Annotated in this window: 56 protein-coding genes (1 of these 56 running past the window's edge); 51 read left to right on the top strand and 5 right to left on the bottom strand. The window is 47.2% G+C overall.

Annotation, left to right across the window (positions count from 1 at the left end):
- Positions 1-20: 20 nt before the first annotated feature.
- The 3 genes from MKY35_RS05730 (at position 21) to MKY35_RS05740 (ending at position 2,216) form a co-directional block, all read left to right on the top strand.
- Positions 21-176, top strand: a complete 156-nt coding sequence (locus MKY35_RS05730) for a hypothetical protein (protein ID WP_165144572.1) — start codon at positions 21-23, stop codon at positions 174-176.
- A gap of 223 nt (positions 177-399) precedes the next feature.
- Positions 400-1,167 (top strand): hypothetical protein, encoded by a 768-nt coding sequence (locus tag MKY35_RS05735; RefSeq protein ID WP_342445851.1) that lies wholly within the window; start codon positions 400-402, stop codon positions 1,165-1,167.
- Positions 1,168-1,238: 71 nt separating this feature from the next.
- The gene (locus MKY35_RS05740; protein WP_341038963.1) at positions 1,239-2,216 is read left to right on the top strand and encodes a WYL domain-containing protein; all 978 of its coding nucleotides are present in this window, start codon (positions 1,239-1,241) and stop codon (positions 2,214-2,216) included.
- Positions 2,217-2,262: 46 nt separating this feature from the next.
- Here MKY35_RS05740 and MKY35_RS05745 read toward each other — a convergent pair whose 3' ends face one another.
- The 4 genes from MKY35_RS05745 to MKY35_RS05760 all read right to left on the bottom strand — a co-directional run bounded on the left by MKY35_RS05745 (position 2,263) and on the right by MKY35_RS05760 (position 6,183).
- Positions 2,263-2,934, bottom strand: coding sequence for a 3'-5' exonuclease (locus MKY35_RS05745; protein ID WP_342445852.1), 672 nt, complete (start codon positions 2,932-2,934; stop codon positions 2,263-2,265).
- A gap of 243 nt (positions 2,935-3,177) precedes the next feature.
- Positions 3,178-5,079 carry a 5'-nucleotidase C-terminal domain-containing protein gene (locus MKY35_RS05750; protein WP_342445853.1) on the bottom strand — a complete coding sequence of 634 codons (1,902 nt, stop codon included), beginning with the start codon at positions 5,077-5,079 and terminating at the stop codon, positions 3,178-3,180.
- Between the two features lie 193 nt (positions 5,080-5,272).
- Positions 5,273-5,698, bottom strand: a complete 426-nt coding sequence (locus tag MKY35_RS05755; RefSeq protein ID WP_342445854.1) for an ImmA/IrrE family metallo-endopeptidase — start codon at positions 5,696-5,698, stop codon at positions 5,273-5,275.
- A gap of 11 nt (positions 5,699-5,709) precedes the next feature.
- A complete protein-coding gene (locus MKY35_RS05760) occupies positions 5,710-6,183 on the bottom strand; it encodes a helix-turn-helix domain-containing protein (protein WP_342445855.1) in 474 nt (157 codons plus the stop codon).
- A 279-nt stretch (positions 6,184-6,462) separates the two neighbouring features.
- Between MKY35_RS05760 and MKY35_RS05765 the strand changes: the two genes are divergently transcribed.
- From MKY35_RS05765 to MKY35_RS05890, 26 genes are all read left to right on the top strand, one after another.
- Complete coding sequence (locus MKY35_RS05765; protein ID WP_029516157.1) at positions 6,463-6,939, top strand: ArpU family phage packaging/lysis transcriptional regulator; 477 nt, start codon at positions 6,463-6,465, stop codon at positions 6,937-6,939.
- A 339-nt stretch (positions 6,940-7,278) separates the two neighbouring features.
- Entirely contained in the window at positions 7,279-7,413 is a 135-nt protein-coding gene (locus tag MKY35_RS05770) for a hypothetical protein (RefSeq protein WP_268988490.1), read from the top strand.
- The gene (locus MKY35_RS05775; RefSeq protein ID WP_342445856.1) at positions 7,410-8,270 is read left to right on the top strand and encodes a hypothetical protein; all 861 of its coding nucleotides are present in this window, start codon (positions 7,410-7,412) and stop codon (positions 8,268-8,270) included. Before MKY35_RS05770 ends, MKY35_RS05775 begins: the two co-directional genes overlap by 4 nt.
- Before the next feature lie 10 nt (positions 8,271-8,280).
- Positions 8,281-8,499, top strand: a complete 219-nt coding sequence (locus MKY35_RS05780) for a hypothetical protein (protein WP_069011550.1) — start codon at positions 8,281-8,283, stop codon at positions 8,497-8,499.
- A 2-nt stretch (positions 8,500-8,501) separates the two neighbouring features.
- Positions 8,502-9,968, top strand: a complete 1,467-nt coding sequence (locus MKY35_RS05785) for a phage tail sheath family protein (RefSeq protein WP_342445857.1) — start codon at positions 8,502-8,504, stop codon at positions 9,966-9,968.
- 121 nt (positions 9,969-10,089) lie between these two features.
- Complete coding sequence (locus MKY35_RS05790) at positions 10,090-10,497, top strand: phage tail tube protein (protein ID WP_025678602.1); 408 nt, start codon at positions 10,090-10,092, stop codon at positions 10,495-10,497.
- Between the two features lie 69 nt (positions 10,498-10,566).
- Positions 10,567-11,001 (top strand): hypothetical protein, encoded by a 435-nt coding sequence (locus MKY35_RS05795; RefSeq protein WP_025678604.1) that lies wholly within the window; start codon positions 10,567-10,569, stop codon positions 10,999-11,001.
- 14 nt (positions 11,002-11,015) lie between these two features.
- Entirely contained in the window at positions 11,016-11,159 is a 144-nt protein-coding gene (locus tag MKY35_RS05800) for a hypothetical protein (RefSeq protein ID WP_342446718.1), read from the top strand.
- A gap of 23 nt (positions 11,160-11,182) precedes the next feature.
- The gene (locus MKY35_RS05805; protein ID WP_342445858.1) at positions 11,183-13,087 is read left to right on the top strand and encodes a hypothetical protein; all 1,905 of its coding nucleotides are present in this window, start codon (positions 11,183-11,185) and stop codon (positions 13,085-13,087) included.
- Positions 13,088-13,126: 39 nt separating this feature from the next.
- The gene (locus tag MKY35_RS05810) at positions 13,127-13,765 is read left to right on the top strand and encodes a LysM peptidoglycan-binding domain-containing protein (RefSeq protein WP_071644234.1); all 639 of its coding nucleotides are present in this window, start codon (positions 13,127-13,129) and stop codon (positions 13,763-13,765) included.
- The gene (locus MKY35_RS05815) at positions 13,762-14,742 is read left to right on the top strand and encodes a phage portal protein (RefSeq protein WP_342445859.1); all 981 of its coding nucleotides are present in this window, start codon (positions 13,762-13,764) and stop codon (positions 14,740-14,742) included. Before MKY35_RS05810 ends, MKY35_RS05815 begins: the two co-directional genes overlap by 4 nt.
- Positions 14,735-15,142: a hypothetical protein gene (locus MKY35_RS05820; RefSeq protein ID WP_165176500.1), complete on the top strand. Its 408-nt coding sequence runs from the start codon at positions 14,735-14,737 to the stop codon at positions 15,140-15,142. The genes MKY35_RS05815 and MKY35_RS05820 overlap by 8 nt, the downstream gene beginning before the upstream one ends.
- Positions 15,135-15,599: a DUF2634 domain-containing protein gene (locus MKY35_RS05825; RefSeq protein ID WP_342445860.1), complete on the top strand. Its 465-nt coding sequence runs from the start codon at positions 15,135-15,137 to the stop codon at positions 15,597-15,599. The genes MKY35_RS05820 and MKY35_RS05825 overlap by 8 nt, the downstream gene beginning before the upstream one ends.
- Positions 15,599-16,750 (top strand): baseplate J/gp47 family protein, encoded by a 1,152-nt coding sequence (locus MKY35_RS05830; protein WP_342445861.1) that lies wholly within the window; start codon positions 15,599-15,601, stop codon positions 16,748-16,750. The genes MKY35_RS05825 and MKY35_RS05830 overlap by 1 nt, the downstream gene beginning before the upstream one ends.
- Positions 16,743-17,417, top strand: a complete 675-nt coding sequence (locus tag MKY35_RS05835; protein WP_342445862.1) for a YmfQ family protein — start codon at positions 16,743-16,745, stop codon at positions 17,415-17,417. Before MKY35_RS05830 ends, MKY35_RS05835 begins: the two co-directional genes overlap by 8 nt.
- Before the next feature lies 1 nt (position 17,418).
- Positions 17,419-20,025 (top strand): hypothetical protein, encoded by a 2,607-nt coding sequence (locus tag MKY35_RS05840; protein ID WP_342445863.1) that lies wholly within the window; start codon positions 17,419-17,421, stop codon positions 20,023-20,025.
- A 12-nt stretch (positions 20,026-20,037) separates the two neighbouring features.
- A complete protein-coding gene (locus tag MKY35_RS05845; RefSeq protein ID WP_342445864.1) occupies positions 20,038-20,517 on the top strand; it encodes a hypothetical protein in 480 nt (159 codons plus the stop codon).
- Positions 20,518-20,564: 47 nt separating this feature from the next.
- A complete protein-coding gene (locus MKY35_RS05850; RefSeq protein ID WP_342445865.1) occupies positions 20,565-20,831 on the top strand; it encodes a hypothetical protein in 267 nt (88 codons plus the stop codon).
- An 86-nt stretch (positions 20,832-20,917) separates the two neighbouring features.
- Positions 20,918-21,364, top strand: a complete 447-nt coding sequence (locus MKY35_RS05855) for a phage holin family protein (protein WP_342445866.1) — start codon at positions 20,918-20,920, stop codon at positions 21,362-21,364.
- 153 nt (positions 21,365-21,517) lie between these two features.
- On the top strand, positions 21,518-22,483 hold the full coding sequence (locus MKY35_RS05860; RefSeq protein WP_342445867.1) for a glycoside hydrolase family 25 protein: 966 nt from the start codon (positions 21,518-21,520) through the stop codon (positions 22,481-22,483).
- A 755-nt stretch (positions 22,484-23,238) separates the two neighbouring features.
- Entirely contained in the window at positions 23,239-24,894 is a 1,656-nt protein-coding gene (locus MKY35_RS05865) for an ABC transporter substrate-binding protein (RefSeq protein ID WP_342445868.1), read from the top strand.
- Positions 24,895-24,923: 29 nt separating this feature from the next.
- Positions 24,924-25,928 carry an ABC transporter permease gene (locus tag MKY35_RS05870; RefSeq protein ID WP_342445869.1) on the top strand — a complete coding sequence of 335 codons (1,005 nt, stop codon included), beginning with the start codon at positions 24,924-24,926 and terminating at the stop codon, positions 25,926-25,928.
- Between the two features lie 35 nt (positions 25,929-25,963).
- On the top strand, positions 25,964-26,875 hold the full coding sequence (nikC, locus tag MKY35_RS05875) for a nickel transporter permease (RefSeq protein ID WP_103048940.1): 912 nt from the start codon (positions 25,964-25,966) through the stop codon (positions 26,873-26,875).
- 229 nt (positions 26,876-27,104) lie between these two features.
- On the top strand, positions 27,105-28,520 hold the full coding sequence (dgt, locus tag MKY35_RS05880; RefSeq protein ID WP_342445870.1) for a dGTP triphosphohydrolase: 1,416 nt from the start codon (positions 27,105-27,107) through the stop codon (positions 28,518-28,520).
- Positions 28,521-28,589: 69 nt separating this feature from the next.
- Positions 28,590-29,531 (top strand): MsnO8 family LLM class oxidoreductase, encoded by a 942-nt coding sequence (locus MKY35_RS05885; RefSeq protein ID WP_342446612.1) that lies wholly within the window; start codon positions 28,590-28,592, stop codon positions 29,529-29,531.
- 24 nt (positions 29,532-29,555) lie between these two features.
- Positions 29,556-30,545: an RNA methyltransferase gene (locus MKY35_RS05890; protein ID WP_342445871.1), complete on the top strand. Its 990-nt coding sequence runs from the start codon at positions 29,556-29,558 to the stop codon at positions 30,543-30,545.
- Positions 30,546-30,549: 4 nt separating this feature from the next.
- Here the strand turns inward: MKY35_RS05890 and MKY35_RS05895 are convergent, their stop codons facing one another.
- Entirely contained in the window at positions 30,550-31,506 is a 957-nt protein-coding gene (locus MKY35_RS05895) for a D-2-hydroxyacid dehydrogenase (protein WP_039269519.1), read from the bottom strand.
- Positions 31,507-31,731: 225 nt separating this feature from the next.
- Here MKY35_RS05895 and thpR point away from each other — a divergent pair, with 225 nt between their 5' ends.
- The 22 genes from thpR to MKY35_RS06005 all read left to right on the top strand — a co-directional run.
- Positions 31,732-32,307, top strand: a complete 576-nt coding sequence (gene thpR / locus MKY35_RS05900; RefSeq protein ID WP_342445872.1) for an RNA 2',3'-cyclic phosphodiesterase — start codon at positions 31,732-31,734, stop codon at positions 32,305-32,307.
- A gap of 101 nt (positions 32,308-32,408) precedes the next feature.
- Positions 32,409-33,221 (top strand): cell wall hydrolase, encoded by an 813-nt coding sequence (locus MKY35_RS05905; protein WP_029516185.1) that lies wholly within the window; start codon positions 32,409-32,411, stop codon positions 33,219-33,221.
- Positions 33,222-33,375: 154 nt separating this feature from the next.
- Complete coding sequence (locus tag MKY35_RS05910) at positions 33,376-34,059, top strand: metal-dependent hydrolase (protein ID WP_029516186.1); 684 nt, start codon at positions 33,376-33,378, stop codon at positions 34,057-34,059.
- Between the two features lie 464 nt (positions 34,060-34,523).
- Positions 34,524-39,122, top strand: a complete 4,599-nt coding sequence (gltB, locus tag MKY35_RS05915) for a glutamate synthase large subunit (RefSeq protein ID WP_342445873.1) — start codon at positions 34,524-34,526, stop codon at positions 39,120-39,122.
- 315 nt (positions 39,123-39,437) lie between these two features.
- The gene (locus MKY35_RS05920; protein WP_029516188.1) at positions 39,438-41,075 is read left to right on the top strand and encodes an ATP-binding protein; all 1,638 of its coding nucleotides are present in this window, start codon (positions 39,438-39,440) and stop codon (positions 41,073-41,075) included.
- A gap of 116 nt (positions 41,076-41,191) precedes the next feature.
- Complete coding sequence (locus MKY35_RS05925; protein ID WP_165144639.1) at positions 41,192-41,830, top strand: response regulator transcription factor; 639 nt, start codon at positions 41,192-41,194, stop codon at positions 41,828-41,830.
- Positions 41,831-42,111: 281 nt separating this feature from the next.
- Positions 42,112-42,855 (top strand): Wzz/FepE/Etk N-terminal domain-containing protein, encoded by a 744-nt coding sequence (locus MKY35_RS05930; protein ID WP_029516190.1) that lies wholly within the window; start codon positions 42,112-42,114, stop codon positions 42,853-42,855.
- Positions 42,839-43,477, top strand: a complete 639-nt coding sequence (locus MKY35_RS05935; protein WP_029516191.1) for a CpsD/CapB family tyrosine-protein kinase — start codon at positions 42,839-42,841, stop codon at positions 43,475-43,477. Before MKY35_RS05930 ends, MKY35_RS05935 begins: the two co-directional genes overlap by 17 nt.
- A 39-nt stretch (positions 43,478-43,516) precedes the next feature.
- The gene (galU, locus tag MKY35_RS05940) at positions 43,517-44,410 is read left to right on the top strand and encodes a UTP--glucose-1-phosphate uridylyltransferase GalU (protein ID WP_013309151.1); all 894 of its coding nucleotides are present in this window, start codon (positions 43,517-43,519) and stop codon (positions 44,408-44,410) included.
- 16 nt (positions 44,411-44,426) lie between these two features.
- Positions 44,427-45,125, top strand: coding sequence for a sugar transferase (locus tag MKY35_RS05945; protein ID WP_013309152.1), 699 nt, complete (start codon positions 44,427-44,429; stop codon positions 45,123-45,125).
- Positions 45,125-46,060 (top strand): glycosyltransferase, encoded by a 936-nt coding sequence (locus MKY35_RS05950; protein WP_342445874.1) that lies wholly within the window; start codon positions 45,125-45,127, stop codon positions 46,058-46,060. Before MKY35_RS05945 ends, MKY35_RS05950 begins: the two co-directional genes overlap by 1 nt.
- A gap of 10 nt (positions 46,061-46,070) precedes the next feature.
- Entirely contained in the window at positions 46,071-47,408 is a 1,338-nt protein-coding gene (locus tag MKY35_RS05955) for an O-antigen ligase family protein (RefSeq protein ID WP_039269528.1), read from the top strand.
- Between the two features lie 4 nt (positions 47,409-47,412).
- On the top strand, positions 47,413-48,183 hold the full coding sequence (locus MKY35_RS05960) for a WecB/TagA/CpsF family glycosyltransferase (RefSeq protein ID WP_013309155.1): 771 nt from the start codon (positions 47,413-47,415) through the stop codon (positions 48,181-48,183).
- 5 nt (positions 48,184-48,188) lie between these two features.
- Positions 48,189-49,631, top strand: a complete 1,443-nt coding sequence (locus MKY35_RS05965) for an O-antigen ligase family protein (RefSeq protein WP_322251285.1) — start codon at positions 48,189-48,191, stop codon at positions 49,629-49,631.
- Between the two features lie 5 nt (positions 49,632-49,636).
- Entirely contained in the window at positions 49,637-51,016 is a 1,380-nt protein-coding gene (locus MKY35_RS05970) for an oligosaccharide flippase family protein (RefSeq protein ID WP_029516196.1), read from the top strand.
- A gap of 22 nt (positions 51,017-51,038) precedes the next feature.
- The gene (locus MKY35_RS05975) at positions 51,039-51,878 is read left to right on the top strand and encodes a glycosyltransferase family 2 protein (RefSeq protein ID WP_039269533.1); all 840 of its coding nucleotides are present in this window, start codon (positions 51,039-51,041) and stop codon (positions 51,876-51,878) included.
- On the top strand, positions 51,865-53,052 hold the full coding sequence (locus MKY35_RS05980) for a glycosyltransferase family 4 protein (RefSeq protein ID WP_029516197.1): 1,188 nt from the start codon (positions 51,865-51,867) through the stop codon (positions 53,050-53,052). The genes MKY35_RS05975 and MKY35_RS05980 overlap by 14 nt, the downstream gene beginning before the upstream one ends.
- Positions 53,049-54,197 carry a glycosyltransferase family 4 protein gene (locus tag MKY35_RS05985; protein WP_029516198.1) on the top strand — a complete coding sequence of 383 codons (1,149 nt, stop codon included), beginning with the start codon at positions 53,049-53,051 and terminating at the stop codon, positions 54,195-54,197. Before MKY35_RS05980 ends, MKY35_RS05985 begins: the two co-directional genes overlap by 4 nt.
- 28 nt (positions 54,198-54,225) lie before the next feature.
- Positions 54,226-55,326, top strand: a complete 1,101-nt coding sequence (locus MKY35_RS05990) for a glycosyltransferase (protein WP_029516199.1) — start codon at positions 54,226-54,228, stop codon at positions 55,324-55,326.
- A gap of 5 nt (positions 55,327-55,331) precedes the next feature.
- Positions 55,332-56,660 (top strand): UDP-glucose/GDP-mannose dehydrogenase family protein, encoded by a 1,329-nt coding sequence (locus tag MKY35_RS05995; protein ID WP_029516200.1) that lies wholly within the window; start codon positions 55,332-55,334, stop codon positions 56,658-56,660.
- A gap of 243 nt (positions 56,661-56,903) precedes the next feature.
- Positions 56,904-57,050, top strand: a complete 147-nt coding sequence (locus tag MKY35_RS06000; RefSeq protein WP_342445875.1) for a hypothetical protein — start codon at positions 56,904-56,906, stop codon at positions 57,048-57,050.
- 254 nt (positions 57,051-57,304) lie between these two features.
- A protein-coding gene (locus tag MKY35_RS06005) for a sugar phosphate nucleotidyltransferase (RefSeq protein ID WP_029516201.1) crosses the window boundary here: on the top strand, positions 57,305-57,671 show its 5' end (the start). 1,010 nt of this gene lie beyond the right edge of the window; 367 of the gene's 1,377 nt are visible here — the first part of the coding sequence; it begins with the start codon at positions 57,305-57,307; the stop codon falls past the right edge of the window.

The following is a 57,671-nucleotide window of genomic DNA, read 5'->3' on the forward strand; positions in this document are numbered from 1 at the left end:
ATAGAAGGAGATTTTGCAAGATGAATGAGAAAGAACAAAACTATAAAACTTTAAAAATCACTGTAAATGGAAAGCCGTTATCAAAGGATCTCGTCGTAGATAGTACTACTTTTGCCCCTATATCTGATATTTGCACAAAAACGAATGTTTCTTTAACAGAAACTACAATCTCATAAGTTTAAGTATAGAAGTAGACTATAAAATAGCCCGGCATACGCCGGGCTATTTTTGCGCGTTCATGTAATTCAAATGGTTTAAAATGTTATTTACCAAACTAGGTCCCCCTTCATAAAGATTCCCATGTATAATTTTCACAATCAAACATACGTTCCCTGACAATATAGTGTCAGATAACACTGTTAATTTAGAGTTACATGTTCTTTTAGGGGGAATTTACCAGTGGTGAAGTCAATGCTCAATGTAACGTACACATGGGACAAAGAGTCTATATCTGCGAATGGGTCCAAACAAGTAAATCTACTGATAGAATGGGGCTATGGAGCTAAACGTAAAAGAAAAGGAAATCTAATACCGAAAGCAGCGGGATGTGACCTTCAACTCCAGTTCATTCCAGAAAACGGGGTAAGTCTATTAAAAGCTGAAGGGGTAAGGCTTGGTTTTAAACGCTCGGAAAACGGAGATAGCATGTTTGTTCACTGTGGTGATGTACGGCGGGGAAAATATAGACAGGCTATTTTGACGTTTTCTATACCGGCTCACTCGTCCGGAAGACATACGATTGGAATGATGGAGTGGAGCTGGCGCAAGCCATCGCAGGAAAAGCGAACGATGATCCGGACAGACCAGCTCTACATCCATTTTACGCATCATCTTGGTCTGCTGAGCATTCCATCCAACCTGAAGGTGGAAAAATACATAAAGCTGAATGAGACGTCCCCTATTGTAAAAAAGGCATTGCGTATGTACGAGAAAGGGGAATATGAGCAAGGGGCGTTCATCCTTACCAGACAAGCAGATGAATTACTTATACGTGCAGCAAGAAGCGATGATATGGACTACCTGCAGGAAGCCGAGTTGCTTCTGGCTATACGTAATAAATGGAGTGGTACTTTTGTATCATTTACAGCGTATAGTTCTAAAGTCTTTTTCAATAAGGCAATATCGCTAGAAGATGTTCGTTTTACTGAAAATGATACTTTGAGATAGGCAATTATGCTAGTTTATTTGTGTAATATAGTGAGTCTAATTTACTATCTTTTTGTAAAGGAGAGACTTCCTTGACTGATCGGTTGATACGTTTAATGCGGATTATTACTATTGTTCAGGCAAATCCAGGGATATTGGCAAGAGAGCTTGCCGAACGTTGTGAAACATCAGAACGTACCATATACCGAGATATGGAGGCGCTAAGCGCTATGCATATACCGATTGCGAATATGGGGCATGGCAAGGGGTACATTTTTATTAGCAATTTTGCTTTGTATCCTCTGAATTGGACGGAAGAAGAGGCAGAGGCTTTTACTAAGCTGGGAGAGATTATGGAAACGGTAAAGCCTCTTTTACCGCCAGCTTTTGAAAGTGCTTATGAGAAAGTGATGGCCTCTAGTCAGAAAAAAAAGATGGACCAGACGAGCTTCGCGCAGGAAATGAAAAATATTGTCCGGCTCGGCTCGACACTTGATCGGGAAAACCAGCCCTATCTGCTCAGGCTGATTGTTTTAGCGAGTCTTACGCAGCAGACTATTGAAGCGGAATACAGCTCACCTCAAAATGAAGATGTATCACTCGTTCAGGTGGATCCTTATTGTTTGGTTCCGCAGGATCGGCGATTCTATATGCTTGGTTTTTGTCACAAGCAATCCGCGATGAGAACCTTTCGGATCAGCCGATTTCGGAACATGAGAATTTTGCCGTATACGTTTCAAAAAAATACAACTGAAATGGAAATGTTTTTTAAAGGGACCTGGTCGGTGACCAAAGGAAATCAGAATATCCGGTTTGTGGTACGTTTTTCTGCCGAGTCTGTATATCGGGTCAAAGAAGAGGAGCTGTTCATCAAGCCTTTTCTTAAGGATTTGCCGGATGGAAGTTTGTTGTTTGAGGTGACGGTCAATCATGACCGTGAATTTTTGGATTGGCTCACTTCCTATGGAGCTGAGGCCGAGATCCTGGAGCCTTTACGGTACCGCAAACGAATGCAAGAAATGCTGCGGACCTGGGGGGCATTCTATTTCGATAAAAAGGCAGGAAATTAAGAATAACAGGGGGAGATCCCCCGGAACGGGCCGGGGAGCTATCCGCTTAACGGTCCTTAAACAGGTTGGCGAGATTGCCAAAAGGACTGTACTGTTCCTGCTCTTCTTCTGGTGAGGAGTAGACGAGCTTCGATCCACGGCTTTCCTCATCGTCAGCAGCATTATGAACTAATGTAATACGATCAAAATGGTACATGAAAACCTGAGCGGTGTTCACGGCATCATCCAGTGCCCGGTGTTGTTGACCGTCAAAGTCAATGTTGCACAATTCCAGCGCCTGAGACAGGCTCAACTGACGGTACTTTCCATTGGAACCAAGCAGACGGGAAATCTGCTTCTGTATATCATTTGTATTATGAATCCATCCGAGATCTACATGATGGGTACGACAATGGGATACCAGCTTCTGACGGTCATCCGGGCCCCATGCGCATAAATAATAAGGGGAATCCGTACCGAGCCAGGCTATGAACTCCTTCACAGCTTCAGGGAATAGTGGAGCGGCATCAATGTCTCGTTGAGTAATACCTGTGAACTGAACGGTATCTGTCGAGAGTACAGGTCGATTCGAAGGTCTTACAAAACTGTGAAACGTATCCGCAACGTATAGGCCATCGTTTCCCTGAACAACTTTGACGGCACCGATATCAATGATTTCGGAGGAATATCTGGCGTTACGGCTAACGGTAAATTCAAGATCGTAAATAATGTATTGCATTTCTGGACTCCTTCCACACATATAACTGATCCCGATGGATATCGGGACGAATGTTCTCTGCCCGAATGACTCTTCTCCATCATACCTCTCGGTTCACAACTTGTCAGCGGTTAAAAGGTTTGCTTTTAAAAAAAATATGCGATGTCCAAATGAGCTTGGACTATCGCATATCTAAAAACGCCTGACCTATAGCAGCGTCCGAAACCACTAGGATTCCGGACGCTGCTTTTGCTAGCTATCGAATTAGGCCGGGAGATCTAACTTTTGTCCCGGATAAATACGGTGAGGATTCTTCAACTTATTCAACTGTTGAAGCTGTTGCCAGGTGGTACCATGTTTGCGGGAAATGTCATACAGCGTATCCCCGGATTTCACAACATATACATGGCTATTTGTAACTTGTGCAGAATCGGATGTCTGCTGTGGCTTGGCTGTTTGAGACTTTGCCGGTGCAGGTTTTGCGGGCGCTGGTTTCGCAGCCGGTGTAGAGACGGATTGCGGCTTTTCCTGCACAGGTGCGGGTGTTGCGGTTGAAGCAGATGGCGCAGCTTGTGTGGCAGGGACAGAAGTTTTACCATCAGTCTTGGCTTCTTGAATGCGACCGTCTGCTTGTACTTGCAGGCTAGCGGAGCCCACCTTTTGCATGTAGCGGATTAACGCTTCGTCAAGCGAGCCGAACATACCTGCCTGTGGATATTTAGCGAACATCGTATATTGGTCACCACCTACGGCAGTAAAATCATTGGTGGCCAGTGTATATGTTGCCTCAGGATCAAGCGCCTTGCCGCCGATCAGAATGGAATGAACACGGCTCTCTTTGGCTGCTGATGTGTCTATTTTAAACGAGATACCTGATACCTGCGGGAAACCTCCGCTTGGCTCTGGATAGGAGGCTGTACCATTTTCCAGTGCGGCCTGAATGTCAGAGCCTTTCACCTTCAAGGTAACGATCTGGTTGCCGAAAGGTAGCACAGTGATGACGTCTCCCTTGGTTACCGTTCCCGTCTTGATGGAAGCCCGGATGCCGCCACCGTTCGTTAAAGCCACATCTGCTCCCGAAACGTCACGCATAGCATCGGTGAGCAGGTCACCGAGATTGGTTTCACTTGCACGTACCTTTTCGCGTGCTCCTTCCAGATCCACACTCGTTTGCGTTACAACCTCTTTTAGAATAGGTTCCTGGTCCTTTTGAATGGAGGCGATCAATGCAGCAATTTCAGCGTTGGGCTGAACGTCCACTGCTTGAGTCGAATTAATCAGCTTGGCTTGCTTTTGCGTAACCTTACCGCCGTCAACCCATAAGTCCACAACACCCAGATACTTGGTGTATTCACCTGCGCTAGCGATCAATGTACCATTGTCACTAACCAAGCCTTTTTCCAGTACAGTATGGCTGTGTCCATCGATGAAAATATCAATGCCAGGCACTTCCTTAACAACCTTGAGGCTGGTGTCCTTACTAGACGCATCTTGCCCCAGGTGACCAAGAACAACAACGACATCTACTTTGCTGCGGATTTCATCAACAGCCGCTTTGGCCTCAGCCGCAGGATCGGTGAATTGAATACCCTCAACATTTTTAGGATTAGTCTTATATGCTGTTTCTGGCGTAGTCAGACCGATAATACCGATTTTAACGCCGTCCACTTCTTTAATAACGTAGGGTTTGAACAAACGTGTTCCGTCTGTTTGTTTAATATTGGCGCTGAGCACAGGGAACTGAATTTCCTTACTTAGCTCGACAAGATGCTTCCAACCATAATTAAACTCGTGGTTACCCGGAACCATAGCATCATAGCGTAGCTTGTTAATCACTTTCACGATACTCTCACCGTTAACCAAAGTAGCGAAAGTCGTTCCGTGAACGGTATCCCCGTCATCAAGCAGCAATGTATTGGGATTGGAAGCTCGGTACTGATCAATGATGCCCGCCAGCTTGGCGAATCCCATTTCCTTGTCGTTCGCGACCACGTGGGCATGGGTATCGTTCGTATGTAGGATGGTGATGTGTTTACCGCTGACTGGAGTCGTTGCCGTTCCCGCTGTTCCCACATGGGTTGCTGGGTCTGCTGCTGCTGTACCGAGACACCCAAGTAAAAGCGCGACAGTCGTCAGGATCGACGAGAGTTTTTTCCATGAGTTCATGTTGTTCCTTCAACCTCCCATAAAATGAATGAATTAGAGAAACCGCTTACGACCACATTTTATCAGATGATTGTAAAAATAACTTCTATTTTATATCAAAGCACTAAAACTTTTTTGATATATCGGTTGTTAAATCCATCGTCTAGTTACCTATATTATAGGAAGTAATAAACAGTAGCTTATAGAATAGGAACTAACGTTCTGATTTATTGTCAAAAAAAAGGGCAGTCTCTTTGGGCAGCCCGATCCGGGGTAAATAGTGATCCAACGTTTCGTCAGCTAGTGGCGGTTTTCCTTCACTCAGCAAAAGCACGGCAAAACGATTGGCCTGTTGTTCAAATTTTCCTGGGGAAAAGTAGGAATGCTCCTCCATAAAAAAGCGGCTAATGCCTTTATGCAGTCGGTCATGTCCCAATTCATGCGCACAGACGAACCGTTCCCATTCGGGTGTGAGGCCATTGTGGATAACGATAAATCTTCTACGTAGCTTGTGGTAATACAGCCCTTTGGTTGTGGGGCCTAGATCGCAGTATCGGATATGGATACCCAGGGCTTTCGCAATATCGAAGGGGCAGTTGGTACGGTATTTTCGGACAAGTTTGTGAATGAGTTCGTTCATACGCTCACCTGCTATCCCTGATCTTTGCCCGCTTGGGGCTCTTTGGGCTTTTTATGTTTGTTCATCTGTTTGGCTTCCCAGAACAGACCTGTCAGAACGTCCTTGATCCGTTGACGATCTTTTTCATCCAGCGGAATGCCATCGAACATTAATTCGTCGTCTTCCTCCAGCATTTTTTTAAAATCCCGGCGGTCTTTGGAGGTTGCCCATTCCGGTACAGTAGAAGGATAAAGTTCATGTGGACTTTGCTCTATTGAATCATCGTCTCCCCAATATCCGGCGGCCTTCATCATTTCGGTATAGGATACGCTAAGCGCGTCCGCTATTTTGCGGAGAGTGGAGGGTTTGGGAATTCCGCGCAGTCCATTTTCAATGCGGGAAATTTGTGAATTGCTAATACCTGCGGCGTCTGCCAATTGGTTGATGCTCAAGTGTTTGTGCTCGCGCTGCTGCTTTAAGTAAGTTCCGAATGCTGGCTGTTCCACAATGGGGGCTCCTTTCTGCAAGAGAATCATAGATATTGGTTTTATTATACCATTAGGTAAATAGTAAAAGCACGTAATATGCCAAAAGGCATAGGAAAATAAAGCGAATATCCTGTTTTTGGAGCTATACTGCTTTTTTTGAGGATGGATACCTATCCTAAATAATGTTATGTTATACTCAAGATGCGAACAAAAGGGGAACAAATTGTAAACATAAGCGTTTTTATATTTAAAAATACATCATTGTCAAAAGGCATAAGATAAGGAGTGTTGCTTTACATGAGAAATAACTTACCCGAATTGGACCGTCGCAAAACGCAGAATGCATTGGAGGGTGTGTTTGAGAAATACCGGATTTATAAAACGATTACTTTTATGGATCGGGAGAGCTTTATTACTGCTGGCTATACGGATCGCCCGAGCGGCCCAACGAATGTGACAAGCGATCCAACGGCCCGGACAGCCGTATATAACGTAGATGCTCCTGCCGCCCGCTTGGCCTACTGCGAAATGGTGGATGCCGTAGTGAGCCGCTTGAATGAACGCGAACAGCTGCTTATCCGTGAACGTTATTTAAAGGATGACGATGTGTTCGATTACAAGGTTTACAATTATGTGTTAGACCCGCCAGTCAGCAAGGATACGTATACGAAGCTTCGCACGCGTGCTTTTTACAAAATGGCGCTTGCACTGGCGGACCAAGGCGTTTTAAATTTGGCAGGCTTGCAGAAGGGCGCGGATCGAAAATTGGGTTGATGTAATAATTATCCACTTGTTCTCATTTCTATTTTAAAATGGTTTCCTAAAAGGCTTTGATTTCCTGTAATAACAGGGGTCAAGGTCTTTTTTTGCGATACGAACATGTGTTCTCAAAAAACCTCCCAACATCATCCCTAGTCTCTGCTTTTATCGTCCATTTCCCCGGCAACGCATTCGTTATTAGGGTGTAAGATTATATCATCGGGAATCAAGACAAGAGGACATACCGAAGACACACACAGTCAAACGTTAGCCGGCCATTAGGGCCGGTTTTTTCATGCGGTGATCGTCTCTGTCGGTTCCCGAGAATTCGTTGAATAGAAAGGAGGAGTCGTGTTGCCTAAGCAAGGGATGCTGCAATGCATGAGTATGGGGCTGCGCCGGATGAGAACACGGAAGTGGAAAAAAGCCTGGCTGAATAGCCACAACATGCGAACGCAGGGTACGCAAAGGTGGCATGCCGCAGAATGAGACAAGCCTTTAAGCAAAAGCTCATTGAAATTATTCCAGCGCTGCAAGGGCGTGTATACGATGTTCAGCCACCGTCGCAGACGGCAGAGGAGCCGTATGCTGTTATGGCACTGGGCGAGGAAATCTGGAAGTCTTCCTGGGCCGGCTATCGGCAGGTTGTCCGCATCATGCTGTACGCAGGACAAGCCGGGCTGGCGCAGGCTGACGTATGGGCGAATGCCCTGATTGCCGGGCTGCACCGGGAACCCGTGGCAGGTGCAGGTGAGGATACATCGGCTTTTACCGCGCACTATTTGGGCGTGCGGGATGCAGAAAAGCTGGACACCGTTACGGGCAAGGCCTATAGAACGCTTCGTTTTGGCGTGTATGTGCCTGAGACGGAAGGTGGTTTGGCCGTTCCAGCAAGCGGTGCTACACAGCCGGAAGAGTGGCTGGCCGCGCTGGTCCGCTGGACGCAGAAGCAACTGGGCGAAACGTGGTCGGTATACGCCGACGCATGGCCCGCACAGCCGGGGCGGCAAGCGGTACTATGGCGGATGAGCGGCTGCGAAACTAGGATGGCGGGAGCCTCCATGTATGAGCTGCGCAAACGGTTCATCGGGCATATTACCGCCCCGGACACCACCGAGGAAAACCGCGCAGCTTCCGCACTGATCGAGGGCTTTGCCGCTCAAATCCAGCTTCCTCTGGATCAGGACAAGGGCCGTTATATGTCTACAGCTGAAGCTTCAGCCGATTTGCAGGCAGATGCCATTTTAGATGGTCAGCTTCGGCTGATGTTAGTACAGCGGCGTATGCGTCCGGCTGAGGAAGCGGCGTTGATTCGCAGAGTGGAAATTCATCCTATTTTGAAATGAGGTGGTCCGAGTGACCTTGGAAAACCATGAGAAGGCCCCGGTATATGCCGGGCAAGAAGCAAGTGGCCCTCGCTATACGCTGGAGGAGCTAAAAGAGCACGCAGAACCATTGTTTTCCGTGAAAGAAGAAGTGCTGGCAGGCGCCTTTTTTGGCACACAGGACAAGCTGTTTACGGTAGCAGAAGCACACACTAAAATCGAACAATTTATGAAAGCGAAGGTGGACTAATTATGACAGGCGGAACATGGGAAAACACGAATAAACCGGTATTGCCGGGTTTGTATATGAATTTTCAGGCAGCAGCAGCTTCAGCAATTCAAGGTGGGTCGCGTGGTACGGTCGTTGTGCCCGTTAAGGCGAATTGGGGCCCTGTACGTGAGTTTGTAGAGATCGGCAGTGAAACGGCAATCAGTCAAATCTTTTCGGGTGACAGTCTGGACGGTGCGACCGCGTATTCGACGCTGTATCTGGCTTTGCTGGGCGGTCCGAAAAAGTTGTTAGCCTACCGTTTGGCAGATGATACAGCTGCTGAAGCATCTGTGACGTTGAAAAGCGGCGGTGCGACCCCGGCGGATGTGCTGCGTCTGAAGGCTTTGTACACAGGTAGCCGCGGTAATGGTTTCGCTGTAACTGTACAGCCAACTTTGGGTGATGAGCAAGCTCGTGAGGTACGCCTCTATGAAGGAACCAAGCTGCTCGGCACGTACAAAGGCAGTGACGGTACGGCTGCCTCTATCGCCAAGGCGATGAACGAGAACAGCGAAAATGTATGGGTGAAGGCCGAAGTTGTCGGCGACGGCGGCATTCCGGTGGATGTCAGCGGCGTACATCTTACTGGCGGCAACAGTGGCAATAGCAAGCTGGTTAATGCCGATTATATCGCGATGCAGGAGGCACTTGAAGGACAGGAATTTAATGTCTTGGCTCTGGATTATGCAGCTGATCTGGCATTGCTGCAAAGCTTCGCTGCCTGGATCAAGCGTGTCCGGGGCGAAGGTAAAGGCGTAATCGCTGTATTCGGCGGTTCTGCGGCAGATGATGTGTCCAAAACAGCCGTCAGCTTGGCCTCTGCACGCTCCCTGGCGTTGAATCATGAAGGCATCGTGAACGTGGGTACGGGCGTACGTCTGGCAGGTACGGACTACAGTTCCGCCCAAACGGCTGCTTATGTAGCTGGACTGATTGCAGGCCAACGTCTGAATCAATCGGCGACGTATGCGGTTACGCCTTTTGAGGATGTAACCCGCCGCTGGACACGTTCCGAGCAGGAGCAGGCTGTCCGTAATGGTGTCTTCCTGCTGTTCTTCGACGGACGTCAGGTCAAAGCGCTGCGTGGGATTAACAGCTTGGTGAACCCGTCTGCTGGGCAAAACAACGCATGGAAGAAAATCCGTTCCATCCGCGTTATGGACGCTATTAACGCTGACTTGCAGCGTGCAGCCGAAGAGACATACATCGGCAAAATCAACAATACGGTGGAAGGCCGTCTGGCACTTATCGGTGCAATCAAAGAATACCTGGCACAGCTGTCGCTGAGCAACGTCATCGAAGCAGACGGCTACGATGTCATTCTCGACCCGGCTTACTACGGCGATGCGCCAGTCATCAAACCGGAGCCGGACCAAGTGTTCCTGCAATGGAACGTGAAGCTCACCGATGTGATGGAGCAGTTGTTCGGCACATTTTACGTGCAATAAATAAGCATTTTACGTGTATAAGCATTTTGCAGGCAATCGGCAGAAATGAAGTAGCTTGTTAACAACGAGGATTTTATGAAATCCCGAACTATATTATGGATTATTTTGAGGAGGAAAAAGAATGTTGGATGCTTCAAGAGTCATTTTAGGTACGTTTGGTCAGGCATATATTGATGGGGTATGGCAGACACATATTAACAAGCTGGAAGCTAGCGTGGAAATTGATAAAAGAGAATTGAATTTGGTTGGTAACACCTGGAAAGTCCATAAAAATGGAGCTAAAAAAGGTACTGGAACGATGAGTGGTTACAAAGTAACTTCTGATATGATCCGTCGCGGTTTTGAAAAATTCGATATTATTTCCAAGCTAGACGATCCCGAATCTTTTGGACATGAACGTGTTCGTTTGATTCGCTGCATGCCAGATAAGATTCAGTTGGCTAACTGGACTGCGGGAGAAGAAGTACCAGAAGAAACGACCTTCACTTTCGAAGGTTATGAACTGCTTGATCCTATCGTTGCTGAGTAATCTATTGATCATGATGGGCCTGGAGTAATTCTGGGCCTAATTTTCAGAATTTTATTAGGAGGATATAACATGAGCTTGCCTGAAAATATGTCAGAAGAACAAATTTTAGATAGTCTTTTTGAAGCTGCAGACAAATTACCTGAGGAAACTGTTCGAATTCAACGCCTGGATATGCTTCTCACACTTCGTGGTTTGACGTCCAACAAAGTAGATAGCATCCGTGAACGGTGCACAATTCGTAAAACCATTAAAGGCCGTGTGGATGAAAAAGTAGATACAGAAACATTTAATGCATTGCTTATCTCTGAAGCTACGGCTGGTCTTGAGGTAAAAGGTCTGCAAATTAATGGATGGGGTGATCCGCGAATTACTAGCCGGCTTAAATTGTCCGGTGGTGAACAGGCTGTGCGCCGTATGCTTCTGGCAGGGGAACTGGATGCGGTAGGTGACAAAGTTCTGGAACTGTCCGGCTTCGGTGTGGAAATTGATGATCTAAAAAACTGATTCGCTCCGGCGGAATGACGACTGTGCTGTATCATCTGTGGATACGGCATCATCTCCGTCCCGGAGAGTTTTGGTCCTTAAACAGAGGGGAAAAATCCATGTTAATCGCTTTTGCAGAAGAGGAACTGGACGCATTGTCAAAACAAATACAGCAATAATAGATATGCAAGGAGGTGAGTAGATGGCAGGATCAAGTAACTATAGAGTTAATATTGTTACAGATGTAGAGGATTTAATCATTACAAACCGGGAACTTAAAGCGACAAGTCGCTATATTGAGCAGATACAAAGGCTTTCTGATCGCTTAGGTCGTACCCGTTATCAGAGTTTGATTAAGCTAAATACGGAGCTTAAGTATATGCATAGGCATCTAGGTAATATTTACAGCCTAGCTATTCGTCTTAGTAGGCTACGAATTAGGCCAAAAGTCTTTCTAATTGATAAGGCGACTCCAGTGCTCGAAGCTCTTATCAAAAAGCTAAAAAGTCTTAAGGATGCCTATATTGTTGCACGTGCTAAAACGGGCATTGATCAAGACGGTACAAATAAGAAGAGAGCTAAGGGCGGCAACACGGGGAATAATTTAAATGTTTCCAATATTGTGAATAAGTCTATCAGTGTTACTGCAAATATAGAAATAAAAGATCCTAAATTTGACTTTAACTTTAATTATGATATCAAGGTAAAACCACCAAGATTGAATATTAGAGTTGCAGCACCAAAATATGCGCCTAAGATCAATGTAAAAACAGGTCCTATTCAAGTTTCTCCAAAAATTAAGGTGATCTGTGATTGTTGCTGTGGGAAAAAAGGAAACAATAAGAAAAGTATTGCTGAACAAGATGGACCTGATGGTAAAAGCAAAAACAAAAATAAGAACAACAAAAAAAATCCTGGAAAGAAACAAGGACTTCCTAAGCTGTGGGAAACGGTAAAACGTATTTTTACCCCAAAGCCTGGCTCTAAGCCTCATAAGCCGGGAGTTCCAGGAGGACCGAATGGGAATAAGGGGACACTTGGAAGAATCTTCGATTTCGGTAAAAAAATACTTGGTGAAAATCCAGGAAATTTGCTTAAAAAGATAGGCAAGGGAGCAATGAAGGGGGGCAAGAAGCTGCTTGGCCCAATTAGCATAGTATTAGATATTGTAGACATTGCTACAGCGTCGCCGGAAGAACGTCCGGCTGCTATTACATCAGCGCTTTTAGGAAGTGGCTTTATTACTGCTGGCGCAGCTATTGGTACAGCGATTGCTCCAGGTATAGGTACTGTAATTGGTGGTCTTATTGGTGCAATTGTAGGCGCTGTAGTAGATAGTTTAGCAGGTGAATGGTTAGCTCAAAAGTTTTCTGAAATGAGTGATTGGGCCGGAGAAAAGGCTACTTCTGCAATGGACTGGGTTGGAGAAAAAGCTATTGGTGCAAAGGATTGGATTGGCGAGAAAGCAAGTGTTGCGAAGGATTGGGTTGGTGAAAAAGCTTCCCAAGCTACAGATTGGATGAGTAATAAAGCATCTGATGTCAGTAATTGGTTTTCTAGTCAAACAGAAAGTTTGAAAAGTGACTTCTCCAATTTGTTTGGTTACTCAAATAAACCTGAAAATTCACAACCTGCTGTTTCTGTAATTAAGGCCTCACAATCTTATAATCCCGCTTCGACTGTACCTGGGGCTTCATTAGCTCTGTCAAGATTTCCTTCGATTGATCCGGGACTGCCATTACCATCTTTTATCCAGGATGCCCAAAACCGTTCCAAAGCACTTCAGGGTATGGGGTCAGGCGGCTCACAGATTCCTGCGGTAAATGGAGGAAAACCTGCTCCGCAGCTCGTGCAAATAACGGATGAGCAAATGAGCAGTTTTTCAGGCTTTCTCAAGGATTTCAAGACAGAAACGAACAACCAAATCAGTGTAACGTTGCCTCCAGGGGCAGTACAGGTAACGGTTCAGGAAGATTCAATTGATTTTGATACGATGGCACTTCAAGTAGGGTACCGAATCGTCAATGAAGTCCGGCAGGCAATTATTAATAAAAAGGGAGGAGGAGATAGCAGCTCTCTTAAAAAAGGTAAAGCCGTACCAATTTAATGTAAATCTATCACAGTAGAAAGGAGGGAGGCTATGGGTATAGACTTTTTTCTGATTAATGGTAGAAGTGTGTTTCAATTCCCAGTTAATCCTGAAGAGGTGAATATTTCACGGCAAAAGGGGTATGAAACAGTTACGATGCTTACACACGGAGAATTTGATTTTCCACAAGGAGAAAAGGTGAAAGAAATCACCTTTTCTTCTTTTTTTCCCAAGGTGTACGATGCATCCTATTGTCGTTATAAAAATATCCCAGATCCTAACGAAGCGATGAACAGGTTAAATGCAATGTTAAAAGCAGAGAAGCCGTACCAATTTATTATTACGAATACACTAATTAATGTTCCTGTTTTTATCATTGCTCATAATACGACCTTTCGTGGAGGCGAGGCAGGAGATATATATTTTGAAATTACTTTGCGTACATGGAGGGAACCTAAAATAGTGTTGCGAAAAGGGAATTCTCCTCAAAAAGTAAACTCTAGTAACCTTCCACGCACGAATCTTAAAACTAAATCTAAGACGTACACTGTCAAAACTGGGGATTCGCTTTCTAAAATTGCAAAGTTGGAGTTGGGGGACAGTTCCAAATGGAAAAGTATATATCAAGTGAATTCGAAGATCATAGGCAACAATCCGAATAGGATTAAAGCGGGTCAAAAGCTGGTGATGCCATGAGTTACCAAGTAATACTTCAAGATCGATATGATCTTACCTCCCTAGTTGAGAAAATAACTTTAAAAGATGCTCTTAATCAAATTGCATATCAGGCCAGCATACGTGTAGTTGCTTCAAATGTTATGCCCACGATTACTCCGGGAATGTCTATTCGTGTCAGTGGAATTCCATTTGGAAAAAATGTAAAGGTACCACTTCTCCACCCTGCTGTTGTATGGGAAGTAGAGAGCTCTAACAGCGGTACAAAACGTTTCTCTCTGGTGGTATATGATCGGACGATTTATCTGGATAAATCCGAGGATGAATATTTATTTCCCAAAGGACAGACAGCTACGCAGCGGTTGCGCCAATACGCGAAGGATTGGGAGTTTCAGATCACCTCAATACCTGATACGAAAGTGCGATTAGGAAAAGGTATTTATCGTGCCCAGACCCTATATTCCATGATGCTTGCTGATTTGAAAGAGACAGCAAAATTGGGCGGAGATTTGTACCAGTTACGCATGACAAGTGCTGGATTGGAGCTATTTAAAATCGGTAGCAATCCTTCCCCCTATGTGTTAGACCGATTTATTGATCTTACGCAGTTGCGGACACTTGAGGGAGCCGTAACTAAGGTCAAAGTAATGACAGCTAATGAGAACGTAGGAAGCGGACAAGAGGTACCGTCTAAGGTGCTGGCTGTAGCAGAAGGGGATACTAAAGCGCTAGGTACTTTGCAAAAACTGGTGGAAGATGATCAAGTGAAAGCAGCTGGCGGAGCCAGTAAGCTTGCTAAAAGTCATCTAACTGGAATCCAGGAAACTTTTACAGTTAATTTACCAGATATTAATACCATACGTGCCGGTGAAGCTGTGATGTTACAAGGATTAAAGCTGATTGTTACTTCAGTCAGTCGGGATTTGGGGAATCCGGGGAATATGACTTTAGAGCTCGCTTCCTTCGATATGGTTAAAAGGAGGTATTTTCTTGAGTAAAGATCCCTATGGTGCATTTGTAAGTGTAATGCAGTCGTCTATGGCGGGACACACTCGGCAAGCGTTGAGTGGAGTAGGCGCGGTACTAGGCACGATCACCTCCACGGGACTCAAGCTGGACGATTTTAAACATGAGCTTCAGGATTATCTGGTAGCCGAGCTGCCGGGACTGCTATCTGTACCACGCCATATGTACAAAGGTACCTCAACCGCAGTGGAATCGGAGAATTGGGAAGGCAAAGAGCTGAAAACTTCCTTTTATATCGGGGAAGACGAGCTGGAGGATGTGAATCTCAGTTTGAACGAAGGACTCAAGCCTGGAGATCGTGTACTGGCGGTTCGGGTGAATAGCGGCAATGATGTGGTGGTCGTGTGCAAGGTGGTGAGTGGACGTGGCTAATTTATTTCCCGAAACAGATGATATGATCTGGACAGACACGGATATGACCGACCCGGATGTACTGGAGGATAACCGTGCGGTATTTGGGCGAAGCTGGCGGTTTGATTTTGAAGCTGGCGAGTTTGTAATGAGCCCTAGCCGTAAAATCGTGACTACAGGCGAGAAAGAAGCCTGGGTACAATGGTGTGAAAAAGCGATTCGCACTCCTCGCTACCGGCATGTGATCTATTCGCCTGACTATGGGAGTGAGCTGGAGGAGCTGATTGGCAGCAGCTATGGGCACGGTGTGCAGGAAAGTGAAATTAAACGTATGGTCACAGAGGCGTTATTAGCAGATGCACGTACGGCTAGTGTGGATCAATTCACGTTTCGCTGGGAAGATGAGGCATGCCATTTTAGCTGCCAGATTACGAACGTGCGAGATGAAACGGAAATTGTGGAAAGTGTGGTGATCTAATGGCAGACTTGCCGGAATATTTGGTAGACCAGACGGAAGAGGAAATTTTAAATCGGATGCTGGAAAAAGTGGCTTCGGACATGGATAAGTCCGAGGGCTCTTTTATTTGGGATGCACAGGCGCCGGTAGCGTTTATGCTATCCGAAGCGGCAATCTGGGCGCAGGAGCTACTACGACGTGGCTTTGCCAGCACGGCAGCCAGCGATAATCCGGATTTTCGCTCGCCGGAGCTGGATTTGCGAACAGCAGAGCACGGGGTGACACGGCGAGAAGCGGTTGCCGCTTCAGGTATGGTCACGTTCACGGGCATAGCGGGAACGACTGTCCCGGCGGGAACGTTGGTGGCGACCCCGGCAGATGATGTATCCGGGGAAGCTTCCATTGAATATGCGACCACGGCATCGGTCACGCTGGATGAACAAGGTGCCGGGGAAGCGGCTATTCGGGCGGTCAATCCCGGGCGTAGTGGCAATGTGCCTGCGGGTGTCATCCAAGTGATGGCAACCCCGGTTAGCGGTGTTTCCTCTGTGATCAATACGGAGGAAACCAAAAGCGGCACAGACGTTGAGAGCGACCAGCTGTTGCTGGAGCGTTTTTATGCCAAGGTGCGGAACCAGGGCACCAGTGGCAACAAGGCGCAGTATACTCAGTGGGCGAATGAGATTGCTGGAGTGGGTGGCGTGGAAGTAGTTCCGCTCTGGAAAGGACCGGGAACAGTGGGGTTATATGTGCTGGATACGGACAAACGAGCAGCCAGCCCAGATATCGTCGCTGCGGTGCAGAAGTACATTGATCCGACGCAGGATGGACAAGGAGAAGGATTGGCGCCAGCGGGTCCAGTAGTTACGATCATGCCAGCGGCAGAAGTGGAGATTAACATCTCAGTCAAGGTACAGCGTACCAAAGAGAAGCCGTCCACTCTGGATGAAATCAAAAAGCTCATCGAGAGCGGTGTGCGGACGTATTTGAAGCAGCTTGCCTTTTACAAGGAAGACCCGTTGGTACGGTATACCCGGATTTCTGCTGTTTTGCTCGATATTCCGATTATTATTGATTTCTCTGAACTGAAAATCAATGGACAGAGCAATCAGAATATTGAGATTGGATCAGGTCAGGTAGCAGTGCTGGGGACGGTGAGCGTCAGTGAGTAACGATGAAACAAACAGTTTTGAAGATTTATTGAATAACACAGACCAGGGAAAACGCGCAAACCGTAGTGGCACTTTTGCTAACAGGGTAGCAATAGCGGGAGATACAGTGGATCAAATGAGCAGCGAGCGGGGACGCGAACTGCTTTCCTATTTGCCCGCCTATTATGAAACCTCACGTGTGATGCGTTCCGATATGGATGCTAAAGGAAGCGAATTGGATGCTTTGTATCTTGCAATGGATGCAACGGTGGGACAGTTTTTCGTGCGTACCGCCACATGGGGGTTGGAACGCTGGGAAATGGAGCTAGGGATTGAAACCGATCTGGCGAAGCCATTGGACCAACGGCGTGCCGTGGTGGAATCGAAGCTGCGAGGGGCAGGAACTTTTTCCGGCCGGCTTGTCAAAAATGTAGCAGAGGCGTATGACGGAGGTACGGTAGATGTTATTTTTCACCCTGCCGAATGGGGATTTACGGTCAAATTTATAGATACCATCGGGATTCCGCCCAACGTGGAGGATCTTAAAGCAGCCATTGAGGAGATCAAGCCCGCTCACATGGCAGTGGAATACAAATTACGCTACCTGACCATTGCTGAAGTTGAGTCTATGACCCTCTATGAAAATGAACATACAACACAGGATAGATATTTAGGAGGTGGCGCATAACATGGCAAGTGAAAAAACACCGAATCTTGGTTTAAATCAAATTGACCGCACATCGCCCAAAACCACGTATTTTGATTTGGAGAAGTATTTGGACCAAAACTGGCGGGCTGTTGATGAATTTGCTGGTGACGTGAATGATGGTGTGAATGCGATCAAGAAGCGTTTGGATACGACAGAGCGTAAGACGGTAACTCTCGAACCCGGGGTGCAAATTGTTCATGCGGAAAAGACTGCCCCATTTTCGCTGACGGGGCTGAGCGGGCGTACGTTGGTGAATTTGTTGGGACGGATGGGTAGCTGCGAGACAGTGAGCGAATGGTCCTCAAACGTAGCTATAGCAATTGATAATAACAACAAGACCAACGGTAGTAGCTCATTTAAAATTACGCTGGGTAGTGTACCGGCAACCGCGTCTGCAAGTTTTTTGACCACACCTGGACGAAAATATATCGCAATAGCAGACGTGAAAAATGGTAATACCAGTAAGGTGGAAATATCAATAAATGGTATTGCTGGTGCTGTGGGTAACGAGGTAACTTCTAGCTCTGTTTTTGGGCCATCTGTTGTACGGTTCACGGCGAAGGACTATTTCCATATTGTTACGGTCACAGGCACGGGTGTGGCTGGTAATACATTTAATATGGACAGTGTGCGCGTGTACGAGATCAGCGATGCAGATTATACAGTAGCCGCAAGCCTTACACCAACACAGGCAGCAGCTAAGTACCCGTATGTTGATAGTGTAATGCCTGTACGTAATCCGTATGCGATTCGGTACGGTGAAAACTTATTGCCAAGCTTTTATGAGTGGACAAAAACAGGTCATGCAGCATTCATTTCTGATGCATACACTATGAGTGGGACACTTGTTTCAGGAGATATCGGGACAGATGCCTACATGGTTCACTACTTCGATGCTATTCCAAACGTAGAGTACACCTTGACAAATCCAGCCGATAGCAATGGCTTTATGCGGATATCAACATTCGATAAGAATGCGGTTCGACTACAGGGAATGTTCGTAAAGCCTGGGGAGTCTAGGACTATTAAGCTGAGTCCCTCAGCGGTACGCATGGGTGTAAACATATCAGGTGTTACCTCTTATACTGATGAATTTGATGTAAGCCAATGGACATGGACTGCTGGGACTGTACGTAATTTTAAAAAACCTATGCTCAACATCGGCAGCACAGCTAAACCATTCAAACCGCGTGAGGATTCTATGCTTGCGCTGCAAACAGACCTTTACGCCGATCCAGTTACAGGTGCTAATGCTGATACGGTGTTTGAACGTGATGGTCAATATTTCAAAGTGAAACGGTTTGAAAGCGTCCTGTTAGAAGGCGGCAAGATTACAGCAGTGAATGGTATAGCAAATAAGACAGGATTTAAAACTATATACCCTGTAATTCCAGGTGCTAACTATAACTATGGTAGTCCTGGTGCAGCCGCAGCAAAATACAACGGTAAAATATTGTTTTGGGGTGACCATGAGTCTAATGCGGATAGATGGTCGATAGACCCGATAGCTTTAAATTTTGCTATATCTGTCCCCGTTACAGACAGCGGATGGGCAGACAGCTACACACCGACATTAGACGACATTAAAGCATACTTCTACGGCTACAAAGCCTATGATGCTAATACCATCACTCCTGCAAATGCTCAAGTCTCCACCACGGCAACGTGGAACGGTACGGGTACAAAGTATTGGGTTCAGTGTGTAGGTTCGCCTCTTTTCTCGCAATCCGTACCTACATCGTCATATGTAGGGTACACGCCGTACCAACTTGTATATCAACTCGCAACGCCTACAGTTGAGCCTATCATTTCAGAGGGACAGCTAAGCTTTCTTGAGGGGTATAATCAGGTTGAAGTAGGTACGGGGATTGTATTGCGTGAGAAGGCTAAATTGTATCAAGAATTAGATGAAAAACGGTGGAACATTAACAACGGAAGTCCTGGGGAGTATCAAGCGTCATTACTAAACTACAGGGTTGATAGATTCATAGGCATCTACCGAAACTCACAGCGTGACAACTGGACGCTGTATCGCAATACCGTAACTCCCGCTGGCGCGTTGGCGCAGAGTTACAATGTCGATACATCGGCAGCTTATACTGTGTCATACCTGACGTTCATCTCATCGCCTGTTGTCCCGTTCACAGGCTCTTATGCAGCCAACGAAAAGACACTTTTAGTTGATTTGGTGGAGAATGTACAGCAAGCTAATACACGCGTGTCGGTACTGGAAAGTAAAAAAGCTGAGAAGGATAATCCTGCATGGATCACACCAACGTTGCTTAGTGGCTCTACGCCAGAGACAGAAGCAAGTAAACCTCAGTACACCAAAATGTCGGACGGAATGGTTATTTTTAGAGGGTCTATAAAGGTTCCTGTTAGTGGGGATGTTCTTTTGTTTACCTTGCCTTTAGAGTTTAGGCCATCGGCCCCCTATACCGTGATACCTTGCTGGGCCAGTAGTTCTACGAGAGGTCAGGAAGTAGAGGGAATTAGCGTAAGGTCAGACGGTAGCGTAAGAGGAAATCTAAGATATGTTTACGATAATTGGCTTAGGCTAGATAGTATTCGGTTTCCAACCAATTAAGGAGGGCACATTATGAAAGTAGTACCTAAAGTAAATATAGACGGCCTCTATCTGGAGGACGAGTTGGTGGACGATGCCTTTTCGGGTGTCGTCCCTTTTTATACTTCATCTTCGCCCACGCTATCTGATACAAACCAGCAGCTAGACACCTATCAGCTTACTGACAGCAGCTCTAGTACAATAAATGGAACCAATTCAGAAAGCATCCTTGCTGGTTATACGATAGCAATTTCAGTGCCGCCAGGCTTATATCATCCTCGTTTTGATATCCAAGGCTGGCTGACCTATTCTGCTATGGCTTTTACGGCTCCAGAACGAAGAGATCCAATGACGTTCTGGAGTGAAGGATTGAGTGAGGAAGCAATTAAGGAACTGACACAAAAAGCAGAGCAACAGCCGAGTGAGACAGATCAATTGAAGCAACGTATTGCAGATCTCGAAGTGACGTTGACCCAGCTCATGCTTCGTAACACAGGAAATAACGTGTACTGAGGATTATATGTAACAGCATCTTTATAAAAAGAGGTGAAGTCATAACCATGGCAGCTTTAACAGAGGCACAAATGCGTATTTGTGCTCATGCTTGCATCACTCGCTATGAGCGGGGTGAGGGCGATATAGCAACGATCATGGGAAGCTACGCTTTAAATGAAGAACAGCGTGAACAAGTAATGAAGATTATTTTATCCAAGCGTTCTGATCTAATAGCGGGCAACGTAGAAGGATCGTCATCAACCGATGCTTCAAATGAACAGGAAGAAACGGTTAAATGGTATACCTCTATTTTCCGTAAGAAAACAGTATAGAGAACAAAATAAAAATCATTGTTTTATGCCCTTGGATCAACCCAAGGGCATTCATTTTACACCTAGGTTCAAAAGGGGGAACAAACATGCATGAAAAGATCGATCAGATTTGGCTGGGGCTTTCCACGGGGACCTTGATCGGTTATTTTTTCGGGGGGTGGACCACTATGTTGACGTTGCTGTGGTGGATGGTCGTGATCGACTTTTTCACCGGATGGGCAGCGGCCTGGATTAATGGGGAGCTAAAAAGCCGCCAGGGGTATTACGGTATTTTTCGCAAGGTTACCGTGTTTTTGCTCATTACGGTAGCTCATCTAATCGACGGTATTCTCGGGGATGCACATTACTTCCGGGATGCCGTCGTTTTCTTTTATTTAGCGAACGAGCTGTTGTCCATTATTGAAAATGTGGGCAGAATGGGAGTGCCGATGCCGGATATTTTACGGAATGCGGTAGCTATTTTTGAGTCTAAGTCGAGTGGAGAAAAAATAAAGTCAACCGACCCTTCCGACAAAGAAAATAAAGCTTCATAAAGTGCCACCAGTGGCCACCACCCAAATAGGCTGACTACCTTTTTGCCCTTTTTTCGGTGTAAAAGTGGAAAAGCCCAGACCGTATGGATGGTCCAAGCATATATAACAGAGACAGAGTGCTACAACATTATAATGACAGGGAGGGAGCGCCTTATGCAAAGTCGTAGCCCTAATGCTACCGAAGGCATTGACGTGTCCCGATATCAGGGAACGATTGATTGGAAGCGTGTACGAGCCGATGGTAAATCGTTTGCCTTTATTAAAGCGAGTCAAGGACAGCGTTACGTCGATCCGACATTTATCACGAATGCAAAAGGGATCAAGGCAGCCGGGCTCTTACTGGGAGCGTACCATTTTGTAGATGCGATCGATGTAAATGCAGCAAAAGCAGAAGCCAGGCATTTCGCCGAGGTGTTGGAGCAGGTGGGTGGGGCGAAAGCGCTGGACTTGCCAGCGGTGATGGATTACGAAAATAATCCGGGAGGGCTTAGCTCGGCCACGATTCATGAGGTTGCGTTGGCATTTGTAACGGAATTTGAACGGGTAAGCGGCCGTAAGCCGATGGTATATACAGGGAATGCTTTTGCTGCCCATTTCAAAGCGCCATTGGGTAGTTATAAGCTGTGGATTGCACGTTATAGTACACGGGTGCCCGGCGACACCACAGCATGGAAGAACTGGGACTTTTGGCAATACAGCGATAGTGGACGGGTTGATGGAATTCAAGGGCCGGTTGATCTGAATGTATACGCCGGAACAGAGGCCGAGCTACGCCAAGCATTTGCAGGAGAAGAGGGGGATGAGCCAATGACAGCAGAGGAAAAAGCGGCATTTAAGGCCCTGCAGCAGCAGGTCGCCGCTCTTGAAAACAGCAAAGATGTACTCAAGCAGACGTTGAATGAACAAAGCGCTTATATTAAAAAAGTGGATCAGCGGGTAGCTGAGCTGGAGGCGCGTCAGACTATGCCTGTACCGACCTGGGCAAAGGAAGCAATGTCTGCCGCCGTTGCATTTCATCCGGCAAGCCCGATTGTGGATGCGAAACTGCCAAGCAGTTACGATTTTTATCGCTTACTGGTCGTACTGAACCGTCTGGGTGTGTTTAAAACAACCAAATGATCTTTTATAAATTTTTTTGCCCGGAAGGAATTATTTTCATGCGAACTAAGCCATACGCCTGAAACGTAAATAGACAGGCGGTTCAAAGGCAACCGCCTGCACTTATTGTAAAGTGATGTTCTTCATGATTTCTACATAAGCTGAACTAGAACGTTTTAAAAGTGTGAATTATTGGGTGAAAATGCAGCATGTCTACCAGCCAAATCAAGCGGTAAAAGCTCTTGTATGTTTGTTTATTTCAGAACATACCTGGGAATAGGAAATACAGGATGTAGGTCTGGTGCTGAATACACTTTGAGGTAAGATTATACTCCTGCTTGGAGGTTAAAGACCCCCAGCAGGAGCATATATTTGGTATGATCGTATAAGTTGGTTTGTAATATTAATTGACATGATGTATAAAAACATATCGTAATGTATGAAAAACCCCCTTGTCGGCTTCCAGATTTTATAGTAAAGTATCCAATAATCAACTTTGTTTGAGCATAATATTCACTATTTGTGAGTATATATCACACTTTCACCACGACCTGACATACTCCTCTTTCTCTTTATTACATCACATCTATTCATTACCCTACAGCATCTCTTACACCACTAGATTATGAACACTTCTGTCCTACTACACCTATTTGATGAACTCGGAACTTGGGACCACAGCTTGAGGACAAGCTTGTCATGTCCACCCAAAGGAATTGGCATTCATCCGGTATCAACGAATTAACAATATATAAGGTGTGAAAGGGGTTTGCTGCATGAGCAAAAAGTACGCAAAACACAAAATCTGGACCGTACTGCTGGTGCTTGCGCTAGGAGCTGTTCTGGCGCTTTCCGGTTGTGGGGGATCAGGTGAAGGAGCAAAGCCAGAGGCAGGGAAAACACCAAGCGGAGCAGGAGAGGGCGTGCAGGACACGCTCATTTATGGACGCGGCGGAGATTCCGTGGCGCTAGATCCTGCCATTGTGACTGAAAGCGAGTCGCTAAAAATCGGAATGCAAGTGTTCGACACACTGCTGGAATACAAGGAAAACACAACGGAGATCCAACCGGGGCTTGCAGAGAGCTGGGAAGTATCACCGGATGGACTGGTCTATACGTTCAAGCTGCGTCAGGGTGTGAAATTCCATGACGGAAGTGACTTTAACGCAGAAGCGGTTGTGTTTAACTTTGACCGCTGGGTTGATCCGAAAAGTCCATACAAATTTGAAGGTGACTCATTTGACTATTATGATTCTATGTTTGGGCCTGATGGAAGTAGGGTGATTAAGGAGGTTAAAGCGGTAGATGCAAATACCGTCCAGTTTACTCTAAACAAGCCGCAGGCGCCGTTTTTACAAAATATCGCCATGCCATCCTTTAGTATTGCTAGTCCCAAGGCTATTCAGGAGAAAAAGGCTGATTTCAAGAGTAATCCGGTCGGCACGGGGCCTTTTGTATTTAAGGAATGGAAACGGAACGATACCATTACCTTGGAGAAGAATCTAAACTATTGGAAAGAGGGGCAGCCGAAGCTGGCAAAGATCATTGTTCGTTCCATCCCAGACAATACTGCGCGATTTAATGCTCTGCAAAACGGGGAAATTGACCTGATGGAGGATTTGAACCCGGATGATGCGAAGCAGTTAGAAGGTAACAACGAGTTGGTGAAAATCGAACGTCCCTCCTTTAATGTGGCGTACATTGGCTTTAATTTAAAGAAAAAAACATTCAACAATCCCAAGGTGCGGCAGGCACTGAACCACGCAGTGAACAAGCAAGCCATTATTGATGCATTGTTTGCAGGGCAGGCCAAGCCTGCGGTCAACCCGATGCCACCTACGTTATGGGGATACAACGATAGTATTCAGGACTACGCCTATGATCTGGATAAGGCTAAATCTTTGCTGGCGGAAGCGGGCTTTCCTAACGGGCTTCCCGAGCCTTTAACCTTCTATGCAATGCCTGTATCTCGTCCTTACATGCCTGACGGCAAAAAGGTGGCAGAGGCCATTCAAGCCGATTTTGAAAAAATAGGCGTCAAAGTCAACATCCAATCTCCAGAATGGGCTACGTATCTGGATGATCTTAAAGCTGGAGAGAAGGATGATCTGTACATGCTGGGATGGAACGGGGACAATGGTGACCCGGATAATTTCCTTTATACATTGCTGGACAAGGATACGATTCCAGGCAATAACCGCAGTTTTTATGTGAATGAGGAACTTCACAAAATATTGGTGAAGGCTCAGGTTGAGGTCGACCAGGACAAGCGTGCGGAAATGTATAAACAAGCACAAGTGATTATTAAACAGGATGCGCCGTGGATTCCATTGGTTCACAGCACACCGCTGATGGCAGGTAAAGCGAATCTCAAGGGTTTTGTACCTTCTCCGGCAGGTATTGAAGCGTACGGAAATATTTATTTTGAATAGCTCAAACGCAAGCAGGCGGTGAATAGGATATGAACTCATATATTGTAAAAAGACTGGCCATATTGATTCCAGTATTGCTGGGCATGACGCTCATCGTTTTTTTCATTATTCATGCCATTCCGGGAGATCCGGCGGAAACTATACTGGGAGATAAGGCTACGGAACAGTCCAAGCAGGCGCTACGTGAGCAATTGGGGCTGAATAAGCCGTGGTTACAGCAATATGGGGCCTATTTAGGTGAGCTGGCACAGGGGGACTTGGGCGATTCCATTCGCACCAAGCAGCCGATTGCCCGGGAAATGGTTCCTTATCTGGCGGCTACGCTGGAGTTGACAGTAGCAAGCATGTTTTTTGCCATCGTTGTCGGAATGAACGCCGGTATCGTGAGCGCCTGGAAGCGAAATTCCTGGTTTGACTATGTTAGCATGGTCATTGCACTGGTCGGAGTATCGATGCCGATTTTTTGGCTGGGCTTGATGGAGCAATGGATATTTGCAAATAAGCTGCATTGGCTTCCTTCCATCGGACGCATGAATTCCCGTGATCCGGTGGAAGCTGTGACACATTTAGCCGTGATTGATGCGTTCATAGGTGGGCGTATGGATCAGGTGTGGACCGTCATCAAGCATTTGATCCTGCCCAGTATCGCACTTGGAACGATTCCAATGGCGGTCATTGCGCGCATTACCCGTTCCAGCATGCTGGAGGTTATGGATGCGGACTATATCCGTACGGCTCGGGCGAAGGGGCTGGCATCTTTTCAAGTCGTGTACAAACATGCGCTTAAAAATGCTGCGATCCCCGTACTTACTGTCATCGGTCTTCAGACTGGCTCACTACTGGGAGGCGCGGTACTGACAGAAACCATTTTTGCCTGGCCCGGCATCGGACGGTACATTTTTGAAGCGATCAGCTCGCGTGACTATCCGGTTATTCAAAGCGGAATTCTGATCATAGCGTTCCTGTTCGTCATCATTAATCTGATTGTCGATTTGTTGTACGCGGTGCTTGACCGGCGTATCCGTTATCAGTAATCAAGTCGTCAATTGTTCAAGGGGGAGCTTGTCCGATGTCACAATTTTCAATGGAACCCAACAATATACCGACGACACGTAGCACATTGGCGCATTTGCCTGTTGTGACTGGCCCTTGGAGAGACGCATGGAGGGCTTTCCGTCACAATAAAATGGCGTTCGTCGGCCTGAGCATTATTATCTTCTTTGTTATCATTGCTTTGATCGCGCCGTGGATTGCTCCTTTTGACTATAAAGAGCAAAATTTGGTGAGCCGTTTGCAGCCTCCTTCTGCGGAGCATTGGTTCGGTACGGATGATCTCGGTCGAGATTTACTGACTCGCACCCTGTATGGAGCCAGAATCTCGTTGTGGGTCGGTTTCTTGTCCGTTATTGGTTCAATGATTGTAGGAACAGCCTTAGGTTTAATCGCAGGATTTTACGGAAAATGGGCAGATATGGCCATCTCGCGGCTATTCGACATTTTACTGGCATTTCCGGGGATTTTGCTGGCCATTGCTATTGTGGCCATTCTAGGGCCTTCATTGGAAAATGCGTTGTACGCCATTGCCATTGTCAATGTGCCAACGTATGGACGGTTAGTTCGCTCTAAGGTGCTGAGTGTCAAAACAGAGGAGTATATCACTTCTGCTAGAGCGCTTGGAGCCAATAATACACGAATCATCCTCCGTTATATTTTGCCTAACAGCCTGACACCAATCATCGTACAGGGAACGTTGGGGATCGGAACGGCTATCATTGAAGCGGCAGCGCTTGGATTTCTAGGCTTGGGTGCACAACCTCCTGAGCCAGAGTGGGGTAAAATGTTGTCCGATTCGCGGCAATATATCCAGAACGCGCCGTGGACAGTTATCTTTCCGGGGATATCTATCATGCTGACCGTATTGGGCTTTAATCTGATGGGTGATGGGCTGCGGGATGTATTGGACCCGAGGGCGAAGCGTTAGAACAAAAGCGATGAGGTATATAAAGCTGAGTAAAAGGTGTTCTCTGGCCTGAAGCAAATGGCTGGGGAACACCTCTTTTATGTGACATTTTTCGTATTGGAGTAGAAAGCACCATCCGACTGCGAAGTGGCGTTAAAAGTAACTTTTACAGATGAAAGTCATGTGAGCTTTCATGTAGCGCGAAAAAAATGTATAATCACTCCAATTGAGTACGTAGGGAGTGGGATTTATGACATGGCAGGACAAGAGAGAGCATCGGCAATTTGCGGAACAGACACGAAGCGACGCTTCACGGGCCGCATATGAACGGGATTACTCCCGTTTGATTCATTCACCGACTTTCCGTCGGTTGCAGGGTAAATCACAGGTATTTGGTGCAGGCACGGGCGATTATTATCGCACACGACTGACGCATTCCTTGGAGGTAGCGCAAATTGCGCGTGAAGCATCCCGAAGCTTGCTGCGCCGCCATCCTGAAGTAGAGCTGGAACAGGCAGATAACGCAGGACTGATCATTGACCCTGAAGTGGTAGAATGTGCTTCCATCGCACATGACTTTGGCCATCCCCCGTTCGGACACAAGGGAGAAGAAGTACTGGACGGGATTTTGGATCAACTGATTGAAACAAAGGTAGAAAAGATATCCTCTGCCGGAGGCTTCACACCGGAGTCCAAGCGTGGACAGGAGGCCTATGCGCGTGAGCGACGAATTTATGAGCATTTTGAAGGGAACGCGCACAATTTCCGGCTGATTATGTTTTTGGAGAAGCGTGAGAACGTGGATGGTTTGAATTTGTCGGACGCTGTGTTACTGGGGATCAACAAATACCCGTACCCAGGGATTCTGAACAAAAAAGGGTTGTATCTGCATGAGTGGGAATATATACGTTCCATCCGCGACGATTGGGGTATCCCTGATGGTAAAAAAACGCTGGAAGCCCAGCTTATGGACCTGTGCGACGATATCGCTTATTCTGCGCATGATTTGGAGGATGGGATTAAGGCTGGAAAAATCGAGGTGCACGAGCACTTCTTGTATGATCCGTATTTAATTCGTCTGATTACGGAGAAAATCACCACGTTGGAGGATAGCTTCTGGCAAGGCTGGCAACTGGCTCAGATTGAGCAGAAGGTAGCGGCTGTGCTGAGTGAATTTTTGAAGGTGTGGAATGGCAAGATGCCGATGTGTGAACACGATTATTCCCGGACCCGCCGTGAAGTGAAGGCATACTGGGTCAGTCTGTTTGTCAGCAGCTTGGGTGTCATTGATGATGGAAATTGGAAAAAAGTGACCTTTGTACGGGATGGAAACGAAGATTTGGATATGCTGCGTACGGTGAGTGTATTGAAAAGCTTTGCTTGGGTTACGATGATCCGCGATCTGCGCGTACAGCGACTGCAAAAACGGAGTGAGTGGATGCTCAAACGACTTTGGTTGGCTTTTCTGGACCCGGAAACATCCAAATCTATTATTCCAAGCGACTGGCTCCAGCGCTATGAGCGCGACCAAGCCAAGACGAAGCCGATCTGGACATGGGAGCATATGGTCATAGACTATATTGCAGGCATGACCGATGCTTTTGCTGAAAAAATCTATAATGAGTTATACGGCCTGAAGGTGGGTTCCATTTATGATCTGGATTAACCTTTAAATTCCCCCTATATAGTAGAAGAAACTGGTTTGTAGCGGATAGTAGGAGGGAGGATTGTGTCTATGCCATCTCGGTCTTTATCTATAAAAAGGTTGAATCTCGGTGTGCTCGATATGGTGCCGTTGCTGCCCGGTAACCGTCCGGAGCAGGCGGTTCAACGAGCTGGCGAACTAGCGAGACAGGCAGAAGCGTGGGGATATACACGCTACTGGACCTCGGAGCACCATGATATGGAGGGGCTGGCTTCCTCCAGCCCGGAAGTGCTGCTGTCTCATATCGGGGCGGTGACGAAGACAATCAAACTGGGTGCGGGTGCTATTTTGCTTCCGCATTATAGTCCAGTCAAGGTCGCGGAATGGTTTCATCTGCTGGCCGCTCTATATCCTGGCAGAGTCGAATTGGGTCTGGGGAGAGCACCTGGTGGGGGACCTCATGCTTCGATGGCACTGAGCGGCAATTTTCTTCAACATGTGACGGAGCTGCCACAGACGATGGAAGCTCTATTGGCTTTGCTGGAAGGTACTTACGAATATGAGCAGGTGCCTGTGTTAGCTCGGCCGATGCCTGAACAGCCGCCAGCAGTGTGGATGCTGGGTACAAACCGAAAAAGTGCCGAATATGCCGCCCAGTATTCAACAGGCTATGTATTCGGTCAGTTTATGAGTGAACAGCAAACAGAAGAAATGCTCAGCATTTACCGCTCCAGCTTTCAGCCATCCAACCGGATAGACAAGCCACGTACCATGGTTGCTGTAGGCGCAGTATGTGCCTTGACGGATGAGCTGGCGCAGCAATGGGCTGCTCAGATTACATTGGGCGACCCGGCAATGCGGGCCAGCTGGCTGGTGGGAACGCCGGCGGTTATTGCCGAACAGTTACGCGGCTTGCAGATTAAATATGATAATGATGAGTTTCTATTGGTCACACCGATTCCCGATTATGAGCAGCGGCTTCATTCCTACCGACTGATAGCGGAGGCTGTGAATTGTAGTCTTGATTCCTAATGAAAAGATGAAAAGAGATCTGACATGAATAAACAGAAAACGAATATCGATAAAATGAAACCAAGCTACATATATACCTATGCGTGTCATGAAACAGAGCGTGAGTTATGTCTTTTGGAATTAAAATGTTTGTTCGGTCAGCCGCCCGTGCAGGATTCCATCCTGTTGTCCCATCGGCGGCTGGAACCGGGGACGAGCCCGTTTATTCATCTTCGGCTGGATGTAGTGACAGATGTGGGAACACTGGAAGAGCTATGCGAAGCGGCCTCTATGTTACAGCTTGAGGAAGGAAAGACTTTCAAGGTGTTGTGCCTTAAAGAAGGTGACCATGAGGCCGACTATGACGAGCGGCGCGGGATCGAACGGCGAATTGGTGCACGCATTCATGGCCAGGCGGAAATGAGGACACCGGATATCACCCTAGGTGTTATTCGGATAGGAGAACGGTGGCTACTGGGCATGTGTCACTATAGCGACAGATCGTGGCAGGAACGTCGTCAGAAGCCGCAAAATTATTCTACTGGACTACCCGTTCTAGTAGCCAGAGCACTTGTGAATTTGGCAGCAACGGATCTAACAGCCGCAAAGGGAAAGTCAGGCTCATTAAAACTGCTAGACCCGTGTTGTGGTATGGGTAATGTAATGATTGAGGCATTGAGTATGGGAAAGGATATTCGCGGTTGTGACATCAACCCGTTGGCGGTGCGTGGGGCACGAGTGAATTTGCGCCATTTTGGTTATGAAGAAGAAGATCTAGTGAAGCTCGGGGATATGAATATGCTCGAAGGCACATACGATGCGGCCATATTGGATATGCCCTATAACCTGTGCTCCGTGCTCCCGGCTGATGAACAAAAGAAAATGCTGCGCAGTCTGAGACGCTTGGCCGCGCGGGCGGTGGTCGTGAGCACGGAGCCGATGGAAACATTGTTATCCGAGTCAGGTTGGACCCTTACGGAGCAATGCCGCATACATAAGACAGGTATGAGTCGGGAAATCTGGATCTGTAAGTAGTGTGTTAATACTGAGTTTTATAGTTAACCAAATTCAGCGGTAGTTCCTGATCAGCGGCATAGGCATTCAAATTAGTAAGAAAAATATCTACCGCCCGTTCGGCGTATCGGTCCGTATCGCCTGCAATATGCGGTGTGATCAAAACATGGTCCAGACTCCATAGTGGATGTGACGCAGGTAGTGGTTCTTCCTCGAATACATCCAGTCCGGCAAAGGCAATATGCTTTTGCTCCAAAGAGCGTACAAGCGCATCCGTATGAACGGTTCCACCGCGACCTACATTAATGAAGAAGGCTCCCTTACGCATAGCTGCAAATGCTTTTTCGTCAAAGAAGTGATGAGTCTCCTCGGTGAATGGCAATATATTTACCACGATATCCGCTGCTCCCAATGCATCGTGTAGTTGTTCGTTAGTATACATATGCTCTACATGGGGAGCTTCCTTGCCAGAACGCCGGACTCCGATTACCCGCATGCCAAAGGATTCTGCAATTCGCGCTGTTTCACGGCCAATTTCGCCAACGCCTGTAATCAACAGCGTTTTGCCACGTAATTCCGTCAGTTGGCCTTTCGGTGGTTGCCATGTTTTCTGACGCTGCAAGAGAGCTGCTTGCTGTAAATAACGTGTATGCGATAGCAGCATTCCAAAGATCTGCTCTGTAATTGGAATGGCATGCACACCACTCGTATTCGTGAGTAAAATGTTACGCTTCTCCAATTCGGTAAGCGGTAGCTTATCAATCCCAGCCGACCAGGTTTGTATCCACTTCAGCTTGCTGTCTGGATGTAATGCATCTTCGGCAATATGCTTGGACCAGCCCAGAATAATCTCGGCCTCCCGGATTTGTTTAGACTCTAATTCCTGAGCTTTGCCAATAATCAACTCGTAGCCCGAAGCTGCTGCACGAACTTGTTTTTTTTGCTCTTCCGTCAGTTGATGTAAGCTTAAAATGTTTCCCATAGTTCATAGCCTCCTCGATTTTTGATTCCTTGGAGTTTCCAATATATTCTGGCGAACCATCTTTTCAAGAATAACAGATTGCTGAAAAAATTGCATAAGAAGGATAAAAACGAGCTCGCGGTGTCACTATATATAACAACAAATGGCTTTACCCTGATTAGGGACAATCCAAACAGCTGCTTTTGAGATATCCACAAATATCTATAGCAAAGGAGGTAAAGGTTGATGAAAGATGAATCGCAAAGACTTTTTACAGCTATTGCTCTCCCAAATGAGCACAAGAAGAACTTACATCATTGGGTGGAGCAGGATTTGAGTGATCTTTCTTTTCGCAAATGGGTTGATTTCAGAGATTACCACGTGACACTTCAGTTTTTGGGTGATGTGGAGACCTCGGTTATCCCGAAACTTGAGCAGGTTTTAGTTCAAGCGGCAGCTGAGCATCACCCGTTCACACTTGGCATTGGGGAAGCAGGTTTTTTTGGCCGTGAAGAATTTCCACGTGTACTCTGGAAAGGAGTGACTGGACAGCGAGAGTCGCTAGAGCAGCTATATCAGTCTATACTTCGTGCTACCAAACCGCTTGGTTTTAAACCTGAGGACAGACCCTATCGGCCTCATATCACCGTAGCACGTTCGTACACAGGGGGACAGCCCGTTCCAGCTTCTGTGTGGCAGCCCAATGACCGAAGCGGCGGGCCTTGGGAAGTGGGAGAATTTGTTTTATATGCAACACGATTGGGTCAAAAACCAATGTACCAAATAATTCAAACATTCCCATTAATGAGGCGAAACCCTTGATCTATCAGCGAATTTAGTGATATAGTGTTTCAGCGTTATTCAAAAAGCGCATTTTGGGTTACATATCTGAGGAATGTGCTTAAGTTAACGGGAGGAACATTATGGAAATTATTAAAGAACATCGTTGGTTTGCACCTCTTTTGAGTGTGCTGCTTGTTTGTATATTGGGGATAGGCCTCTACGCTGAGGTTCAGCAAACACAGAATAATCATAAAAATGCATCCATGCATTCTCTGAGCTGGTCAGGGAACTCTGCAGCTCCTACATATGGCGACAGGATGGGGACCCATAAAGGGTCTAACAGGACAAGCCCCATCTTTGTTGCTGCTCATGGGCAGCCAAGCTGGAAAGAAATCATGCCGACTCCGTTACCCGCTTCCCAGATGAAGCAGGCGGAACAAGCTCGGAATAACGTTGCTACAGGCAAGAAAAAGCCTGAGGTCCAGCATAGCAAGTCCGCAATCCTAACCCCTCCTACAACCATCTACTTTACGAAGACAAAAATGCTCACGCAGGATGACAAGGCGTTGTCTACCTGGAGCTATACTGTCTCCGCTAAAGAACTGCTCCTGCTGCAAAAAATAGTGATGGCAGAAGCAGAAGGCGAACCGTACGAAGGCAAAGTGGCAGTTGCCAACGTTGTCTTAAACCGGCTGCGGTCAGCCCCATTTCCCGATACGATTCAGGCAGTGATTTATCAAAAAGCGCAATTTAGTCCGGTCGCGAACGGGCGTCTTCGTCGTGTTCAGCCCAACCAGGACAGCATCCGTGCGGTTACTGCTGCTTTGAACGGCCATAAAGCCGTGCCTGATAACACCTGTTTTTTCCTGTCGCTTACGTTGGCTCAGGACCTTACGGTTCATCATTCCCGTACCAAGGTGAAAACGATCGGTCATCATACCTTTTATAAATAAAGGCACCCTCTACAAATAACAGCCCTTTCTAAACAATAGGGTTCAGCTTTGTGAACGGATTTTGTGGTACAGGTGAAGCCAGTATGCAAAAGAGGTATAATAGGTAAAGGAAAGTAACCCAAATAATGAAAGTGACAAAGGAGGCGTAGATGATATGAAAATCACATATTATGGACATTCAGTTGTACTGGTAGAGGCAGAGGGGAAACGGATTATTATTGATCCTTTTTTGACGGGAAATCCTAAAGCAACCGTACAGGCCGAGGATATTCAGGTGGATGCCGTGTTGTTGACACACGGTCATGCCGATCATTTTGGAGATGCTGTTGAAATTGCCAAGCGCAATGATTGTCCAGTAATCGCGGTCGCGGAACTGGCCGAATATTGTTCATCCTTGGGGGCCAAAGCTCACGGTATGAATCTGGGTGGGGGTCACCACTTTGACGGTTTCCATGTGAAATTCACACTTGCGTTTCACAGCTCATCTTTGACGGTGGACGGACAAACCATTTACATGGGAGAGCCGGCCGGGATTTTATTGACCATGGGAGGCCAAACCTTTTTCCATGCAGGGGATACTGGTCTGTTTGGCGACATGCGTCTCATTGGAGAGACTAACTCCATCGATGCTGCGGTATTGCCGATCGGAGATGGTTATACGATGGGACCGGAGGATGCATTGCTGGCAGCAAAATGGCTGCGTGCAAGCCGCGTAATACCGGTGCATTACAATACGTTCCCGGGTATTGAGCAGGACGGAGATGGCTTCTGTGATCGTCTGCACAAAGAAGGCATTGAAGGGAAAGCATTGAAGCCCGGCGAAAGTCTCGAATTTTAATACGGATATCTGATTTGCGTGAATACACTAGATTGCTTATAAACTTATCATATCTCCTTTGTCAGCCTTTTCTGTTCCTTAGAGGAATAGGAAAGGTTGTTTTTTTAAAAGTGAATATTTATACATAAAAATGAGATAAATTTGCATTGATACGTTGAAGCTGTAATGTAAAAGATTTATTATCACAATCATAAAAACTTTGAATTGCTAACATGATAGGTCAATGATAAAATGATAGAACTAATTAGATTCATCAGTGGAATCGACGTATTTTTCAAGTCAAGCCATTGCATAATTATTGAAAAACATACGCATTCGGCGGACCGTACCGCCTTGAATACGTCACATGTTTTGTCCCCCATTCCTCGTAGTTGTTCTTTGAGTTACCTCTTGTCGCCACTGTCTTCTATTCGGCCGCCTGTATTTCAGGCCAGCATGACTTTATAACAGAAAGGTTGCGTTCCATGAGACAGACAGGTTTACCACCCAAACAGGGACTATATGATCCCCAATTCGAAAAAGACGCCTGCGGCATGGGCTTTGTTGCCCACATCAAGGGAAAACCATCGCACGATATTGTAAGTCAGGCTTTGACCATGCTCGTGAATATGGAGCATCGGGGCGGTCAGGGAAGTGAACCAAACTCCGGTGACGGAGCAGGGATTATGATTCAGGTCCCTCATCTGTTTTTTCAAGAGGAAGCGGAGCGATTGGGCTTCAAATTGCCAAAGGCCGGACATTATGGCGTGGGTATGCTTTTTGTATCCAATGATCCAAAAGTTCGTGAGGTGCATGAGCAGAAGCTAAGAGATATCATCGTGGACGAAGGTCAAAATTGTTTGGGTTTTCGCGATGTTCCAACTTATGACGAAATGCTGGGCAAATCGGCAAAAGCAGCTAAACCGGGTGTGCGTCAGGTATTCATCGGTCGCAGTAGCGATCTGAAGGAAGAGCTGGACTTCGAACGGAAACTATATGTCATTCGCAAACGTGCAGAGCTTGCTATTCGCTATAACCAAGAGGATGAGAACGGTGAGTCGTTCTATATTCCAAGTTTGTCATGTCGCAAGGTTGTATACAAAGGAATGCTCACAACCGAGCAGGTAGGCAAATTTTATCTGGATTTGCAGGATGATCGGGTGACATCGGCGATCGCGCTGGTCCATTCCCGTTTTAGCACGAATACGTTCCCGAGCTGGGACCGTGCGCATCCTTATCGTTTTATGATTCACAACGGTGAAATTAATACGATGCGCGGCAACGTGAACTGGATGCATGCTCGCCAGGCGCAGTTTGAAAGCGAAGCGTTTGGCGGAGATATCAAGAAGGTAAAACCAGTCATTAACCCAGATGGCTCAGATACAGCCATGTTTGACAATACGCTGGAGTTTCTGTATCTGAGCGGACGTTCCCTTCCTCATGTAGCTATGATGATGGTGCCGGAACCTTGGAATAAGCATGAAACCATGGACCCGAAGAAACGGGCATTTTATGAATATCACAGCACCATGATGGAACCGTGGGACGGACCGGCTGCGATGGCGTTTACAGACGGTATCCAAATCGGAGCCATTCTCGACCGCAATGGTCTGCGTCCTGCACGTTACTATGTGACCAAGGACGATCTGATCGCACTGTCTTCAGAGGCGGGTGTATTGGATATTGCTCCTGAAAATGTGCTCTATAAGGATCGCCTCCGTCCGGGTCGTATGCTATTGGTTGATACCCAAGAAGGCCGTATCGTTTCTGACGAAGAGTTAAAGGAACGTATCGCTTCCGAGGAACCTTATCAGCAATGGCTGGATGAGCACTTGGTTGATCTGGATGAGCTGCCGGAAGCACTAGAACAGCCGGAGCCTAAACATGAAAATGTAAATCAGCTTCAGCTCGCTTTTGGATATACGTTTGAAGAACTGCGCAAAGTTCTGGAGCCGATGGCACTTACAGGTGCAGAACCGATTGGTTCAATGGGGTACGATGCACCATTGGCGGTGCTGTCTGACCGTCCGCAACGTTTGTACAATTACTTTAAACAAATGTTCGCCCAAGTCACGAACCCGCCGATTGACGCCATTCGTGAAGAGATTGTAACGTCAACCGCAACTACGATTGGACCAGAGCGCAATTTGCTGCATCCAGAACCGGAAAGCTGTCGCCAGATTCGTTTGGATTCGCCGGTGCTATCGAATGAGGAGTTTGCCAAAATTCGCCACGTACACCGTCCTGGCTTCAAATCGATGACGATCCCGATCTTCTTTGAAGCGAAGGAGGGTGCTGAGGGCTTACGCAAGGCGCTGGAAGGATTGTTTGAGGCGGCTGACCGTGTCATTGACAAAGGTCATAACATCCTGATTTTGTCTGACCGTGGAGTGGATGCGGAAAATGCGGCCATTCCGGCGTTGCTAGCTGTTTCCAGCCTGCATCACCATCTGATTAAGCAGGGTACACGCACACGTGTGAGCATTTTGCTGGAGTCTGGGGAGCCAAGGGATATTCACCATTACGCGGTGCTGCTTGGCTACGGTGTGAGCGCGGTTAATCCGTATCTGGCTTTTGAAACGCTGGATGTCATGATTCAGCAGGGCTTGCTGCGCGGCATCTCGCACGAAAAGGCAGTTAAAAATTATATTAAAGCGGCAACGAAGGGTGTCGTTAAAATATTGTCCAAAATGGGTATTTCCACGATTCAGTCGTACCGTGGAGCACAAATTTTTGAGGCTGTAGGTCTGAAGCAGGATTTTGTTGACCGTTATTTCACCTGGACACCTTCCCGCATTGGCGGTATTGGTCTGGAGGAAGTGACTACGGAAGCGCTGGTTCATCATAACCGTGCTTTCACTGACAAGGACGGCAACGACAAGGTGCTGGATTCGGGCGGCGACTATCAATGGCGCAACGATGGGGAGGAGCATTTGTTTAACCCGCAAACGGTGCATTTACTCCAGCAGTCGGTTCGCTCGGGTGACTACAAGTTATACAAGAAATACGCCAAGCTGGTGCAGGGTGAAACGGAACAGCATTTAACGATCCGCTCCATGCTTCAGTTGAAGCCTACGGGTGAGCCTGTGCCGCTGGAAGAAGTGGAATCCGCTGCATCCATTATGCGTCGCTTTAAGACAGGAGCCATGTCCTTTGGCTCGATCAGTCAGGAAGCGCATGAAGATATGGCGATTGCGATGAATCGGATCGGTGGCAAGAGCAATACGGGTGAAGGTGGGGAGAATCCTGCACGTTTCATACCGGATGCCAATGGCGATTCTCGTCGCAGTTCGATTAAGCAGGTAGCGTCGGGCCGATTCGGTGTAACATCGAATTACTTGGTGAATGCCGACGAAATTCAGATCAAAATGGCGCAAGGCGCGAAGCCGGGCGAAGGTGGGCAACTGCCAGGACGTAAGGTATACCCTTGGGTCGCTGAGGTACGTGGTTCTACGCCAGGAGTAGGTTTGATTTCACCACCGCCGCATCACGATATTTATTCTATCGAGGATTTGGCAGAGCTCATCTATGATCTCAAAAACGCCAATCCGCGTGCTGACATTAACGTGAAACTGGTGTCGGAAGTAGGCGTAGGCACGATTGCTACAGGGGTAGCAAAAGGCCGTGCTGACATTATTCTGGTCAGCGGTTACGACGGTGGTACAGGCGCTTCCCCGCAAGGCTCCATCCGCCATGCGGGTATGCCTTGGGAACTGGGTCTGGCGGAGACGCATCAGACGCTGATGTTAAACAACCTGCGCGACCGCGTAGTATTGGAGACAGACGGCAAGATGCTGTCTGGCCGCGATTTGGTAGTAGCTGCCCTGTTGGGCGCGGAAGAATACGGCTTCTCTACAGCGCCGCTCGTAGCGTTGGGTTGTATTATGATGCGGGTATGCCAAATGGATACATGTCCGGTTGGTGTGGCTACGCAGAATCCGGAGCTACGCAAAAATTATATGGGCGATCCTGCCCATGTGGTGAATTTTATGCGTTTCATCGCAGAAGATGTCCGTGAAATTATGGCGGAATTGGGCTTCCGTACAATTCAGGAAATGATTGGACGTACGGATTGTCTGGATACCGTGAACGCCGATTCGCACTGGAAGAAGAAGGGCGTAGACCTGAGCTTGCTGTTGCATGTTCCTGAGTTGGAAGAAGGTAGTGTACGTTACCGCGTACAACGCCAAAATCACGGTCTGGAAGAAACACTCGACATGCAGCAGCTCGTACCGATGGCTGCGGAAGCGCTGGAGAACGGAACGCCTGTTGAGGGTACCTTACCTATTACAAACGTGAATCGGGCGGTAGGGACGATTCTGGGCAGCGAGGTCACCCGTAAGTATGGAGCGGCGGGTCTGCCTGAGGATACGATTCGCTTTAACTTTATTGGATCGGCAGGTCAGAGCTTCGGAGCATTTATTCCGAAAGGCATCACGTTGAGCGTGGAAGGCGATAGCAATGACTATGTCGGTAAAGGGCTATCTGGCGGTAAGGTTATTGTGAAAAAGTCTCACAAAGCGACCTTTAAGGCAGAAGAGAACATTATTATCGGAAATACAGCCTTGTATGGAGCGACCAGCGGTGAAGCTTACATTAGCGGAATCGCAGGCGAGCGCTTTGCCGTTCGGAACTCCGGCGCACGTATTGTTGTTGAGGGCGTTGGAGATCATGGTTGCGAATATATGACAGGCGGACGTGTAGCTGTATTGGGTGGAACCGGACGGAATTTTGGAGCTGGAATGTCCGGAGGTATTGCATATGTCTATGACCCTGAGGGGACGTTCCTGAGCCGTTGTAATCTGGAAATGGTGTTGCTGGAAGGTGTGGAAGAACCTACAGAAGCAGCGGAGTTGCGCGGCTTGATTCAACGCCATGTCACTTACACGGGTAGTGAAGCGGGACAACGTATTTTGGATGATTGGCAGACTGCGATTCAGCAGTTTGTACGAGTGATTCCAAAGGATTACAAGCGTATGGTTGAACAGATCCAAAAAGAAGAGGCAACTGGTTTGAGCGGAGATGAAGCTCTGTTGGCAGCATTTGAAGCCAATATGCGTGAATTAGCGCGTGCCGGGGGCTAAAATGTAGACTACCAGATTCACTTAAAAAGGACTCGCTGAATACCGCTGTGATAATCACAGTGGTACCAGCAAGTCTTTTTTAGGTCGCTAAAATGTGATTTATTTCCTTGACAAACGTCATAAATTCTGACATTACCCCCAAAATGTTTTCCTGAAACGGTAAATATGTTATAAAAAGTACCAAATTTTTTGGAATGTAACCGTTTACGTAAGAGTTTATGTCTTGTTATTTATTTTTGGATTGGTTATGATTTTTTAGAGTACACAAACCTAATATGCCCATCGTCCCTTCAAAACACAGAATAGGGTGACAGGATGAAGTTGAGGAAGTCAGCAGAAGACAAAATGATTTTTCTATACCGTTATGTATCACTATCTTTAACGTCACTTGTTTTTCTGTTCGAATCATCTAGATTAATCGTGTGGCAGAAGCTGTTACTGATTGGTTTTCTATTTTTATCCGTTACAGCATTTACTTGGATTTACCGTAAATACAGACTTCATGATATGGTATTGAAATGTAGTATTGCACTAGAAACAGCAGGGATCATTTTGTTGTTATTCCCGACCGGAGGGATAAATAGCCCGTTCAAATGGTATGTGATTACTCCCATGCTGGTAGCTTGTGCTCATCTATCTATGAGGTACAGCTGGACGCTCCTACTTTCTTATATCGGTTTGGTGCTTACATTTTGTTATATCTTTTTTACACCAGGTCAATATTTTTTGTGGGATCTTATATTGCAGAACATTAATTTGTTTCTGGTATTGATCGTAACCACGATGGCAATGCAGGTTATCGGCGTCATGAAGGACGAACTGAAGGTGGCTAAAGAACAAGCCAATGAGACGATGGATCATATCAAGTCGATTTACCACATCATGGAGACGACCAGCCATAATGAGGCATTAAATCTGGGTCAGGTCATCTCGGATTACACTGTCAAGCTTACCAAGCAGAGCCGTGCATTTTTCTGGCTGGATAGTCAGGAGGAGGATGCACCGGCAAGCAGCCAGACAGGCTGGACGGTGGAGGAGGAAGAGCAGCTATTCGAGGAACTGGAGAATTACCGGGAGGAGTTCAGGGAAGAACGCGAACCATTTTTCAGACATCTGCCAGAATGGGGCGACTTTCTCATGATCACCGTACCGATGACGACCCGCTTTGTAGCGACGATTGGCCTCAAGCTGGGACCGGATCAAAGTCTGACAGGAAGACGCTGGCTCGTGCAACAACTGATATTCTTGGCTGAGCTGAGTGCTGTGTTTTTGGAGCGCTATGAGCTGGAGCGTATTGAGAATCAATTGATTGTGACGAATGAGCAGAACCGGATTGCAAATGAAATGCATGACAATGTTTCTCAAAGTCTTTTTGGTATTGTGTACGCAACGCATTCTCTCCGGCAAACCTGGTGTCATCAGCCAAAGGAGCAGGTGGAGGAGCAAATTGATCTAATTCAGCAATCTGCCAACCAAGCGGTTAGAGAGCTGAAAGGGGCGATTCATAGTCTAAGCTCGAAAAAAAGCGGAGGCTCAACTTGGTTAGGGACGGTGAAAAGTCATCTGCATACACTATCCAAGCTGAATCATGTACAAATTGATTTTGACATTCATGGTGATCATTATTCACTTCCGTATTTGTACCAAAAGGCTTTGTTCCGCATCATTTCCGAAGCGGCGGGGAACGCAATCCGTCATGGATTGGCCAAGCGAATTGATGTGAAGTTAAAATTGACGCCCCAAGTGATTAGACTGTCTATTCATGACGACGGAGTAGGGTTTGAGACGGCGAGAATGGTAGCAGGAGGTGAGGCGGTCAGTGCAGGCGGGGGCCTGGGCATGATGAATATGGAATATTTAGCTCAATCGATGGGAGGCGAATTTGATATTTCAAGTCGAATCGGAGAAGGAACACAGATCCGATTGTCCATTCCGGTAAATGCTTATGAATGAGGATTTTGCAAAATTCTCGAATAAAATGTGTGAACATTCTGCAATACAAAATCTGCGGTAACAATCGGATACATAGGGATTATGCAAATCCTGAACTGTAGACAGGAGGCCGAATCATGAAAATTGTCATTGTCGATGATCATCCTTTAGTACGGAAAGGACTCGCTGCGGTTATATCCATGCAGCCCAATGTTCAGTTTGCGGGAGAGGCCCAGAATCAACAGGAAGCACTTGTGGTGATTGAGGAAACGGATCCGGATCTGGTGCTGCTGGATTTGAAACTAGCTGATGAATCAGGGCTGGATATTATCAAGATAGCGCGTGGACGTGGTTTCAGAAGTAAATTTATTTTGCTGACCTCTTCCGCAACACGTGAAGATTTTCTGAAAGCAGAGGAAGCTTCCGTGGACGGTTATGTGCTTAAGGAAGCGTTGCCTGAGGAACTAATTTACGCGATTCATCTTGTCAACAAAGGACGCAAATATTATGATCCGGCTATTCTCGAAAACAAGCTGCGTGAAGATGCGGGCAATCTGACGGACGACCTGACGCCAAAGGAAAAGGAAGTGCTGGTCGAGTTGGGACAAGGAGCTTGCAATCGTGAAATTGCATCCCGATTATTTATCAGTGAGTTTACAGTCAAAAAGCATGTCAGTCAGATCCTGGCCAAGCTGCGGCTGGCGGATCGCACGCAGGCAGCGTTGTATGCCAATGCCATTGGTCTGGCGAAGTACGAGCCAACAAACATTGTATGATGCGCTGACTCTATAAGTTGCATTGCACTTTCATATGCGAGTGGAATGAAAAGCCTCAAAATCACCAATTTTTGTGATTTTGAGGCTTTTTTCGATTTCTTTTTCCATAATCAACAATGTATGGTACAAAAGTATACCATGCCGTATCCGAAAGTATACATTTCCCTCCCCCTGTAGTGAGGGAGAAAGTGCCATTCGGTTCCATGTCGTTCACAGAGCCAATTGTTACAATAAAGTCATACTTAAATATGAAGAGAAATTGTATAGGAGGGAGGATTTTTGTGGAGAAAACCATTTTGGATTATCTAGTCCTGATTAAAAGAAGATTGTGGCTGATTGCGATTTTTGTCATTCTCTCATGTGTAACAACATACTTTGTGAGCGACAATGTCGTGAAGCCAGTCTACTCCGCTTCAAGCCAACTGCTGGTTAATCATATTTCCGCCAAGCAGGGGAGCAACAATCTGAACGACGTCAACACAAGTCTTAATTTGGTGGAAAGCTACAAGCAAATTCTCACTTCACCTAAAATTATGGACGCTGTTGTAGCGACTCATCCCGAGTTCGGTTTGACACAGCAGAAGTTGGCAGAAAAGCTGCAGATTAAATCCTCGGATAAAAGTCAGGTTATCGGTTTGACGTTTGAGGCAGGGAGCTATCCACAGGCCGCAGCGGTTGTAAACGCGGTTACCCAGAAATTCGTACAGACGGTTCCGGGATTGATGGAATTGAATAATGTAAAAATTTTAAATGAAGCGGATCCTCAGGCCAATCCTGACCCGATTAATGGGAACCCGCTCATGAATATTGCGATTAGTTTTCTCGTATCGCTGATGATTGCATTAGGCACGATTGTGTTCCTGGAAAGCATTAACGGCACGCTGCGCTCGGAAAAAGAGGCAGACGCAGACATCGGTATTCCGGTAATTGCATCGATTCCAGTCATTCGCAAGAAGGACATCGATGGAGCAGCCGGAAATTCCAAAGAACGGGTAGGGGAGCGTAAATATGCTGCGATTGAATGACATGTTGATTACAGAAAGTAATCCATCATCGTATATCTCGGAATCATTTCGATCCCTCCGTACATACATTCGGCAGCAGGTGATTGGACAAAAGGACCGTGGGACGGTTCTATTGTTGACCTCGCCGGAAAGCGGAGCGGGTAAAACAACACTGCTCGCCAACATCGGAGTTTCTTTTGCACAAGAAGGCAAGAAGGTGGCTCTGGTGGATTGCAATCTGCATAAGCCAGCGCTGCACGAGATATTCGGAATGGAGAATACCGGAGGTCTATCGGCTTATTTGCGCGGTGGGGCTTCTTCCAAGTCTATCGTTAGGCATGGTGGTCTGGAGCTATCGGTTGTTCCCGGTGGAGACACCCTGTACAACGCAGCGGATCTGCTCGGTAGCGAACGTATGGCTGAGCTGCTGGAAGAGCTCAAACGTGAATATGACATCATCTTACTCGATTCAGCTCCGGCGCTGAATTATACGGATGCTCGCCTGATTGCAGGCTTGACAGATGGTGTGATTCTCGTTGCTAAACATGGTCGTACCAAACGGGAAGATCTGCGCAAAACAAAGCAACTCATGGAGCAGGCCAGTGCGACGCTGGTTGGAATTGTGATGAATCAGGTGAAGTAAGCAACACCAAAATTCGATGAAGCAAGGAGAATGAGTGCGATGACGAAAAGAGTGAAAAAGGCCATTATTCCAGCAGCAGGGTTAGGTACGCGCTTCCTCCCTGCCACCAAAGCGATGCCTAAGGAAATGCTTCCAATTATCAACAAGCCTACGATTCAATATATCGTGGAAGAAGCAATTGCTTCTGGTATTGAGGACATTATTATCGTTACGGGTAAAGGCAAACGTGCCATTGAGGATCACTTTGACAACGCATTTGAGCTGGAGTCAAAACTGCTCGAGGACGGAAAGCTGAAGCTTCTGGAGGAAGTACAGCGTTCTTCGGGAGTGGAAATTCACTACATTCGCCAAAAAGAACCCAAAGGTCTTGGACATGCGGTATGGTGCGCAAGACGCTTTATCGGGGACGAGCCGTTTGGTGTGCTGCTGGGCGATGATATCGTAACAGGTCAGAAGCCTTGCCTGCGCCAGCTGATGGATCAGTATGAGGAAACACAAAATTCGGTTATCGGTGTGCAGCGGGTACCGCAGGAATTTACGAACCGGTACGGCATCATTGAACCGGATCAGCAGGACGGACGCTTGTACCGAGTGAATAATTTTATAGAAAAACCAGCTCCAGGCACAGCGCCATCCGATTTGGCTATTATGGGTCGCTACGTGTTCTCACCGAAAATTTTCAAATATCTTGATCTTCAGGAAAAAGGAGCTGGCGGCGAAATTCAGTTGACGGATGCGATCCAAAAGCTGAATCAGAGTGAGCGTGTGTACGCCTATGATTTTGAAGGCACACGCTATGACGTAGGTGAGCGTCTTGGATATATTTTAACCACACTTGAATTTGCACTTGCCAGCGATGATTTGAAGTATCCGGTTATGGAGGCTATGAATGAATGGTTGAAAAAGACCGAGAAAGCAACCACGGCAGGTTGAGAGGGGGTACGTCAGCATGAGCATGGAAAATTTACCGGAGGACGGCGAGGCTGTCATGTCAGGTAAAGCGTTTTACATGCCATACGGAAATACACAAATTCAGGATAAAACGTCCTACCTGGTCACAAAACGCCTCCTTGATATGCTGCTGTCGTTCGTGGGCTTGATCGTCTTGCTTCCGCTTTTTGTAGTGGTAGGCGTATTGATTAAGCTCGAAGACCCAAAGGGAAGCGTGTTTTTCAAGCAAACTCGGGTGGGCAAGAATGAGAAGTTATTCGATATGTATAAATTCCGTTCAATGGTGTCCAATGCTGAGGAATTGAAAAAGGACTTGATGGAGCTGAATGAAGTGAGCGGCGCCATGTTCAAAATTAAAAACGATCCTCGGATCACGAAAATTGGTAGTTTTCTGCGCAAGACGAGTATTGATGAGATTCCGCAGCTGTGGAACGTGTTGGTCGGCGACATGACTTTAGTCGGTCCGCGTCCGCCGTTGCCCAGCGAGGTCGAGCAATATTCCGATTATGATAAGCAACGCCTGATTGTAACACCGGGATGTACGGGTTACTGGCAGGTGAGCGCACGTAACAGTGTAGGCTTCGAAGAAATGGTGCAAATGGATTTGAAGTATATTCATGTACGCAATACGTGGCTCGATTTGAAAATCATCATGAAAACAGGCGTTAAAATGCTGTTCTCCAAGGATGCTTATTGATGGATGCATTCAAGCGATGTCCCGCAGTATCCGTCGTTATTTGCACCTATAACCGGGCGGATCTGCTGGAAAAAACGTTAATGTCCCTGCTGGAGCTGGAAGACCTTGCACTGGCTGAGATCATTGTGGTCGATAATCGGTCCACCGATCATACAGCGGCGACGATCAAAAGGTTCACTGTCGCACATGGTCCGAATATCCATCTCCGATATCATTATGAGCGAGAGCAAGGACTGTCTGCTGCTCGTAATGCAGGCATTACGTTATCAAGAGCGGAAGTCATTGCTTTTCTCGATGATGATGCAATTCCGTGTGTTACATGGTTGCAAACGATTATGTCGGCATTCGGGAACAATCCTGAGCTGACGGCTATGGGTGGGAAAATTGACCCTATGTTTGAGACGGAACGACCGGGTTGGCTGACAGGCCCGCTTGAACTGCCTTACACGATTATCGATCTGGGCAAAGCCGTTCGTGAATACCCGTCGGGACTGAATCCATTTGGAGCGAATATGGCGATGCGCAAAACGGCTTTTGCCGCCGTTATGTTCCCGCTTCATCTAGGCAGAAAGGGAGATATCCTTCTATCTGGTGAAGAATCGTGGGTATTCGAGCAAATCCGTAAAAATGGTGGAACGATTATGTATCATCCACACATGTCTGTGGAACATTTTGTGCCGGCTTCACGGTTAACGAAAGAATGGATCATGAACCGCTACTATTGTCAGGGCATGTCTAACGCTGCTCAGGCCGTAGGTCTGCGCGGCAACGCGATGCTGATGGCGAAGACGGCAGCCAAAGTGTTATACATCACGGCGGATTCCCTGCTGGCACGTAGTGAGGGCAGGAAGCTGTTGAACCGGTGCAGGCTTGAAAGTATCCGTGGGACGCTGGATACACTGCGCAACCGGAAAAGCGAGTCAGCTGCGGGGTGAAAGATGGAACATGAGTAACTATCCTTGGACTACTAGAATAAACACCATACAGCATGTTTTTATTTTTCTACTGGGCGCTCTTGCTGTAGGAATTGCGGCTACCTATCAGCCGGTGGTCAGTATTGCGGCGGTATGTTTACTGCTCTTGCTGGCTGTTTCTATCCATCATCCGGAGCGCATCAGCTATGCTGTTTTGCTAAGTACAGCAGTCTCAGTCGATTCTCTGTATCAGGGCGGCGTGTTCGGTATTGAGATTTTGTCATTGTACAAATTGGGCATTTTGGCTCTGCTGGTGCCGTGCATGCTCGTGTATGGCATACGTCTCAAGTTCAGCTATCCGGTCTGGGCATTGGTGATCATGCTGGGGATCACATTTGGATTTTCAGCATGGATGCCTTTGTTAACGACCTCGATTGCCGTCAAGGCGTTCGTCGGTTTATCACTACCTTTCTTTTTTTTACTGATCCAGTGGAAAAAGGATGTGGCAGAAAAGCATATCCGACTGATCAGTCTGTTGCCAATTATTAGTGTGGTCATTGGGCTGGGTTTGCAGGTTCTAGGGCTGCATTCGTTTACGGATGTGGAATTTACGGGCGCAGTCAGAGTACAAGGAGCGAATATACCGCCGCATCTGGCAATGCTCTCCTTTCTCGGAATTGCCGTCTCTCTAATTGAGGTCAAGCGCAAACCCAAGCAAGCCGCTTTTTATTACACAGTGTTGGCACTGAACTTTTTGATTCTGATCGCCACCGGTACACGTGGACCGATTCTGGCATTGTTATTAATGTTTGCTGTGTATCTGTTTGATATTGCCCGTCAGTACCTCAAGGGGAAAGTCAATTATTTGCTACCGCTGGCCGGATCGTTTTTGGTTGCTCTGGGGGCGGTGGCCCTGCAATGGAACAATTTAAAAAAACGCTCCTTCGAACGGGAGACCGATACAGGCATTGACCTGTCGGGACGCTCGGAGGCATGGGAATATTTTTTGAACAGAGTACATGATTACCCTTGGTCAGGTAGAGGTCTTGGCGCGGTAACGGTTGCGAACGACGGGACGTTATTCAATGGTTTCGTTGTACCGCATAATGAGTATATTCGCTTTTATTTTGACACGGGATATATCGGTTGCGGGCTATTAATGCTTTCATTGCTGATCGTGTTCGCTCTCATTTACCGGTCGCTTGCCAAGTCTATCAAACCTTATTTTGCAAGCTTAATTGCAGGCTTTCTGATCTACTCGTTTTCAGATAATACGTTGTCGACGGTTCAGATGATTATTCCATTTTGCTGGTATTTAAACGCGTTATACCAGACATCTACTCAAACCGATTTTCGCAAAGAGAAGTGATACGATGAGCAGAGTGAACATGTTCGATGTCAACTTTGATAATTACGATTTTAATGATCTACTCGAATTTATAGATACTTCTATTGAACATCAGCGTCATTCCTACATTTTGACCTGTAATGTCGATCATGTGATCAAGCTTCGCAAGGATGATGAATTCCGCAAGGTGTATTCAGATGCCGGAGCTGTAGTGGCCGATGGGATGCCTATCATATGGGCGTCCAAGTTACTGAAAAAGCCCCTCAAACAAAAAGTGTCCGGGTCAGATTTGTTCACTCGGTTGGGGGAGGCTTTTGAGGATCGAGGCTATCGTTTATTTTTTCTGGGTGCAGCTGACGGTATTCCTGAGAAGGCTATGCTCAATCTCCAGGAATCTTATCCGAACATGAACGTGGTGGGCTGTTACTCTCCTTCTTATGGATTTGAGAAAAACGAAGAGGAGAACAGACACATTGTCCAATTGCTGCAAGAGGCTCGCCCGGACATCGTTTTTGTTGGTGTAGGCGCACCTAAACAGGAAAAATGGATTTACAGATATTATGAGACTTACCGCGCTCCGATTTCGATTGGGGTGGGAGCGACCTTTGATTTCCTGTCGGGAAATGTGAAAAGAGCACCGGAGCTGATGCAGAAGACGGGATTTGAATGGTTCTGGAGATTGTCTCAGGAGCCTAAACGATTGTGGAAAAGATATTTGATTGAGGATTCCCAATTTCTCGTTCTGCTGTTTAAGGAGATGTTCAAGCGGAAGCGGATGAAGGGAGGTCAGGGGTGAGAAACATGAGTCGGTTGGCAGATCAGCAGATTTCCGTTTGGCTAGGAAATCGGCGTGGAATCGGCATGATCGGCATGGGGTTGCTGGCTTGTATGCTGCCACTCGCCATCGGATTTGCCAGCGCCAAGATGAATCCCACCATGAGCCAGCAGGGAGCCATATTGCTGGCGCTCGTTTTTCCGGCCTTCCTGCTGGCGATCTTGCAATCCCGGCTATTGATTCCTTACACGCTGGCAGTGTGGGCAGTAGGCCCGGAAATCCGCCGTATTGCGGATTGGTTGGAGGGAACGTACCACTCGGTTTCCTTGTTGAGCGTGGCACCGCTGCTGGTAAGCAGCATGTTGATTATTCCTGTGCTGCGGGGTATTCATCTGGCGGAAAAGCCATTAACCCGAATTGCTGTATTTTTCGGCATAGAATTGGCCTACGGAAGTGTCGTCGGGTTATTCAAAAATGGTATTGTTTTTGCTTATGATTTAGCCAATTATGTGGTTCCTTTGATCCTATTGCCATATTTTGCGATTAAGCCCATGAAAGCGAAGGAACTGGACCGACTGCTGTATTCATATGCCAACATTGCTGTTCTTGTGGCGATTTACGGCATTATTCAGTATTTGACAGTTCCTCCTTGGGATGCATTTTGGATGAATCATGTAGAAATGAATTCCATTGGTGTTCCAGAACCGCTTCAAATCAGAGTGTTTTCTTCCATGAACTCGCCCGGTCCGTGCGCTATTTTCCTGGCGATGGCACTTGTACCCATGCTAATGGAAAAACGGTGGCGTGGCACTTTGGGATGGATCGGAATTCTGCTGACGGTCGTTTGTCTCTTAATCACGCTGGTACGTTCAGCCTGGCTAATTGCATTCGTCATGTTGTTGGCTTATATTCTCAGTTCATCTTCCAAGGGCAAGTGGAAGACCTTGGTTCAACTCGCTGTCGTCGGTCTTCTTCTCTACATTATTGTTCCAAAACTTCCAGGGGCAGAGGGTTTGGTGGCTCGTATGCAGACGCTGACGGATATTCAACAGGATCATTCGTACAACGAGCGTTTGGATTTACTGCATACGATGCTTCCGGCGATTACTAGCAATCCAGTCGGGCAGGGGATCGGGAGTGTAGGAATCGGAACCAAGCTTGATAACGGCGGCGATCTCGGTGAACTTGGGATTATGGATAATGGGTATATTGCCATTTTCCTCACCTTCGGTATTTTCGGAGCATTCTTTTTCTTCGGTGGTCTGTTCGTTATCATCAAGCGCCTTCTCGTCCGTATTGCCGAACGAGATTCCAGTCAGCCTTATATCAGACTGGCGTTGGCTACGTGGGCCGGAGCTGTAGCCAGTCTCATATCGGATAATGGTTTCCCGGGTATGCGCGGCTATCTGATCTGGATGATGATCGGAATAGGACTATGGGCAAAAGATGTCATCGCGGAAAGAAGGTAAAGGCTGTGCAAAACTTACAAGCATTATCCGCACCTGTCCGGACACTATGGTCCACAGTGATTCGGTTTGCCAAAAGCAAGGATAACAGCTCTGCAGCAGTAAAAACGATGATATTCAGTATGCTGATTCTCGTCGTGAACATGCTGACTGGTGTGCTAACGGCACGATTCCTAGGTCCTACTGGACGCGGGGAACAGACAGCGATGGTGAACTGGTCTCAATTTCTCGCCTTCTGCATGAGCTTCGGTGTCCCTTCTGCATTGATTTACAATGCGAAAAGGAAACCGGAGGAAACGGGCAAGCTGTATGGTTTGGCCTTGTTGCTGGCTACCATGTTCGGGGGCTTGGCGACACTCGTCGGAGTATTTCTAATTCCTTATTGGCTGCGCTCTTTTTCTTCATCGGTCATCCTTTTCGCGCAGTGTTCCATGATGATGTGTCCGCTCATAGCGATTTCACAGATCAATAATGCATTGCTTCAAGTTCGCTCGGAATATAAGCAGTACAATTTATTCCGGTATCTGGTACCGCTAAGTACGTTGCTGGGTCTGGCGATTCTGATCCTAACCGGAAATATGAATCCGTACACCTCGGCATTGGCTTATTTGCTACCAGGCTTGCCGATTTATATCGGTGTCACGATACGAATGATTCGGCTGTACAAACCCAAGGTAAAGAACAGCTGGACGCAATTTAAAAATCTCTTTACCTACGGTATGGGTTCATACGGAAATGATCTCATGGGGCAGGTTTCCACTTATATTGATCAGATTTTGATTGCGGGTCTGCTCAGACCCGCTGATCTCGGTTTATATGCAGTAGCGGTCAGCTTGGCCAGGATGGTGAATGTATTTTCTACCTCGATCATTGTCGTGCTGTTTCCCAAAGCCTCTGGTCTGAATAAGGAAGAGGCGGTGGACATAACATTTCGGGCATTTCGAGTGACATCAACAGCAACCTTTCTGGCTGCGATGATGCTGATGCTGATTGCTCCGTTCGTATTTACATTGTTATATGGTCAAGAGTTTAAACAAGCGCTTACGGTATTCCGGTTCCTTGTGCTTGAGGTTGCTATCAGTGGAGGGACCATGGTGCTGGCACAACAATTTATGGCGTTGGGTAAGCCCAAACTGGTTACCATTCTACAGGGTGTCGGATTGGCGCTCGTCATTCCATTGCTGTCCATACTCGTGCCGAGATATGGATTGACGGGTGCAGGGATAGCAATGCTGTCTTCGGGGATTCTACGGTTCATTTTCATTTTATGTAATGTTAAATTCGTTCTAAAAATGAAGATTCCAAGACTGCTTATTTCCAAACAAGATTTTCAATGGCTCCGATCAACGATGTCACACTACATCCGGAAAAAGCCAGTTAACGGTTAGATAAAGAAGGAGGCACCCGCTAATGAACCACATGTCTAGCGTTCCCGCGGACAACCGGATATCCGTAGTTATTATCGCTCAGGATGATGGCACTCGAATCACAGCCGCCATTAAATCCTGCAAGCCCTTTGCGGACGATATCGTCGTCATTGACGGAGGGAGCAAGGACAATACGATTCAGGTAGCTGAATCCTTGGGCTGTCGGGTGTTTTCTAACCCGTGGCCCGGTTATGCCAAGCAGCGCATGTTTGGTGTTGAAAAAGCGGAATTTGATTGGATATTCCTGATTGATACGGACGAAGTAGTGGATGCAGAGTTGCTTGGAGATTTGTTGAAAGTAAAGGAAACGCTCCACGATCCGGCCAAAGCATATTCCGTATTTCGGATTGGCGATTTTCTCGGCAAATGGATGAATAAAGGCGAATATCTGGTTCGTTTGTACAATCGTCGTATTTATGGCATTACGAATAGTCTTGTTCATGAAATGCCGGATGTAGCCTCTTCCCAGATTGTCAATCTGGAGGGTGTGTTATGGCACTACGGCTTCCGCAGCATCAGTGATCATATGACCCGTTTTAATAAATATACAGATCTGGAAGCAGAGACGGCGTTTAACAAAGGAAGATCCTTTCGGATGACCAGACTGTTGTGGCGGCCTCCTGCCCGCTTTGTGCAGAAGTATTTTGTCCAAGGCTTATACCGCAAGGGATTGGCGGGTTTTGCCGTAGCCGTTTTCTGGGTGATGTATGAGTTTCTCGTCTGCTTCAAGCATTATGAGCTAACCAAGCGGCGAAAAAAGATAGAAATCGTGGATGACGGACATACCGAGCAGAAAGGAGAAACCAGCTATGTCGTACAATAACGGATTTCGTATTGCGGCAACGGGGTTGAGCTGGCCGTCTTTGCAGCCAGGAGGCCTCAACACATATTTCCAATCGATCTGTGAGCAGCTTACGTTAGAGCGCAATACGTTGGATGCTCTAATCTGTAGTGACGAGCAGCCGCAAGCGCCCGATCGTATTCGGATTCATACGATTGGCAGCAAGCAGCAATCCATCTGGAAGCGCCGGGAGCTAATGCAAAAATATGCAGCAGAGTTGTTCGACAAGCAACCGATGGATATATTGTATTCCCATTTTGCTCCCTATAGTGTCGGGCCAGCGCTGGAGGCGAAAAAAAGAGGAATCCCGGTAGTTACCACCTTTCACGGACCGTGGACGGAGGAAATGAAGATTGAAGGACAGGGTATCAAGCATTTTCTAAAAACGACGTTGGCTAAATCCATTGAAATGAAGGCCTACGGTCTGTCGGATAAATTTATAGTGCTAAGCGAGACTTTTCGAGATATTTTGCATGAGCACTATAAGGTTCCACTCAGCAAAATTCACATTATTCCCGGAGCGGCGAATGTAGAAAGGTTCCACCCAGCAGAGGATCGGGGAGCAGTACGAGAGCGCCTGAATTTGCCGCAAAACGCGACGATTGTGCTAACCGTTCGTCGTCTTGTTAATCGAATGGGACTGCTACAGCTACTCGAAGCATGGCGACGAGTAACCGAGCGTCATCCTGATCATCTGCTGCTGATTGGAGGGAAGGGCCCCTTGATGGAGGAATTGGCTTCCAAGGTAGCGGAATACAATCTTCATAACCATGTAAGGTTGCTCGGTTATGTGTCGGATGAGGAGCTTCCACTGTACCATCAAGCATCGAATTTGTTCGTCGTACCTACACAGGCGCTGGAAGGTTTCGGTCTGATCACGGTGGAGGCAATGGCTTCGGGACTGCCAGTGCTGGCCACTCCTGTGGGCGGTAGCAAGGAAATTTTAAGGGGATTCCGTCCCGAGCTATTGTTCCAGGGAACGGACAGTGAAGCCATTGCTGAAGGGTTGCTGCGTGTGCTGGATCATCGTGAACTTCTACCGAATGCAAGGGAATGCCGGGACCATGTCCTGAGCAGATATACATGGGGACATGTAGCGGAGCAGGTGGAAGAGGTGTTCCGACAGGTCCTTGACAGAAAGGCGGCGGCGAAATGATGAGAGTAGCTTATATTGACCATACGGCAAGATGGAGCGGCGGCGAAGTCGCTTTGTATAACATACTGACGAATATCGGGGAACATATCGACCCGCTCGTTATTTTGGCAGAGGAGGGCGATTTGGCAGATCGGCTTCGGCAGCGTGATATTGATGTGCGCATCGTTCCATTGGACGATTCGATTCGCAATCGGGGACGGAACGCCGTGAATCTAGGTGCGCCTGCAGCAGCTTTTCGTTTGCTGGCATACGGTAGAAAACTTGCGCCCTTGCTGCGTGAGGAAAAGGTCGTGTGCGTTCACACGAACTCGCTCAAGTCTGCACTGTATGGTACAGTAGCTGCCAAATCGGCGAAGCTGCCCTTGATCTGGCATATCCGTGACCACATCGGTCCGCCGTATCTGAAGCCGATTGTAGCCAAAGGGATTCGGCTGATGTCCCGCTTTTTGCCCAACGGAGTGATTGCCAATTCCAAGTCCACGCTGAGTGCATTGGAGTTACCCCCGGACAAAAAGACGCTCGTCGTTTATTCCGCTTTTGCCAAAGCAATTACAGCACGTGACACGGCTGCGCATTCACGTGGTGATGACTCGTTTAACGTCGTATTGGTCGGCAGATTGGCGGAATGGAAGGGACAACATATTTTACTGGAGGCGGCACGTTCCTTTTTACCGGATCAGCGCGTGAAATTCTGGCTGGCTGGAGATGCATTGTTCGGAGAAGAGGAATACAAGCAACGATTAGAGTCCACGATGCGCGAATACGGGTTGGCTAATGTCAATCTGCTGGGGCACGTCGATGACATTCAAGGCCTGATGCAGCGTTGTGATTTGCTGATTCATACCTCTATTACACCAGAACCATTCGGTCAGGTCATTATTGAAGGCATGGCTGCTGGTCTCCCAGTGATTGCTTCCAATGAGGGTGGACCCAAGGAAACGGTGGTACCCCATGAAACCGGGCTGCTTATTGAACCGGGTGACCCGGCTAAGCTGGAAGAAGCCATCCGCTGGATGTTGGAGCATCCACAGGAACGTCAGCAGATGGGTGAGAGAGGGATGGAGCGGGTCAAGAAGCATTTTGTCATCGAGAACACAGTTAAGGATATAGTTCATTACTATAAGGGTTTGTTGGCAGGAGTCTGACCGACATTCGCGTTAAAGGATGATTTAGATGAAAATAGCGATAGCACACGATTACTTAATCCAAATGGGCGGAGCGGAAAGGGTAGTAGAGGTATTCCACGATATGTATCCGGAGGCTCCTATCTTCACAACGGTGTTCAGCGACGACCGCCTGTCGCGTAACTTGAAAGATGCGGATATTAGAGCCACTTGGCTACAAAAAGTCCCAGGAGTGAAGGCCAACTTCAAAGGAGTGCTGCCGCTATATCCCATCGCTATCCGTGATTTTGATTTTAGGGATTTCGATATTGTTTTAAGCTCCAGCAGTGCATTTATGAAAAGCATCCAGGTACCCAAACATACGTTTCACATTTGTTATTGTCACACACCGATGCGGTTTGCCTGGGATTACGATACATATATGGCCCGGCAGTCCAAATCCAACCTGCTCAAAAACATGCTAAAGCTGTACATGAACCGGTTGAAAACATGGGATGCCAAAACTTCGCGCAACGTAGACCAGTTTGTCGCCAACTCTTCGGTTGTTAAAAGAAGAATTTTGCACTATTACCAAAGGGATTCGGATGTCATTTTCCCACCTATTAATACATCCCGTTTTAAACGCGCTACAAACATCGGTGACTATTACCTGATCGTATCCCGATTGGTGTCCTACAAGCGCATCGATCTCGCGATCGAAGCATTCAAACGTAACGGTCTCAAGCTGCGCATTGTGGGTGAAGGACCAGATCGTAAACGACTCGAAGGTATGGCTGCCCCGAACATTGAGTTCCTCGGCAGGCTTGAGGACGAAGAGGTTAACAAGCTGATGGCAGAATGCCGAGCGCTCGTTTTTCCGGGCGAAGAGGACTTCGGTATTACGCCTTTGGAGGCGAATGCGGCCGGACGGCCTGTTATCGCTTTTCAGGGTGGGGGAGCGCTGGATACGATTGTTCCTCATGTGAACGGCGTATTTTTCCGCAAGCATCAAGTAGAGGATGTGCTAGAGGCCGTCGCAAAGGTCGAGCAGCATGCATGGAATGTGGACGATATCATTACCCATGCCCGCAAATTTGATGAAGATAACTTCAAGGATCAACTAAAAAAGTATGTAGAACAAGCCTATGTGAACTTTCTAAAAGGAGGATGAACGGAATGAAGCTGGCTGTAATTGGTACTGGATACGTTGGGCTCGTCTCGGGTGTATGTTTTGCGCAAAAAGGTAATGAGGTGATTTGTGTCGATCTGGAGCAGTACAAAATCGACATGTTGAACCGGGCAGAATCTCCGATTTATGAACCGGGTATTGAGGAATTGATCGCGCTGAATCTGGAAGCAGGTCGATTGGAGTTTACTTCGGATTTGGCTGATGCGGTACGCCGGTCGGATATCGTCATTTTGGCGGTAGGTACGCCTTCTCTGGCTAACGGCGAGGCGAACTTGTCCTACATTGAACAGGCGGCTGCTGATGTTGGGAAAGCCATGAACGGGTATAAGATTATTATGACCAAGAGTACTGTACCTGTCGGAACGAACGAAAAGATTAAGGACGTATTGGCTCGTCACACGAGTTTGTCTTTCGATATCGTATCTGCGCCGGAGTTTCTGAGAGAAGGCTCAGCCATCAATGATACGCTTCATCCGGATCGCATCATTATTGGTTTGGACAATACTGGATTGCGTGAAACAATGGTCACTCTGCATCAGGTGTTCACGGATAAAATCTATGTGACGGATATCCGTAGTGCTGAAATGATCAAATACGCGTCCAATGCGTTCCTGGCAACTAAAATTTCGTTTATTAACGAAATCGCTAATATTTGCGAAAAGGTTGGCGCCGATGTAACCTGTGTGGCTGATGGCATGGGTATGGACAAACGGATCGGCTCCTCTTTCCTACAAGCAGGGATCGGGTATGGTGGCTCTTGCTTTCCAAAAGACACAAATGCGCTTATCCAAATTGCGGGTAATGTAGACTATGAATTTAAGTTGTTGAAATCGGTGGTCGAGGTGAATACCGACCAGCGCTTTATGATTGTATCCAAGCTGCGTGAATCGCTGGGTCAACTGAACGGTGTGTCGATTGGCATTTGGGGCCTCGCCTTCAAGCCAAATACAGACGACATCCGCGAAGCTCCAGCACTGGAAATCGTAGAAACACTCATTCAGGCAGGCGCAATTGTCAAACTGTATGATCCCATTGCGATGGATAAATTCAAGGAGCACGTGGATCACCCGAATATTGTGTGGTGCTCATCCCCACAGCAAGCCGCCGAAGGTAGCGACGCTGTGTGCCTGTTGACCGATTGGGAAGAGTTCAAAAAGGTCGATCTCGTACAACTGGCCTCCCTTCTGCGCAAACCGGTTCTAATTGACGGTCGTAACGTATTCGCCGAGGAACAGATTCAAGGCTCCGGGCTGGAATACTATTCCGTGGGTCGTCCGCGGATGAGTGGGTGGAACAGAGATAAAGTGGAAGTTTAAAAAGTGACTGTGGTGGTGGGGGAGGCGCTGCGCGTGCAGATTGTTCTTCCGATTGCTGTTACCCCCGGATTTTCTTGATTGTGTAAAACATTCAAAGGTTAAAATCCGGGGGTAAAGGCAAACGCTGACGCTTCTTCAGAACAATTCTGCCCGCTCCGCTGCTTTCTGCCGTGGAGTCACAGTTTTTAAACTCCCACCTTATGGGATGGGAGTAGGAAGGGCGTATCGGAAGGAGCGGCACAGTTGAGGCCGCTCCTTCCGGTCAAGCGCCGCTGCGCCGCCTCTGTGGAGCAAGCACTACCATGCGGATACGCTATGCTGCTCCTGCGACGCAAAGACGCCATTGCTGTTGCCGAAGGCGTGAGATTTTTACAGGCTGACCGGACTTAATAATGTCCGGTCGCGCCTTTTGCAATAAACGGTATGATCGGCATGATGCATTTTTGAGTAGCGCAGGGGTGGATTTGAATCTGGAGAAGCGATAGCGTTCGCCTTTGGACCGGGATTCAAACCTATATACGATTTTATATAATCGAATGAATCCCGGTCCAACAGCGATCGTAAGATCAAATCCAGCCCGTAGCGGACTACTCAACCCTGCCCCATCCGATCACCCATACATTATAGAGAGGAAGTGGAGAGTTATGAAGCTCGTACTTTTGTCTGGTGGTTCCGGTAAAAGATTATGGCCTTTGTCCAACGATTCCCGTTCCAAACAATTTTTGAAGGTACTGGAGAGCCCGGAGGGGACTTCGGAATCCATGGTACAGCGGGTATGGAGACAATTGGGAGACAACGGATTATCAGAATCCTCGTTTATTGCGACAGGGAGAGCACAGGTCGAAATGATCCAGAGTCAGGTTGGGCCGAATACGCGTATCATTGTTGAGCCAGAACGCAGAGACACCTTTCCTGCGATTGCGCTGACAGCGACTTATTTATATTCCATTGCAGGTGTTTCACCTGATGAAATTGTAGCTATATTGCCTGTAGATCCTTATGTTGAGGATG

Origin of the sequence: Paenibacillus sp. FSL L8-0638 (genome assembly GCF_038593075.1) — a bacterium.
Lineage (GTDB): Bacteria > Bacillota > Bacilli > Paenibacillales > Paenibacillaceae > Paenibacillus > Paenibacillus polymyxa_D.

Bases quoted from the DNA above. Each gene is read 5' to 3' on its own strand.
- nikC (WP_103048940.1), top strand. From the start codon at position 25,964: ATGTCACAATTTTCAATGGAACCCAACAATATACCGACGACACGTAGC.
- MKY35_RS05850 (WP_342445865.1), top strand. From the start codon at position 20,565: ATGGCAGCTTTAACAGAGGCACAAATGCGTATTTGTGCTCATGCTTGC.
- MKY35_RS05840 (WP_342445863.1), top strand. From the start codon at position 17,419: ATGGCAAGTGAAAAAACACCGAATCTTGGTTTAAATCAAATTGACCGC.
- MKY35_RS05905 (WP_029516185.1), top strand. From the start codon at position 32,409: ATGGAAATTATTAAAGAACATCGTTGGTTTGCACCTCTTTTGAGTGTG.
- MKY35_RS05985 (WP_029516198.1), top strand. From the start codon at position 53,049: ATGATGAGAGTAGCTTATATTGACCATACGGCAAGATGGAGCGGCGGC.
- MKY35_RS05975 (WP_039269533.1), top strand. From the start codon at position 51,039: ATGAACCACATGTCTAGCGTTCCCGCGGACAACCGGATATCCGTAGTT.
- thpR (WP_342445872.1), top strand. From the start codon at position 31,732: ATGAAAGATGAATCGCAAAGACTTTTTACAGCTATTGCTCTCCCAAAT.
- MKY35_RS05765 (WP_029516157.1), top strand. From the start codon at position 6,463: ATGAGAAATAACTTACCCGAATTGGACCGTCGCAAAACGCAGAATGCA.
- MKY35_RS05805 (WP_342445858.1), top strand. From the start codon at position 11,183: ATGGCAGGATCAAGTAACTATAGAGTTAATATTGTTACAGATGTAGAG.
- MKY35_RS05815 (WP_342445859.1), top strand. From the start codon at position 13,762: ATGAGTTACCAAGTAATACTTCAAGATCGATATGATCTTACCTCCCTA.
- MKY35_RS05950 (WP_342445874.1), top strand. From the start codon at position 45,125: ATGGATGCATTCAAGCGATGTCCCGCAGTATCCGTCGTTATTTGCACC.
- MKY35_RS05955 (WP_039269528.1), top strand. From the start codon at position 46,071: ATGAGTAACTATCCTTGGACTACTAGAATAAACACCATACAGCATGTT.
- MKY35_RS05965 (WP_322251285.1), top strand. From the start codon at position 48,189: ATGAGTCGGTTGGCAGATCAGCAGATTTCCGTTTGGCTAGGAAATCGG.
- MKY35_RS05745 (WP_342445852.1), bottom strand. From the start codon at position 2,934: ATGCAATACATTATTTACGATCTTGAATTTACCGTTAGCCGTAACGCC.
- MKY35_RS05925 (WP_165144639.1), top strand. From the start codon at position 41,192: ATGAAAATTGTCATTGTCGATGATCATCCTTTAGTACGGAAAGGACTC.
- MKY35_RS05980 (WP_029516197.1), top strand. From the start codon at position 51,865: ATGTCGTACAATAACGGATTTCGTATTGCGGCAACGGGGTTGAGCTGG.
- MKY35_RS05995 (WP_029516200.1), top strand. From the start codon at position 55,332: ATGAAGCTGGCTGTAATTGGTACTGGATACGTTGGGCTCGTCTCGGGT.
- MKY35_RS05885 (WP_342446612.1), top strand. From the start codon at position 28,590: ATGCCATCTCGGTCTTTATCTATAAAAAGGTTGAATCTCGGTGTGCTC.
- MKY35_RS05830 (WP_342445861.1), top strand. From the start codon at position 15,599: ATGGCAGACTTGCCGGAATATTTGGTAGACCAGACGGAAGAGGAAATT.
- MKY35_RS05790 (WP_025678602.1), top strand. From the start codon at position 10,090: ATGTTGGATGCTTCAAGAGTCATTTTAGGTACGTTTGGTCAGGCATAT.
- MKY35_RS05960 (WP_013309155.1), top strand. From the start codon at position 47,413: ATGAGCAGAGTGAACATGTTCGATGTCAACTTTGATAATTACGATTTT.
- gltB (WP_342445873.1), top strand. From the start codon at position 34,524: ATGAGACAGACAGGTTTACCACCCAAACAGGGACTATATGATCCCCAA.
- MKY35_RS05865 (WP_342445868.1), top strand. From the start codon at position 23,239: ATGAGCAAAAAGTACGCAAAACACAAAATCTGGACCGTACTGCTGGTG.
- dgt (WP_342445870.1), top strand. From the start codon at position 27,105: ATGACATGGCAGGACAAGAGAGAGCATCGGCAATTTGCGGAACAGACA.
- MKY35_RS05935 (WP_029516191.1), top strand. From the start codon at position 42,839: ATGCTGCGATTGAATGACATGTTGATTACAGAAAGTAATCCATCATCG.
- MKY35_RS05855 (WP_342445866.1), top strand. From the start codon at position 20,918: ATGCATGAAAAGATCGATCAGATTTGGCTGGGGCTTTCCACGGGGACC.
- MKY35_RS05870 (WP_342445869.1), top strand. From the start codon at position 24,924: ATGAACTCATATATTGTAAAAAGACTGGCCATATTGATTCCAGTATTG.
- MKY35_RS05890 (WP_342445871.1), top strand. From the start codon at position 29,556: ATGAATAAACAGAAAACGAATATCGATAAAATGAAACCAAGCTACATA.
- MKY35_RS05730 (WP_165144572.1), top strand. From the start codon at position 21: ATGAATGAGAAAGAACAAAACTATAAAACTTTAAAAATCACTGTAAAT.
- MKY35_RS05910 (WP_029516186.1), top strand. From the start codon at position 33,376: ATGAAAATCACATATTATGGACATTCAGTTGTACTGGTAGAGGCAGAG.
- MKY35_RS05845 (WP_342445864.1), top strand. From the start codon at position 20,038: ATGAAAGTAGTACCTAAAGTAAATATAGACGGCCTCTATCTGGAGGAC.
- galU (WP_013309151.1), top strand. From the start codon at position 43,517: ATGACGAAAAGAGTGAAAAAGGCCATTATTCCAGCAGCAGGGTTAGGT.
- MKY35_RS05785 (WP_342445857.1), top strand. From the start codon at position 8,502: ATGACAGGCGGAACATGGGAAAACACGAATAAACCGGTATTGCCGGGT.
- MKY35_RS05990 (WP_029516199.1), top strand. From the start codon at position 54,226: ATGAAAATAGCGATAGCACACGATTACTTAATCCAAATGGGCGGAGCG.
- MKY35_RS05795 (WP_025678604.1), top strand. From the start codon at position 10,567: ATGAGCTTGCCTGAAAATATGTCAGAAGAACAAATTTTAGATAGTCTT.
- MKY35_RS05755 (WP_342445854.1), bottom strand. From the start codon at position 5,698: ATGAACGAACTCATTCACAAACTTGTCCGAAAATACCGTACCAACTGC.
- MKY35_RS05895 (WP_039269519.1), bottom strand. From the start codon at position 31,506: ATGGGAAACATTTTAAGCTTACATCAACTGACGGAAGAGCAAAAAAAA.
- MKY35_RS05945 (WP_013309152.1), top strand. From the start codon at position 44,427: ATGAGCATGGAAAATTTACCGGAGGACGGCGAGGCTGTCATGTCAGGT.
- MKY35_RS05775 (WP_342445856.1), top strand. From the start codon at position 7,410: ATGAGACAAGCCTTTAAGCAAAAGCTCATTGAAATTATTCCAGCGCTG.
- MKY35_RS05800 (WP_342446718.1), top strand. From the start codon at position 11,016: ATGACGACTGTGCTGTATCATCTGTGGATACGGCATCATCTCCGTCCC.
- MKY35_RS05860 (WP_342445867.1), top strand. From the start codon at position 21,518: ATGCAAAGTCGTAGCCCTAATGCTACCGAAGGCATTGACGTGTCCCGA.
- MKY35_RS05750 (WP_342445853.1), bottom strand. From the start codon at position 5,079: ATGAACTCATGGAAAAAACTCTCGTCGATCCTGACGACTGTCGCGCTT.
- MKY35_RS05920 (WP_029516188.1), top strand. From the start codon at position 39,438: ATGAAGTTGAGGAAGTCAGCAGAAGACAAAATGATTTTTCTATACCGT.